This is a genomic window from Oceanospirillum sediminis (assembly GCF_014164585.1).
GTDB lineage: Bacteria > Pseudomonadota > Gammaproteobacteria > Pseudomonadales > Halomonadaceae > Oceanospirillum > Oceanospirillum sediminis.
In genome coordinates this window covers 57672-103350 of sequence record NZ_JACJFM010000016.1, presented here as the reverse complement: position 1 = coordinate 103350, position 45679 = coordinate 57672, and the positions used below count along the sequence as shown (strand labels likewise).

Sequence of the window (45679 nt, the reverse complement as noted above, 5' to 3'; positions counted from 1 at the left end):
ATCTGAGCCATGATCAAACTCTTCAGTTTAAAATCGTTGATTGACTGATCCGAAGACCGGCAATCCAAACTTAGCTCAAAGTTAACAACCCTATCAATTCGAAGAATTGATAGTGAACACAAAAATGAATTCGGGTTACTTACTCTGATAATCTTGTGACTTTTCACAGATCATCACAGCAAGCGCCCACACGAATTATCTGACTGAATTTTTAAAGAGCAGGTTAAGCGATGAACTCGTCTCGCTCAACCGAGGCTGCGTATTTTACAGAAGCAGACCTCAGAGTCAATCATTTTTTTAATCTTTTTCCGATTCTTCCTGAGAAGAGAGAAAAGAACCTGAGAGAGACTTAAAAGTAAAACTCAGTAAAAACAATTGGTTACCGCTGTTCATCGGGTCACCCCGTGACAGCGAGGGCGTATTATACGCACCCGGAAGCAGAGTACAACCCCCTGAGCGAAAATAAGTGCATTTTTTGTAAAAAAGTTACAGCAGCCCTGAAACGAGCAGCAAAAGCAGGGAAATCAGAGGGTTAGCAAAGAAACGGATCATAACGCTTTCTGAATCGACTTCAAAGCCCTGTATACAGCCAAACCTGACTAACTGTCACCCCCTGAATATTAATGACCTGGATCATGGAAGAAGTTCGCCTACAACTAAAGCTATAATTTTTTTGATCCATGCCCTTATCAGAACAATATCAGTGGGTATACTGCACTGAAAATTCTAGCAAAAAGAGATTCTGGTTATGACAGAGCAAAAATTCTGGAGCATCATCAATAAGTCCCTGGAACAGAATGCTCCCGGATCTGATTCACAATACAGGGCTATAGCTCAATCTTTATCATCTTTATCCCCTGATGAGTTAATCGGATTTGAAAACCAGCTGAATGAACAAAAAGCAAAAGCGTTTACGTTTCCGGTTCTAATGGCAAACTTTATTCTGCAGAGTTATATCAATGACGACATTTTTGAAGACTTCAGACTCTGGTTAATCTCTTTTGGGGAATTAAGGTTTAACCAAATTCTGCAGAACCCGGATATTCTGGCAGATGTTTGCGATATTACAGACCCAGTGGATGATATCACCGGAGAAGGGCTGGTTTTTGCAGCTCTTGAAGCTTACGAAGCACAAACAGGGAAAAATGATTTTCTTAAGCAGACCACTCAACCTGTAGAACCTGAAATAGAATATGACTGGCCTGAAAGCACTGAAGGGCTGGAACAAGCCATGCCCGGACTATTCAAACGTTTCTGGGATAAAAACCGTAGCTACGAATTAGCTGCAGATTAAGGTAAGAAGAATGAAGTGAAGTCGATCAACTGACTTCACTCCTGATATTCAGTTAGTCGATATGTTCAGCTGTTATATCAATTTCTGACTGCAAACCTGTACGAATTGACTCTGCAATACCGGACATAGACACAACCTGCAGGATGTCATTAATACTATTCCAGTCTTCCTCTGAAATCATAATGGCATTTCCCTTTGAACCTTCGATAAGGATCGTACGATTTTCCATCGCAGTGGAGTTCACTGTGTCACCAAGATTTTGTAACAGTTCATCAGGCGTCATACGTATCATAGCAGGTCCTTTCTGTAGAATAGCCACGTAAACAACTCTTAAATCCTAATTGGGTATAGATATCCCAGAGAAGCTTCTTTTCCGCAGTTTAGCAAATAACCAACTAAATTCACTAATAAATCTGTCAGAATATGACGCCTGTCACAATCAACAGCGACTAAAGTTTAATACAAAACCCACTATAAATAGCCTGTGCATATCACATCCATTCTCAATGTTTCTGAGCTGATCTGGATATTTTCAGGCACTCACTACGACTTGATATTAAACGAGTTATAGATTGAGAGAACAGCTCTGGCAAACCAGGCCGGACCTTACTCCATTATATAAAAATACTCTTCCGAACTTATGCTGAACTCGCCTGGCAATACCGGCACAGGTTCATTTGAGAAGCACATTCCTGTTACTAAAGCCTTATCATAAGAATAACCAGACAGGATCATTCATAAATATCCAGCTTTATTTCATGATCAGTACGGTATGATGCAAACAACTCGGTGTTTCTTACAGAATTTTCTCTCATAACAGGCAACATCGTCTCTGCCATTACAATTTATTCATAAGATTAAATTCATCATTTGCCCACAACTGTACCAAAAGGTACAGTCAAAACTTCTGTCAGAGATAAATAGCTCATTTGAAGCAAATCTGATTTCAGAATCCCTGCCTGAATATTAAAGTAAAGGAGTAATGATCATGAAGCTGGTTGGTTCAACACCATCGCCTTACGTCCGTCGTCTGCGTTTGTGGCTGGAAGGTGAAGACTATGAGTTTATGGATCTGAATATCTACAGCCCCCAGGGACGTGAAGTGCTGAAAACCTACACCCCGGCTATGAAGATCCCAATGTTAGTTGACGGTGAACAAAAGGTCTTCGATTCCCGAATGATCTACCGCTATCTGAACGACAAACTGAGACGTAAAGCTCTTTCCCTGGAGCAGGAAAACAATATCACTCTGACAGACAGCGTACTGGATGCCTTTATCATCATACTGCTCTCCAATCGATCTGGTATTGATGCCAGTCAGGATGCCATGATCTACAACCTTCAGCGCGAACGTGTGGCATTAACGCTGCCAGTGCTGGAAGAAAAAGTGAAAGCAGGTGAATTTGATGAATGGCAGTATCCTGCCATTTGTTTGTTCTCAACTCTGGACTGGATCACTTTCCGTGATCTGTTTGATTTCGGCGATTATCCGGCCTTGAGCGCTTTCAGAGAACAGCACCTGTCCCGCACTATTGCTAAAAAAACTGACCCACGTCAGTCAGCCTGATAGAATCCTGGCTAGCATAGCGTCTTTTGATACAAAGAGAGAAGGGAGCTTTGATAACATAACTTCCTGTTCAGAGCCCCCTGATACATAAGGCGCTATATGCAGGACGATGCGCTTGTACCTGTTGCTATTAATGGTTTACCGGATGAATTCTACGGCTACCGTTTCAACCCGGAAGAACATCCCAGACCGGCAACTATATGGAGCCCTATCAATGGCCAGGCAATTGGGCACAGACAGAGGAAGCCTGTATCGTATAGCACAAAAATTTGAGCGGTTATCTTCTGATTACCGACACTGGCAAGCACATTATCAATCAGTATAACTTCTCATCGGAAAGAGGCTGAAAAACTTTCTCAGAGAAAATAGCGAGTCACTCTTTCCCTTCCGACCAATATTGCTTTTACAATACTATGCTATATCACAACTAACTATCTATAACATAACGCAATATCTCTTTTTGTCAGATTCAGAATTCACGGTTATTTTTACTGGAAAACAGGTGTTCTGGATAGAAAAACTATGGTTTACCCTGGTAACGAAAACCATTCCTGATTACTAGCTTTAATGTCAGTGCAGCAACATCGAGTAAAACAGGAGCCAGGTCATGTCACAGCAACAGCCCCAACAACTATCTAGCGCTCGCTCAGAAATGCCCTTTCGTTTGCGTCTCTCTCTTGGCTTTTGCATTCCACTGGCTGCTCTGATTATTCTGGGAATAGTTAGTGTATGGGGCATGAAAGAGATCGCTCAGGGTTTAAAAACTGTGTACGAAGACAGGGTTATTCCTTTGAACAGCCTTAAAACAATAGCTGATGACTATGCCATACTGATTATTGATGCGGTTAATAAGGCTGATGCCGGTATGATTACCAGTAATGAAGCACGACAGAGTATTGATCAGGCCAGGGAAAGAATTTCTACACTATGGTCAGAGTATCTGCAAACGAAACTGACACCACAAGAAGAGCATCTTGCCAGAGAGGCTGAAACACTGTTTGTCGACGCTAACAGAGATATACAACGCGCGTTGCAGGTGCTTAATACTATGCCTGCTGATGCTGAAGGAAAACTGGATAGCCTGAACGGCTCCCTTTATCTGACAATTGATCCAATCAGTAAAAAAATTACAGAACTGGTTCAACTGCAGCTTGATGTAGCCCGGAACGAGTACCTGGAGGCACAAAGCAGGGATGCCGGGATAGAAAATATTGTTATCGCTATCATGGCACTGGCCTTGACAGGCAGTTCTGCTGCCGGTTTATACATTGTATCCAGAGTGTCCCGGCAGCTGGGAGGAGAGCCAGAAAAAGTCAGGGTAAAAACCACCCTGGTTGCCAGTGGCGACCTTACCATTGAAGCGCCTGATGATGCTCACCCGGCCAGCATTATGGCAGCCGTAGGAACCATGGCCAGAGATCTGGAAAATGTAGTCACTGATGTTAAAAATGCCACTCAGGATATAGCCGCACTGGGAACACAACTCCATCAGCGTACAGAATCCACCCGAAATTTGCTACAGACACAAACCAATGAGACATCTCAGATAGCCTCTGCAATCACAGAAATGAATGCCACCGTTCATGAAGTGGCAAAAAGCACAGCCCAGGCCGCAGAAGCCAGCCACACAGTAGAAACAGAGATGCAGAACGGCCTGACGATTGTAGATGAAAGTATTCGCAGCATTCACCACCTGGCTGATGAGGTAAATCAATCCGTTAAAGTGATAACTCGCCTGGCTAAAGACAGTGAAGAAGTAGAGACCATTCTGGAAGTCATCGGTGATATTGCCGAACAGACCAATCTGCTAGCACTGAATGCAGCCATTGAGGCTGCCAGAGCAGGCGAACAGGGACGGGGTTTTGCCGTTGTTGCTGATGAAGTTCGTACTCTGGCCAGTCGGACACATGACTCGACACAGCAGATCCAGGGTATGGTGCAACGTATCCAGAGTAGTGTTTCAGAAGCAGTTAAAGTCATGCATAGCAATGAAGAAGAAGCTAAGCATGCTGTTACTCTGGCGGAACAAACGCGGGAAAGTCTGAGAAAGATTAACAACGCAGCTTGTACCGTTAACGATATGAATATTCAAATAGCCAGCGCAGCAGAAGAACAAAGTCTGGTGGCAGAAGAAATCCACCGTAACGTCGCAGTGATTAATGATATCACTCACACCAGTAATGATGCTTTCAAAGAAGTCTGGCAGGCTGCCAGCAATCTTGAATCTATGGCTGAACATCTGGAGCAACACATCGGTTACTTCCGCTTAAAAAACACGGCAGTTAACCCATAAAAAAGGGGCTAACGTATTCAATTTTAGCCCGTCAATCTCCTCTGAAACAGAAGATTCTGATAACCATCCTCTGCTCTGAATATTCTTCGATTATTAAGACCCGGATAAGAAATACCCAGGATAATCACCATCAAAAAATTATCAAAAGGCCAGCAAACATTATAGGACAGTGGTGTTTTTTAGCAGCTTTTCTGACGATGAAGTATGTAGTTGCCTGATCGGAATATTAACACTATCTTAAAAAGTACGTACACTAGAGCTGATAACTGAATATTACACTCTTAGCAAAGAGACGAAGACATAGCCTATAACAGCTATAAAAAGAAAGGCGATATTTATGGTAAGAGCACAAACCTATTTTAGTGGCCTGTCCCTGAAAGCCAGAATGACCTGGACATTTTCCATTATCCTGGTCCTGTCAACTTTATTTACCTCACTGATATTCTGGCAGAGCTATCAGAATAGTCGTCTGCATGATGCCGCAGAAAAGCATATACAGTCCCTTTCATCAATTGAGGGCCTAAGATACGATCTTTCTCAATCTGACCTACTAAGCCTTCAGCTAATTCATAATACTGACCCTGATGATCGTAAGCATCTGATTCGTGAGTTGCAGCAAGCCACTCAGCACATTCAGAAGACGTTGTCCCGGTCTGATCTGGTACATAATGCCGAGCTGCTTCAGCTACAGAATACTCTGGCCCGGCAATATGGGTTATACATGCAACAGATGGCTCAATTCATTGCCTTGTCTAATCAGAACAGAGCCAATGAGGCTCGGGCTATTCTGACCCGACCACTGGGTATTCAGATGAATCATCGTCAGGCGTCAGAGTTGCTGAACCAACTCAGAGAGCAGCTGACAGCAATAAGCCGAAATGCCCGCCAGCAAGCCGTTAGCACCAGCCAGACAGCAGAGATAAGGATACTTATTGTGTTCTCAGTACTAATGCTGACTGGCTTTTTGCTATCCAGAATAACAATACGCACTGTGCGTAAACCAATCCGGGCTGTAAGAAAAACCTTGCGCTCTCTTATGGATAAAACAGAACTACCTGAGGAGTTAATCCAGGCTCGCTACCCTGATGAGATTAAAGAACTTCTGGATATCACCACTGAAATACGCAATGAACTGACTCAGGTCGAAACACAGCGCTGGATAAAAACCAATATCTCCGAAATCAGCTCAGAACTACAACAAATCAGAGAGGTGAATCAGCTATCACAGACATTCCTTCAGCTGATTGCTCCACTGATTCATCTGGGGCAAGGCGTATTTTATCTGCATGACAGCGATACTCGACAACTGAAACTGCTGGGAGGATACGCTTTTCGTGAACGTAAAGCCCTGCACCAGACTATTGATATGGGTGAAGGTCTGGCCGGACAATGTGCGCTTGAAGGTCAGCCCATTATCATCACTAACCCACCTGATAACTACCTTTCAATTGGTTCAGGGCTTGGGGAAGCGACACCTGCAAACATTGCGGCCTTTCCGGTTATTCATAACAACCGGTTGCATGCAGTGATTGAATTAGCCAGTTTTACCCCGTTTAAGCAAACCCAGCAAACGTTGCTTGAAGGTTTATTACCTATTCTGGCAATGAATCTTGAAATTATTGAACGCAGCACCAGAACTCAGCAATTACTGGACGAAAGCCGGGATCAGGCTGAAAAAATGGAGCGTCAGGCTGCACAGCTGGAAGAACAAACCGTAGAGATGGAAGCTCAACAAAGGGAAATTAAAGCGACAGAAGAAAGAAGCCGCCTGATTCTGTCATCAGTTAAAGATGGCATTGTCGGACTGGATTGCCTGGGCAAAATCACCTTTGCCAACCCTGCCGCTTATCAGCTACTGGGCTTCGAAGAAGCTGACTTTCTGGGGCATCATTTCCAGTCTCTGGTGCATTACGCCAATATTCAAGGTACACCAATACCCGCAGAACAGAGCGGTATACATATGACCACTTCTGATGGAGAAGCCCGGTTCAGTGATACAGATGTGTTGTGGCATAAAGATGGACATGCTCTGCCGGTAGAATACAGTACTACAGCCATGTACCGGGGAGATCAACTGATTGGGGCTGTGGCGGTATATCGCGATATTTCAGAACGCAAGCAGGCGCAGGAAGCACTCAGCAAAGCCGCTGATGAACAAAAAGCTATTCTGGAATCTGCCACTATGGCCATTGTGCTATTGAAAGATCGGGTAGTGCAGCAGGCTAATAACAAGCTATCTGAAATATTCGGACGTCCCATGGAAGACCTGCTAGGACAAAGCACCCGGCAATGGTATCCCTCTGAACAGACTTTTCAGGATATAGGTACTTTTGCTTATGACGAACTGGCCAAAGGCAAAGTGCATCAGCAGGAGGTACAGATGGTTCGGGCAGATGGCACCCTGTTCTGGTGTTATCTGAGTGGTAAGTTACGTGACAGTAACGATATATCTCAAGGCACGGTCTGGATGCTGGAAGATATTACCGAAAGAAAAGAGTCTGAGGAAAAAATTCAGGCCTATTTTAACAACTCCAGTGACGGTCTGATGGTACTCGATCCTGAAAAAGGTCTGGTACATGCGAACCAGAGAGCCGCTGATATTTTCGGTTTTAGCAATATTGAAGAGCTTTTAACCCACCACCTGGCTGAGTTATCACCAGAATATCAGCCAGATGGCCGTCGCTCATCTGAAGCAGCTAAAACAGAAGTTAATCTGGCGCTTCATTCTGACAGCGCCCACCAATTTGACTGGCTACACAAGAATACTCAGGGTGAGGAAGTACCCTGTGAAATCAGTCTGGTTACTATTTCTCTGAAAGGTAAGCCTGCACTGATAGCCAGTGTCCGGGATATTACAGAACGCAAAGCCGCTGAGCAGGAGATGCTCAGGGCCAAAGAGCTGGCAGAGGAAGCCACTCAGGCAAAAAGTGATTTTCTGGCCAATATGAGCCATGAAATACGTACTCCTATGAACGCCATCATAGGCATGTCTCATCTGACGTTACAGACGGAACTGGACTCAAGACAACGAAACTATATAGAAAAAGTACATAAAGCCGGTGAAAACCTGTTGGGTATTATTAATGAAATTCTGGACTTTTCCAAAATTGAAGCCGGTAAAATGTCGATGGAACATACACCGTTCTACCTGGAAGAGGTCATGGACAACCTGGCCAGTCTGTTGGCCATTAAAACAGAAGAAAAAGGATTAGAGCTGCTATTCGACACTCCAGGAGATCTTCCATCAGCTCTGATTGGCGACCCGCTTAAGCTGGGCCAGATACTGACAAACCTGACGAATAATGCCGTAAAATTCACTGAAACCGGAGAGATTGTTATCGCCATTCATACTAGGCAAATTCAGGAGAGTAGCGTCGTCTTACATTTCACAGTCAAAGACAGCGGCATTGGTATGACACGGGAGCAGCGAAGTAAACTATTCAGAAGTTTCGGGCAGGCTGATGCGTCCACTACTCGTAAATATGGCGGTACCGGATTAGGACTGGTCATTTCAAAGAAACTGGTAGAAATGATGCACGGGGAAATCTGGGTAGAGAGCACTGTGGGTCAGGGCACAACGTTTCACTTCACCGCACAATTTGAGCTGCAGGCAAACCCGTCTCCAAGACGTATGTTCCATGCCAATGAGCTGAAAGACCTGAAAGCGCTGATCGTTGATGATAATGCTTCGGCCCGTGAGATTATGACGAACCTGATTCACAGCTTTGGTATGCAGGCTGATACCGCCTGCAATGGTTTTGAAGCACACACTATGCTGGCGAATCAGGATACAGGCAATTATTATGACCTGCTACTGGTCGACTGGAAAATGCCAGAGCGTGACGGCGTAATGACGCTGGAAGCCTTAAAGCAGGATAAGAATATTACCTGTCCTCCAGCTATTATGGTAACAGGTTATAGTCGTGAAGATGCTCTTGAAGAAGCCAGAAGCCGACAGGTTCGTTTTGAAGCAGTGATGACTAAACCCGCTACAGCCTCCAGCCTGTTGGAAGCCATAGGTTACGCCTTGAAAATGGGAGTAGCCACTGAACAAAACAACGCCCGACAAGAGAAAAATACCCAGGCTGATCTGACCGGAGCCAGGGTATTACTGGTTGAAGATAATCCGATGAATCAGGAGCTGGCTATTGAACTGTTAAAGCAAGCTGGTATTGATGTCAGTGTGGCCAATAATGGCCAGGAGGCTGTAGATCATTTGAAAGAAAACACCTGCTACGATGCCATTCTGATGGACTGTCAGATGCCGGTGATGGACGGTTACCAGGCCACAGCTTTAATTCGTAGTAACCCACAAGCCTGTCATATTCCTATTATCGCGATGACAGCCAACGCCATGATTGGCGACAAAGAGAAAGTACTGAATGCCGGTATGAATGACCATCTGGCTAAACCGGTCAATATAGAAGTGATGTATGCAACTCTGGCACGCTGGATCAACGTGGCATCGGACAGTCTGGTACCGCCAGTTAATCCCGAACCGGCCTCCTCTGAATCAGATCAGACTTATGCTCTGCCGGATATCCCCGGACTGGATCAGGATGCAGGTTTATCCCGGATGGGACAAGATCAGGCGCTCTACCAACAAATGCTGGTCATGTTTTGTGAAAATCAACAGACGTTTTCTCAGCAATTTCAGCAAGCCTGTCAGGAAGATGACAATCAGGCAGCAGTGCGCTGCGCCCATACTCTGAAAGGGACCGCGGCCACGATAGGTGCAACCCAATTAGGGGAAATAGCGTCAGAGTTGGAGCAATATTGTGAGGAAAAAGGCTATAACAGCCAGGAAGCCCAGTCCGTTCTGCCTGAAGCGATTCAGGTAACAGAGCAATTGATTCAGGACTTATCTGCAACGGGGCTGATCACCAGCGATACATCTTCATCAGACGAGACTATCCGTTCGCCCGATAAAAGACTGACTGCCAGTGAAGTCGGTGATTATATGGCTTCACTGCGGCATTTACTTGAAGAAAGCGATGCAGAAGCGGCAGAAACAATCGCGAACCTGCAACAATTATTACCCTCTGAACAGGCAATAAGGCTAAAGCCTGTCGTGCTGGCTATAGAAAACTATGACTTTGATCTGGCTCTGACAAAACTGAGCGAAGTGGAAAGTCTGTTATGACAGCTCCGTGTAGTATTGTCGCTATCGCAGCCTCAGCCGGAGGACTGGAAGCACTGCTGACGCTGTTTTCAGCATTGCCTTATAGTACACAATGCTGTTTTATCATTGCTCAGCATATGGCCAAAGAGGGGCACAGCGATCTGGTCGCGTCACTGATCAGACGAGAAACTCACTGGCCTGTCACCATTCCTGTTACCACAAGTGGCCTGAAACCCGGCATGATCTATCTGCTGCCAGCGGGTAAAAACGGAAGTATTACAAACAGTCAATTATATTTATCTGAGCCTGACGCTTATTGCTTTTCCAGTCCTTGTGCCGATGTACTTTTTACTTCTCTGTCTCAGGAGCAGGAAAAACATACAGGTATTATCCTGTCCGGGGCCGGATCTGATGGAACCAAAGGTTTACAGGCACTTAAACATTCCGGAGGCACTACCTTTGCTCAACAACCCGAAGAGGCACTGTTTAACTCCATGCCCTGTTCTGCTATCACCACAGGTTGCATTGATTATGTTCTGCCTCTGAATCAGATCGCGGCACAACTCAGCAGCACCATACTGGCAAGAAATGATTGTTCTGTCTCAACCAGTAATGTGATTCATGACTTATCGCCGACAAACCACTCACTTACCTCCAGGTCTGATCATCCAGGCTCAACGGCAACCGATGAACTGAAACGTCTGATAGAACAACTCAGACAATATACAGGTGTCAATTTCAGTGGTTACAAAGAAGAAACACTGCTTCGTCGGCTGGAAAAGCGCAAAGCTCTGCTGGGTAAAGAGCAGAACGGTCATTATGAAGACTATGTACTACAACACCCCCAGGAGCTGGCTTGCCTGGAACAATCTCTGCTGGTTTCTGTATCGTCGTTTTTCCGGGACCAGGAAGTTTTTAATCTTTTGCACCCTTTGCTGAATAATCTGGCTGGCAGTTTATCACCAGAACCGGCCCGTATTCTGGTGGCGGGTTGTGCCACAGGCGAAGAAGCCTGGAGTCATGCCATCTTATGGCAGACAACACACACGCAACGACCACTGGAAATTCTGGCTATTGATCTGAACAAGGAGGCTATCGACCAGGCCTGCCAGGGCTTGTACCCAGAACAAAGCCTGCAGCAAATAGATAAAGGCTGGCGTGATAGCTTCTTTCAGCCCGTCAGAGAAGGTTATCAGGTTCGCCCTGAACTCAAAAACATGGTGACCTTTCAACAAACTGATCTGCTGAAAACAGAATTATCTCAGAACTTCGATATTATCAGCTGTCGCAACCTGATGATCTATCTTAAAAGAAAGCAACAGGACGAATTGATTCATAAACTGCATGATGCACTTTGCCCGAAGGGGATTCTGGTAACCGGTCTGACTGAATCACTCAGCCCGGAAGGTCAGGGTCTGTTTGCCCCACTTGACCATTACCATCGGATTTATCAGCGTCGTTAACCTGTCTGCCCGAACGTAAAACAAGCTGACACGATATGGAGTGCCTATGACACATCCTCCGCACCCTTGCTGGATTGAAAAAGCCGTTATTCTGGTGGTGGATGATACACCGGATAATCTGACTCTGATGGCCGGATTGCTCCGGGACAACTATCGGGTAAAAGTCAGCAATAACGGAGCTAAAGCACTGAAGATCGCTAACTCAGTCGCACCACCAGATCTGATACTACTGGATATTATGATGCCGGAAATGGATGGCTACGAAGTCTGCCGTCATCTTAAACAAAATCCGGACACAGCAGATATTCCGGTCATTTTCCTGACCGCAAAAACAGAAACAGCTGATGAGACCCTTGGCCTTGACCTGGGGGCCGTGGATTATCTGACCAAACCAGTTAATCCGGCGATTCTGATGGCCAGAGTGCGTAATCACTTACAACTGAAAGCGCAGAAAGACTTTCTTAATGATCAGAATGCCTTCCTGGAACAGGAGGTCAGACGTCGCACCCGGGAAGTCACTATGGTACAGGATGTCACTATCATGGCGTTGGCCTCTCTGGCTGAAACCCGGGATTCTGATACCGGCAACCATATTCGTCGTACTCAGTATTATGTCCGGGCTCTGGCAGAAAAGCTTCGTGATGAGCCCGATTACAAGGAGAAACTGACCGATCAGTATATTGATGTGCTGTTTAAATCGGCCCCCTTGCATGACATCGGGAAAGTAGGTATTCCAGACAGAATTCTGCTTAAACCGGGTCGATTTGAAGACAATGAATTCGAAATAATGAAAAGCCATACGACTCTGGGCAGAGATGCCATTGAGCATGCTGAAGCCCAACTGGGCATGAAAGTTGATTTTTTGCAGGTCGCAAAAGAGATCGCATATTCCCATCAGGAAAAGTGGGATGGCTCAGGGTATCCCGAAGGTTTATCCGGTGATGATATTCCTCTTTCCGCCCGACTGATGGCCATCGCAGATGTCTATGATGCTCTGATCTGTCGCCGGGTTTACAAAGACCCTATGCCTCACGAAAAAGCCATGGCTATTATCATGGAAGGCCGGGGAACACACTTCGACCCCGTTATTGTTGACCATTTTGTAGAAATTCAGGATACCTTGCTATCCATCGCTGCACGCTTTGCGGATTCGGTAGCAGAACTGGAACAGAAGAAACAACATCTGGAGCAATTCAAAACACCGGATTAAAAACTGACAGCAAAGCCACGACTCCACACTGTCTGACAAATCAATACGACTTGCTGAATCAGTGTGTTACAGACCATAAGCTCAACCATTCGGTTGATATTATCAATTTCATCCAACGTCATACTGAGCAACAACACTGCGGACTGGCAGTGAATTCAGACAAATATACCCGGATAAAATCGTTCGCTGTTTTTCAGCCAGTCGACAAGAGATACAGCAGAGAAGTTGTTGTCCGGGTACTTATGAATCGTTGGAGAGATCAATGACAAACACAACAAGAAAATTCTGGAACCCTATGGTTCATCCGGGCATGCCAGCCAGTCACAATACGGTAATTGTCAAAGGTGACGGTAACTACGTTCAGAACAAAGAAGGCGACTGGTTAGTTGATGGCGTCGGCGGCCTGTGGAATGTTAACGTTGGCCACAACCGCAAAGAAGTCAAAGAAGCGATCACCGCTCAGCTGGATGAACTGGAATACTTCCAGATATTTGACGGTATCAGCCATCCTCGCGCCGAAGAACTGTCCTCACTGCTGATTGAAATGCTGCAGCCAGAAGATATGGCAAAAGTGATGTTCAGCTCCGGAGGCTCTGACGCCGTTGAAACCGCCCTTAAACTGGCCCGTCAGTACTGGAAAGCGGTGGGTGAAGCTCAGCGTTACAAATTTATCTCTCTGAAGCAGGGTTATCACGGTGTTCACTTCGGTGGCGCATCTGTAAACGGTAATACTGTATTCCGTACTAACTACGAGCCAATGCTTCCGGGTTGTATCCATATCGATACCCCTTGGTTGTACCGCAACCCGTGGAACTGTGAAGATCCTGAAGAACTGGGTCGTCTGGCAGCGGCTCAGCTGGAAGCTGAAATCATCTTCCAGGGCCCAGAAACTGTTGCAGCCTTTATCGCGGAACCTGTACAGGGAGCCGGTGGTGTAATCGTACCACCTGCAAACTACTGGCCGCTGATTCGAGAAGTATGTGATAAATATGGCGTACTTCTGATTGCTGATGAAGTCGTCACCGGCTTTGGTCGTTCCGGTAATATGTTTGGTGTTCGTGGCTGGAGTGTCGCAGCTGATATCCAGTGTTTCGCTAAAGGTATCAACTCAGGTTACATACCTCTGGGTGCAACCGTAGTAAATCAGCGTGTAGCTCAGGGTATCGAAAGCTGTCAGAACTTCAGCGGTGCGGTGATGCACGGTTACACCTACTCAGGTCACCCGGTTGCCTGCGCTGCAGCTCTGGCGTCACTGCAAATTGTTCAGGACGAAAACCTGCCAGAAAATGCAGCAGTTCAGGGTGCTAGCCTGAAAGAACAACTGCAAAGCGCACTGTCTGAGTTCTCTGCAGTGGGTGAAGTCCGTGGCAAAGGACTGATGATCGCCATTGACCTGGTGAAAGATAAGGCAACCCGTGAGCCTATCGATCCTATGGATGGTTACGCCAATGCCATTGCCGCTGTAGCTTTGCGTGAAGGCGCTATTGTCCGTCCGGTAGGCACGAAAATTATTCTGTCACCACCGCTGACTCTGACCGAAAAAGAAGTGGGTATTCTGGTGAATGCACTGCGTAAAGGGTTTGAGGAAACTCCGGTTTAACCTGTATTAGCTCAGATTAAACCTGCCCCTTATGTATTATGCTCTGAGGTGGCAGCGCAAGGCAGAGAATCCAGGTCAATCAGGTCACGACCTGCATCGGTTAGCTTTATTATTGTGTAATAAAGCTAACCATTTTTCTGCTCACCACCTGTATCAACTTTAAACTGCAGAATTGCTGATTTCATTCTCCTGCAGAAACTCTGCTACCTGAACAAAATGATCATTAACGGCATCAGGATGAGTCAGCATATTAATATGATCATAATCCTGAGCATTGCCATTTTCTTTGGACAACAGGGTTAATTTACCGTGGCCCACCTCTGCCAGAAAGTCCTCTACGTCAGACGGGTTGCCAAGGATCATGTCATTCTTTGCCGCAATCGACCAGATTGGAGGCCACTTTATATCCTTAGCCCGTCTGCCATAATCGAACTGATCCCTTGGATCTGTCCAGGGCCGGTTATGCACCCAATGAGCACTTTCACTGATTGATAAATAGCTCTCATTATCCGCTCCCAGCCCCCATTCCTTAAAAGGGAAATAGCCTTTATATTTTGCATACAACGGGGCAAGGCGTTTCCAGATTAACTCTACTTTATACACACGCTCAAAGTTCCATACCCGGATACTTCTTTTGGTGCCAAACCAGGTTTGAGATAAAACGTGCTGACTTAATTCCGGGCTACGGATTAAAGCAGAGGCCATCAACACTCCCCCCATGAGTGGGCAATCCAGTGCAGCGGCTGTTTATGACGTTCTGATACAAAGCGATGTGCCGCTGGAATGGTTATAGCAATCGATTCATATTGCCCATGCTGATTATCCTGAGTAAACGGCGGAGTACTCCTTCCCCTGGCCCTCATATCCAATACATACACAGGATATCCCTTACCAGCCAGATAACAGGCCAGACCTTTGCCTGACTCGGTATAAAAAATACGACCATCCTCCATAGCGCCATGTAACATCAGCACAGGGGCCTTGTCTGTAGGCTGCTCAGGTGTGATATATCTCAGGTGAAGCTGATGATCCTGTTGCGGCAGAAACAGTGAATTTTGCTTTATCATTATTATTCTCAACATCATGGCAGAATTAAACGACTGTTTGAATATTAATTCAGCTGACGATAATGATCAGGTCTGATAATTGGTCATACTGCTGACCTTGCTTAATTACCTTGCTCTGAAAGACTGTTTTAAGCACTCTGATGATGCCAATGTCCCAATGCAACTCTGCACCTTGTAAGTTCAGGATATGCCACAATATATCCACTCCTTGCCTGCTAATCTGATAAATAGCATTCGCCAGTGTATGATCTGCTGTTATTCAACAGGCGACCTGGTGCGTCATCACTCAGACAGTGCAAACCGAAAAATCTCTCTATACAGCACCCAAAAAGGATAATCATGAATTCAGCTCCTGAATCACTGGCCAGACAGCTGGTCCGCATGACCTGGCCTATGCTGATCGGCATTCTTGCGATTATGAGTAACCAACTGGTCGATAGTGCCTTTATCGGGCAGTTAGGTGCTCTGCCGCTGGCGGCGGTTGGTTTTTCCATTCCGGTGTATCAACTCATTATCGGTATTCAGGTCGGCTTAGGTATTGCGACAACCACCGTAATATCAATGGCTATGGGGGCCGGAAAAGCAGACTACGCTAAGCAGCTGGGCAGCCTGGTACTCAGCACAGGCTTTATTCTGATCCTGTTACTTTGCCTGGCGCTCTGGTTCCATCAGGAAACTCTGCTGTTTTATATGGGAGCTAATGAAGAGCTGTATCCTCTGGTGCGAGACTACTGGATTCCCTGGCTATTAAGCGCATGGCTGGGTGCCATTCTTTATTTTGGCTACAGTATTTTCCGGGCTAACGGAGAGACCTTCTTACCCGGTATGGTGATGGTTATTACCAGCGTACTGAATATGATACTGGACCCTCTGTTTATTTTTACCTTTGGCATGGGCCTGCCTGGTGCCGCCTGGGCGACCGTTGTTGCCTTTATTGTCGGCGGTATCATTATCTTCAGAGGTATTTTTGCCCGAGACCTGATTGCTGTACCGGAAAGTATCAGAGTTATTTTCACCGGTCTGCGCCGCCTGTTCTCGTTTATGGCTCCCGCGATGATGAGTCAGTTTATCCCGCCGATTTCCGCAATGGTGGCAACCTCTATCGTGGCCGTTTACGGGGACCACGCGATTGCCGCCTGGGGATTGGGTACCCGTATTGAGTTTTTCTCTATTATTGTTGTGCTGGCTCTGACCATGGCCATGCCACCTATGATCGGACGTCTGAGAGGTAGCAAAGAGATTGAAAAAATTCATCAGCTGGTACTGATGGCAACGGGCTTTGTACTGATCTGGCAGTTGATTCTGGCTGCACTGGTTGCAACAGGATCATCGCTGATCAGTAACTTACTGACCAGTGACGAAACAATTGCCAGCCTGCTGGAAAGCTATCTGTGGCTGGTACCGGTCAGTTATGCCGCTCTGGGCGTTTGTATGCTGATGGTATCGGCCTGCAGTGCGATGGGGATGCCAAATCTGGCATTAGGTATCTCTGCTCTGCGCCTGCTGGCCTGTTATCTGCCATTGCTCTGGATAGGATCTGAGCTGTCTGGATTAAACGGATTATTTGTCGGCGCTATGGCCGGTAATATGATGGCCGGTATTGTCAGCTGGTGGATGTATAAACGTCACTACCTGCGACTTAAAGCAGAAACCGGAGCATCTCCGGATCAGGTAGCCTGTAATCCGGATTAATCGAGTTTTACCCTGCGGGCTACAGCCTGGCCAACTATTTGCATTGAATCATCTATAACCAATGGTCACTGATAAAATAGTATCCTGTAAAATCAGCAACACGTGACATGCAGATGAGGAGGCGCAAATGAAGACAGTTATTTTTTATGAGAAGCCCGGCTGTCAAGGCAACCTGAAACAAAGACAACGTTTAAAGCATAACGGTTATGCTATTGAAGTTAAGTCGATACTTTCCCATGTGTGGTGTCCGGCATCCCTCAAAGCCTTTTTACAACATAGGCCTGTAAACGAATGGTTTAACCGTTCAGCACCCATGATAAAACAGGGTCAAGTGAATCCTGAATTACTTTCTGAGTCTGACGCATTAACACTGATGATTAAAAACCCACTATTAATTCGTCGTCCCCTGTTGGAATATGCCGGAGAAAAGAGATGTGGTTTTGACAATGACGTAGTTGTAAGCCTGTTACAGCTAGCTCCGGAAAATGCTGTAGAGCACTGCCTGAACCGTGCAAAACAGAGGTAATCCGATTTTGATTTCTAGTTAGCTTACGGTTGAACGACTGCATCATAAAATTAAAAACCGACTGTAATTCAGCAGGAGGAAAGAAGAGTCATCAGAACCATTTGAAAACCCTTATTTAGAAATAAATAATGTAGATTGACGCAGCATATTCCATTCACGTCAGCCACTTGTCCAGTATCTCTTTCAGACTCTCTTCGGTGACGGGCTTCGGCAGGTAGTCATCCATCCCGGCAGCCAGGCATTTTTCTCTGTCTCCGGCCAGTGCATGGGCTGTCACTGCGATAATCGGGATAGCATGATTTTGTACCTGACTGCTATCAGAGCGGATAATCGCTGTGGCCTGGTAGCCATCCATCACCGGCATCTGACAGTCCATAAATACAACATCAAAATGGCTGGTTTTCAGGATATCAATCGCTTCCTGACCATTTTTGGCCACAGAGACCTGAATGTCACGTTGACGGAACATCTGTTCAATAACGGTTCTGTTGGTCTGATTATCCTCAACGACCAGTACATGACGCCCCTGATAAGAGGGAGCACTACTCTCTGATATTGGCTCATTCCGCTGAGTTACTGGCCTGGAATGGGCTAATAGCTGCAATAAATGTCTGTAAGGAATCGGGCGGTGCAGTATATGATCAAAATAACCTGAAAGCTTCTCATGAGCTTCACTTTGCTGATTATAAGGTGATATGAACAATGTGCAGAGCTGATCGGATGTAAGCAACTCTGCTTGCTGATCAACCAGATAAATAGCCTCGGCCACGGTACAGTCAACCAGCAGCGTATTTACATCCGGCGACAAAGTGAGTTTATGTGATACAGATACAGCTGTGTAATTAATACAGTGTTCATCCAGACATTGTTCCATCCGCTGCGATGTGACAGACGGTGTTCTTATATAGAGCATATTCACGCTGTCATACAGCCTGTTATTCGTCTCCGTTGAATGAACCGGTATATCATGAGCCATCGGCAACGTCAGATGAACGTCAAAAGATGAACCATGTCCCTGAAGGCTGGATACCTGTATATTACCACCCATCATTTTCAGCAGCTGATGGCAGATTGCCAGTCCTAGCCCTGTACCGCCATACTCCCGAGTGATAGAGCTATCAGCCTGAGTAAAACGTTCAAACAGAGAAGCCTGTTGTTCTTCACTCATACCGATACCGGTATCTGATACTTCCAGCTGGATGCTGACACTGTCATTATGTGCCTCCATCCGGCAGAAAACACTGACGCTGCCATGAGGAGTGAATTTAATGGCATTGCCCACCAGGTTAGTCAGTATCTGCTTGATACGATCCGGGTCTCCTACCACCAGAAGAGGAGGCACAACATTTGCTGGGCAAACCAGTTCCAGACCTTTATCCTCAGCCTGGAGGATAAAACTATTCCCCGTATTTTCCAGAAGTTCAGTAAACTCAAACGGTATCTGATTCAGACTGAGTTTACCTGCTTCTATGCGGGAAAAATCCAGAATATCATTAATGATGGTCATAAGTGAGCTGGCGCTATCTCTGGCCACCAGTATCATCTCTTTCTGATCCTCGGCCAATTGATCATTTTTCAGTACTTCCAGTATTCCAATCACACCATTCAGAGGTGTTCGGATTTCATGGCTCATATTAGCCAGAAATTCACTTTTGGCACGACTGGCATCTTCAGCACGTTCTTTGGCTTCGTTTTGCAGTTGTTCTGAGAGGATCAGTTTTTTATTAGCGAGCGATAAATCTTTCGTTCTGACTTCTACTTGCTGCTCAATCTCGCGCGTATGTCCGGCAAGAATAATCATAAACCAGCCTAGCAGACCAGAGAATAAGGTGCCTGCTGCCAGCAGAAGATGTACCCCCCAGGGCTGATAAATATAGGCATCTGTACTGACTTGTATCAGATACCAGTGGCGCGCTCCTACCTCAATTTTATGTTGCCTGTACATAGGGAAAATATTATGGCTATTTAAACTCGACTGGGGATCATGGTCGATATAGTGAGCCAACAGAGCCTCCTGACTTTGCTGATCAAGCCCGCTGCTATATAGAATAGCCTGCTCGCTACTCGCTTCAGGGTCAATCAGGGCTATTCCGGTTCGTGGCAGCAGAAGTTGAGCAAAGGCTGCCTGTGCCAGGTCTCTCATTTTGATCACTCCGGTAGCGTATCCTAGTAATGAGTCCTGCCCTTTCGCCACTTTGCTGTTCTGAATCACAGGAAGAAAGAGCAATACTCCAGCCTGGCGACTTTTTTCCTGAATCAATGAGATGGGTTTAGTAGGGTAGATCAATCGAGTTTGCCAGGCTCTGTCTAACGCAAAGCGCCGGTCACTCTGTGAATAAACGTCGTAGCCCAGAGCTTTCAGGTTGCTTTGCAAGGGTTCGATATAACTGACAACAATATGCTGTGTATCTGGCATCACCGGTTGGAGTTGTCCTTGTGCATTACGCTCTTTAACCTGAAATGAAATCCCTGTTTTCTTAGAATAAAGCGCCTGCATTTGCTCGGTGAAGTCGTCCAGGCTTTCACCTGTCGTGCGGATATTCCAGGATAAACCATGCAAATATGGGCTTCTATTCAGTAAGTCATGGGTAAATATTCTGAATTGTTCCGGGGTAATCTGATCCCTGTTACTGAGTACCATGCCGGACATCGCATACAGAATATCTGAGGTATTATGCAAACGGGCTTCCAGCGATTGAACCAATAAATCTGAGTTGTTGGCAAATTCTTTACCTTGCTTTTCTTTTTCCACCTCAGTCGCCAGCCAACCAAAAATAAGCGTAAACAGTGTAATCACAGTGAGGGTGGGTATCACAAAACCATCTTTGGGTAATGGTGTTCTGGAAAAGCGGGCAAAAATCACCAGCAACCAGGGCGTAACAACAATCACCCCAATAGCATCACCGGCCCACCAGTTAAGCCAGTTCACGACAAGGGAGGCATCTGACAAAACATTGTTATGCCACAATATTAAATTACTGAGAGAAGCATTGACCAGCGTACTAATCACAGCAATCAGTAAAAAACGTGCGACCAGAGCCGGACGCTGATAAGCAAAGGGGTAGCCAATATATTTCTTAACCAGCCAATATCCGACAAACGCCTGCAGCATGGCATTAATGCCGATGGCTGCTGGTATTAAAATACCTCCCCCGGCTTGCTCTGCACCGGATGCAATATATAGATTGATCAGAAAAGACCCTAGAAATATGCCAGGTAAGCTGTATATGCCAAAAGTCAGCACGGCTGTCAGAGCCAGCCCCGATGCTGGCCAGATAACGGTTGCAAATCCGGGAGGTATAGCAATTAGCTGACCAATATACCCTAACAGGGCATAGGCCATTGCAGTAAAAATAATAATACTGGCAGTTATTTTCATACTGTAATCCAGAAAGACTTTATTCAGAAGCATCATATTCTTTTATAAATACAGCCTTGGTGATTGTATCATGCTTTCTTACACCCCATATTAATTCATTAAATATATACCTATTCAATAACAGAGTATTAAAACGTTATACAGGCGTGCAGGTGCAATATTATTTGTATAATTTTTCCTATGTAAACACCCGGAAAATACAGCAAGATCCTCCTTAATAATAACCCGCCCCCATAACATCAGCTAAAAAAATACCAGGAGAATCAAATTCACCCATATTAATTGATCTAAATCAATATATCAGAAGATCATCTTAAACAAAGGATATATCGTTAAAACGATAAGTTGATTATATGTTATCAGAAAAATATTGCTGTAATCGCTTGTCATACAACTCATTCTGAATTGGTCTATACTGACAAATCAGATAGGCGCCTGAGTTCATTCCTGTTATTGAAAATCATTAACAATAAGGAGGAGTTATGTTTAGTAGAGATAAGACGATTACTTCAAGCATCGTTGTTTTATGGGCGATAGCTTTGATAGTTTTTCTCTCATTAAATGTCTCCCATGCAGAGACAACTAAAAATAACGATAACCTCCTGATTACGGATGCGACAGAAAATAGTTTATCTGCAGATGATGATTTGTTAGGTGAGGATGACCTTCTTAGTGATGAGGATGATCTTCTGGATAGTGATGATAATCTGTCAGGTGATGACAATACGTTACTCTCCACGGAAAGCTTATTTGAAGCCAGAGAGCCTGATAATGAGTCAGTCAGAATCAGTGCAGCCAACCAGGAGCACAAGCGCTTATTTGAAGAGGTTGCTTATCCTTCTGCACAGACCTGTGCCACCTGCCACCCAAGGCACTACGATGAATGGTCAGTATCCCAGCATGCTTACGCCCAGCTCAGCCCTTTAATGCTGGCAATGCAGAACACTATCAATATTGTCACCTCAACCACCAATGGTGACTTCTGTTTACGTTGTCACGCTCCGGTTGGATCAGAATTAAAAGAACCTTTCGGATTGTCCAACCTGGATCGTCACCCTGCATCCCGAGAGGGCATTACCTGCGTAGCCTGCCACCGCATCAATAAAAACTTCGGTAAAGTATCCGGCCGTATCTCTCTTGAACCCGGTGATATCTTCCAGCCGGTTTATGGACCTACAGGCAATGAAGAGCTTGAAAAATCATTAGCTCAGCCAGAAAAATTCCGTGTAACCACCAACCCGGATGAACCCGGACGCGGTATTCATGCCAAAGCTGAGAAGTTTTTTGAAATAACTACGCCAGGTTTTTGTGCCACCTGCCACGATGTGTTTGCACCGAATGGCTTGCGTATAGAAGAAGCTTTCAGTGAATTTAAAAATACTCCGGCGACTAAAGATGGCCGCACCTGTCAGGATTGCCATATGAGTAAGGTACAGGGTGTGGCTGCCGGGTTTGATCACGGACCCGCAGCGATTGTCGGTGGGGAAGAGACAACGCCACGCAAACTGACCAGCCACTTTTTTGCAGGCCCCGACTATTCCATTATTCATCCGGGGCTTTTCCCTCATAACGTGAAGGCTGCGCAGTTTAAAACCATGCGCGAATGGCTGGAGTTTAAATGGAAAGAGGGCTGGGGAACGGATGAGTTTGAAGACAGTATCTCAGATGATTATGTGTTCCCGGATGCCTGGGTGTCCATTGATGATCGTTATGATGCCCGTGCCATTATCGACGAACAGCTGAAAAAGCTGAAATGGGCGGATACCCAACGTAAGGAAGTACTGCAGAATGCCTTTGATCTCTCTGATATCCGGGTGACCCGAGCTGATGAAAGTGGTCTAAACTTTGAGCTGGATGTAAAAAGTATATCTGACGGCCACCTGATGCCTAATGGCTTTGATGCTGAGCGTATTTTCTTCCTGCAGGTGGAATTACGGGATGCCAATGGTGATCTGAGATTTATATCCGGGGATAGGGACCCGAACGGTGACCTTCGCGACCGGCATTCTAAATATGTTCAGGCCGGTGAAGTAGCTGTTGATGAGCAGCTGTTCAATCTGCAGTCTAAATTTATGGTGCGCTTGCAGCATGGTGCTGAGCGAGAACAGGTACTGCCATCGCCGGTATCTGTTTCTGTCGCACCATATATCCGTCCGGAAGCCCGGCCATCAAGCCTGTATGGTCGGGCTAAATCAGCACGTAAACACCGCAAAGGGATAGAGCCCTTTGGTAAACGTACCGCCAGTTATGAAGTGGATGCTGATGCCCTGATGGGACCAGGCCCATACACACTGGATATTAAATTTATCAGTCAGGCTTTACCAGTTAACCTGGTTACTACAGTTCAGGTCGCAGGTTTTGATTACAACATGTCGCCTAAGCAGGTGGCGGATGAGCTGGTTAAAGGTTCTATGGTGATTCGTGAGCGCTCAATCGAACTGGACGTTGAGAGGAAAACACAATGATCAACCCTAAGGGATTTAAGGCTGCTTCAGTGGCAGCATTGACATTACTTTCCTGCTCCTTACTGTCTGTTCAGGCAATCGCTCAGAACAAAGAACCACCGGTAAAATCGAAAGCGGCACTGAGTGATCAGCCTAAACCTATGGTACCCGAGACAGTGATTGGTCCGCGTAATGGCCCTCTGATTGAGTTTGGTGATCTGTTTTTAAGTACAGGCCGGTTGAATGATCCGTTGGTTTTGCCCTCAGGCGCGGTCTGGAATCCATCACTGTGGATTTTTGGCAGTTATCGTGCGGCCTTGCAAAGTGTTAATCATAACAACCGGGAAGCCCATACAGAGGCAGTGAACCGGCTGGATGTAGTGGCCAATCTGCAGTTAAGTGGTACTGAGCGAATCGTAGTCGGCGTCACGCCGTTACATGATAGTGGTGATTTTTCCCGTTACGTGTTCGATGGCACAAAAGAGAATGAGGGAGGTCACTCTGCTGCCGGAGCTCATATTTCTACCGCATTTGCTGAATTTGAACTCGCAGAGCTGTTTCCGAATCTGGATAGAAACGATGAGCTGCCGCTGGATATCGGTTTCGCTGTAGGTCGACAGAAAATAGAGTTCCAGGATTCATTCCTCGTAAATGATACGATCGACTCAATCGGTATCGTTAAAAATAACCTTTTGCTCTCTGGCACCAGCAATACGCGAATTACCTTTTTGTATGGCTGGGATGAGATACACAGGGGGAATAATAAAGAAGATAAAGATGCCAGACTGTATGGCCTGTTCACCAGTTATGATCTGGCTAAGACCTCCATTGATGTCGATATGATCTATATCGACAGTACTGACAACATCAACGCTCAGCATTACGGCGACAGTCTGCATCTGGGTATTGCCGCAGCTCAGCGTGTCGGTCTATGGAATACAGAGGCCCGTTTGCTGGCATCACAGGGGCTGGATACCGACAGTGCGGCTGCCAATGATGGCGTGCTGCTCTATCTGGAAACCTCGACCTCTTTTCCCGGAGCCCCTCATATCTTTTATGCCAATGGTTTTATTGGTGAAGGGGAGTTTACATCGGCCTCTCGGGCAGGTACCGCTGGTGGCCCTTTAGGGCGTACCGGGTTGCTTTTCTCTTCTGCTAACCTGGGAGAGTTTGGAGCCCCTCTGAACAATCGTGGTCAGGATACTGTTGGTGGAGCAGTAGGTTATCAGATGTTCTTCGGCGTGAAAAAAAGGCTGACATTTGAAGCCGGAGGTGTCGCTGACAGAGAGAACAAAGACAGAGGGGGCTTTGGCGTGGCTGCCAGATACTCTTACAAACTATCCCGGCATTTTATTATGAATCTGGGTGGATACCTTGTTGAAAGCGAAGATGCAAAAGGAACTGGCTATGGCCTGAGATCAGAGTTAGAAGTGAAATTCTGACCATTATTAGTCAGTGGAGATGCTATGGTCCAGTTTATTGAATTTTTGGGGATAACTGCACTGGTGATTGCTCTGATTCAGGGAGGGCTGGTTTGTATATCTGTTTGGCGTAAGCATAAAGCCGAAGCCTTATTACTTCATACCAGAACCACTAGTCTGCAAAAAACAGCAGATCTGACTTTTCAGAAAGCCAGGCAGGAAATAGACCGACAGCAGCATATCTGGCAGGACTGGCGCAAATTTGAGATTGAACGCATTGTTCAGGAAGCCTCTGACATTAAATCTTTTTATCTGAAACCTCATGATCGTAAGGATATCCCTTCATTCAATCCGGGACAGTTTCTGACCTTTAAGCTGGATATACCCTCCGGCAAAACGGTAGTTCGATGTTACTCCCTGTCAGAGGCACCTGAAATAAAAGGATTTTATCGGGTGACAATTAAGCATTTGCAAGGCGGCAGTGACAATCCATCCGGTGTTGCATCATCCTATTTTCATGACCACTTATCTGAAGGTGATATCCTCAGTATCAAACCACCCTCGGGGCATTTTTATCTGCAACGAGATAATCAACGCCCTGTAGTACTGATTGGTGGCGGTATTGGTGTGACGCCTGTTTTATCCATGCTGAATTCAATCTGCACCTCTGAGCCTCAGCGTGAAACCTGGTTTTTTTACGGGGTAAGAAACAGCCAGGAGCAAATAGATATTGAGCCTCTGCGTCAGAAAGCCCGGCAACATGAACATCTTCATGTTGTTATCTGCCATAGCGCACCCTTGGCTGACGAAATGAAAGGCCGGGACTTTGATATAGCCGGACGTATTTCTGTGGAGCTGTTGAAACAATGCCTGCCCTCCAATAATTATCAGTTTTATATCTGTGGGCCAGGGACAATGATGTCCGCTCTGACTCAACAGCTTACCGACTGGCAAGTGCCGGAAAACGATATTCTGTCTGAAGCCTTTGGCCCTTCCAGCGTTAATAAACAGGGAGCAGTAAGCAAAGACATGGTTACCACTAATACTGATAAAGATGTTAGTGCCGGGCAAGATGGTGCAGTAGAGGAGAAACAATTCTGCGTTAATTTTGTAAAAAGCGGAGTGTCTGCTCAGTGGTCGGCCAGTCAGGGTTCTTTACTGGAATTAGCAGAAGCCTTTGGACTGACACCGGATGCGGGTTGTCGGGCCGGAAACTGTGGTACCTGTGCTGTAGCGATTAAAGAGGGGGAGACAGATTATATCGCTCCGGCAGGATCAGAGCCAGAACAGGGTAGCTGCCTGCTCTGTGTGTCAAAACCAAAAAATAACATCGTTCTCGATCTGTAATACATAACAAAAACACCTGATGCTAAGGCGGAGAAAAGATGAAGCTGTCTGAATTTAAAAAAATACTATGGATCGGTCTTACAGCCTGTATGGGGTTTAGTCTGAATTCTGCTCATGGAGCACAACCTCAGGATCACCATAAGATTGCAGGACCGGATGAATGTGCTGAGTGCCATAAGGCAACCAATAAAATCTGGCAGGGCACTCATCACTTTTCCACTTTTTCAGCCATGCCGCGTTCGAAAGAAGCCCGTGACATTGCTAAAAAAATGGGCATAAAACGTATCAAATCAGAGAGTGTCTGTCTGGATTGCCACTTTACTACTCAGGAAAAAGAAGCTGGATTTAAACAGGTGATCGCCGGTATTTCCTGTGAATCCTGCCATGCGCCAGCAGCTGACTGGCTGGAGCGGCACTCAGAGTTCAGCGGTAAAAAGAAAGAGCAGGAAACTGAACAAGAAGCGGTATTACGCTGGAAGGACTCTGAAGCGGCCGGGATGATACGTCCACATATGCTCTATAAACTGGCGAAGAACTGCTACTCCTGCCATATCACGCCCAATGAAAAACTGGTTAACCAGGGTGGACACTCCGCTGGCAGTCCGTTTGAACTGGTCTCCTGGTCTCAGGGGGAAGTTCGTCACAATGTCTGGCATTCTGATGGTAAAGAAAACCAGATGGCCAGCCCGGAACGCAAACGTATGATGTTTATTGTCGGGGCTATGGTTGAACTGGAAGAGTCTCTGCTGGCCGTCGCAGAAGCCACTCAAAAAGCGGAATATGCCATTACAATGGCTAAACGAGCCAAAATTGCGGCTAAGCGCATGGCAAAAATCAGTGAGTCCGTACAAACACCTGAAACTCAGAACATTATGGTCGTGCTGAAAACAGTCAAACTAAAACTGAACAACACAGAACAACTAAAAGGCGCTGCCGCAAAAGTGGCCAGTGCAGCGCAAAGCTTTGCGTCATCCCATGACGGATCTGCTTTTGCGGCAATTGACGCCATGATTCCGGGCATTGATAAATACAAGGGCGAACCAGAACCTGTGCAGAAATAATCCTGAGGTCTGGTGATGATTGAATTAAAGGCAGGGCAGCCAGAACGCTGGCTTCATCCTTATGGTAAAGAGGCATTAGACGATGATCAGATTGATCAGGTTCTGACCCTGCCTCAGTTTGCACAGATTGATGCCGGAGCATTTCCACAAAACACATCGCTGCGGGATATTATCCGGTACGATGCGCGTATTGAGCGTTATCAGAAAGGAGATGTGGTGACGCTGCTTGGAGATTACGGTAGCTCAGCCTTCTTTATTCTGCAGGGACAGGTTCATGTTTTTATTGATAAACATACAGACCCTGCAGAAAACTTTCGCCGACCCCATAAGAGAAAGTCCACTTACGAAGCTTTAGCGCAGCTCTGGCGGAATGATAAAGAACCGGAGGTTCGCCATGGCGAACAGAGAGAAAGCCTCAGGCAATGGCAGGTGCATGATGGAGAATCCGGTGATATCGCCAGGGTTTATCTGCCTGATATTGAATCTGTCTTAAATGGCGCTAAAACAGTTCCTCTGGGTGAACAGCAGATGTTTGGAGAGATATCTGCGCTGGCCCGCACACCACGTACAGCCACGATTGTGGCTCAGGATGATCTTCTACTGGTCGAAATGCGCTGGCAGGGGTTACGTGAAATTCGTCGTCGCAATCGCAATTTCAGGGAACATCTGGATCAACTGTACCGAGAACGTTCGTTGCTAAACTATCTGGAGATGTCGCCTTATTTTGGTCATCTGGATGACGATACTCTGCAACTGATTGCCAATGAAACCCGTTTTGAAACCTATGGCAGTTTTGAGTGGAATGGCATCTTTCGCAAAATTCAGGGTAGCTCTTATCAGGTCAGCCCGTCAAAACGGAAACAGCTGATTGAAGCGGAACCGGCGATTGTACGGGAAGGTCATCCCATTACCGGGTTGATTATCGTGCGCCAGGGCTTTGCCCGTATCAGTAAAGAGCTTGATGAGGGCCACCTGACCATTGATTACGCAACAACCGACGAAGTATTTGGTCTGGATGAATTACTGCAACAGCACAGAACCGGTAAACCGGCGATATCCAGAAATACCCTCAGAGCAATTGGTTATGTTGATGTTCTGTATATCCCCCTTGAACTGGCACTGACACATATCGTCCCTTTTTTAAAAACAGACGTGCTTAAAGCCCGGCAATCAGGCCCCGAAGGCCAGAGCACAGGTCTGGACCGGCAGTGGGCAGAACATCAGGCACAGATGAACTTTCTGGTGGATAACCGCATTATTAATGGCACCGCGGCGATGTTTATCGATATTGATCGCTGCGTGAATTGCGATGAGTGTGTTCGGGCCTGTGCTGTTAATCACAATGGCAATCCGCGTTTTATTCGTCATGGTCTGGCCCATGAAAACTGGTCAGTAGCCAACGCCTGTATGCACTGTGTGGACCCGGTATGCTTAATTGGTTGTCCAACCGGTGCGATTAATCGCAATGCTCAATCCGGCAATATCATTATCGAAGACAGTTTATGTATTGGCTGTGGCACCTGCGCAGCATCCTGCCCTTATGGCAATATCCGCATGGTTGAGGCACGAACACCTGATGGCCAGTTTATGCGCATGGCTGAAACCAACAAGGTGGTTCATAAGGCAACCAAGTGCGATATGTGTATAGGATCACCCAGTGGTCCAGCCTGTGAGCAGGCCTGCCCTCACGGAGCGCTTAAACGTGTAAATATGCGTGAGAGGGATACCATTCCATCTCTGGATGAAGATCTGAGACGTAAAAAGTGGCTACGAAGACTCGGATTGTCGTCACTGGTGATATTTTTTCTTGTGCTATTCAACCTGGCAGAAGATTACCTCAGTCAGGCACTGATGTCTGAACAACTGGTCAGTGGCTGGTTTCTGTTTACTTCAGTTATTTTGCTGACATTGCTGAGTGCACGCAAAAAACTGTCTATGCTGCCCTTAATCAAAAGCTCGGTCTGGATGCAGGTGCATATCTATCTGGGGCTGTTATGTCTTGGTGTGTTCGGGTTCCATACCCACTGGCACTTGCCTACCGGTGTACTGGACAGTCTTATCTGGTCCGGGTTTATTCTGACTTCCCTGAGTGGCTTGTCCGGGCTGTATCTATCCCGTTATTTTCCAAAGCGTTTACGAACAGGTAATAACCGTGCTCCGGAACGTTTACTGTTTGAACGTATACGGTTTTTAAGGGCTGAACTGGAAAAAGAGTTCCATGAAACCAGCCTCCAACTGATTAGCAATGTGGCTTCTGACTCTTATCTGAACTTTTATCAGACAGATCTGATTCCCTATTTTTCCCGCACGAAGAACTTCTGGTTCCATGTATTTAATATCCGTTATCCCATGAGGAGGACTTACCAGAAGCTGGAGCTGATCAAGCTGTATCTGAATGAAGACAGTTATCAGGATCTGGAACAGATTCGTCGACTGATTGAGAAAAAAGATAATCTGGACTTTCAGTATGCATTGCAAAAGGTGCTGAAAAGCTGGCTGTTGGTTCATATCCCACTGGCTTTTATTATGCTGCTTTTGCCTCTGGTACATGTGGTGATTGTGTATGCCTTCTCTAAAGGGGCCTTATAATGGATGATCTGGTTCAGAAAAGAGATCCTGCCTCCAGTGACTATGAGCGCCCATTCAGAAAATGGAAGTGCGCTGGAGGAATAAATGGAAAGCCCTGTTCCCGAGGGCCTTCCTGCGAAGGCGTGTGTGGTGCCACCAGTGCCTGTGAACCCATTAAGCGAGAAGATCGCTGGTACTGTACCCGTGATACCTTATCAGGAGGCCCATGTCAGGACGGCCCCTTGCCCGATGGACAATGTGCCTGCCAGGAAACACCCTGTATTCCGGAACTATCTGCCAGAGCAATAAGAAGGCGTTCCATATGGTGGGCCATATTGCTGATGCTTGGCGTCGTTACATCCGGTGTCGGTGGCGCATGGACCTGGCGTTTTATCAATCCAGGCACCGTCGCTGATCATCATGTCACGATTGAGCAATGTGATGTTTGTCATTCAGAGACTATGAATCATGGCTTTGCCCACTGGATGGCCGCTTTTTTTGATGAAGCCAATGTGGTGATGGAAAATCAGAGGTGTACCAACTGCCATGAATTAGGCTCATCGCCACAGACTGCACACGGTTTCACAATGGCTGAACTGGTACTTAAAACAACTCGCGCTCAGGAAAAAGTGGCTGCAGAAAAAGTCTCACCACCTTTGTTTACAGAAGACAATGTCGCCTGTGCTACTTGCCACAAAGAGCACCAGATGGGGGAAAAAATTAACCGGGAATCCTGTAACTCCTGCCATGTTAATAACAGTACTACCTTTCCAGCTGCACACCCTCCATTTGAGTCATTCCCTTACAAAAGGCGTACCGCACTGATTTTTGACCATAGCAGTCATTTTAATCAGCATTTTGACAAAGAAGCTGAGCGTGCTCCGGAACTGTGCCTTGATTGCCACAACGCAGATTCTGAAGGCCGCAGAATGGAGGTTAAGTCATATCAGCAAACCTGTCAGGCCTGCCACGATAAACAAATTACTGGTGATGACCGGGCAACTGGCCCTAAAGGTATTCCTTTCTTTGTGTTGCCAGGTATCGATGTAGAAACACTGGCAGAATCCAATATCCATATCGGGCAGTGGCCTTTATTTGCAGAAGGGAAAATAACACCTTTAATGCAGGATTTGTTGCTTGAACAGCCCTTCCATATGCTGGACTCAATTGATCTGATGGATCTGCAGGTGGTTGACGAAACAACACGACAAAAAACATCTGAACTGGCCTGGGCGATCAAAACTTTTTTATATGATCTTTCAGTAAACGGTCCGGAAGCAGTGTTAAAGACCCGGCTTGAAAATCAACTGGGCCGTCAAGCGACTCAGGCGGAGCTATCTGCTTTAGCAGCCTCCTTGCCTGTAGCCGTACTGCAAGATGCGGTTAATGACTGGTTTCCGAATTTAGCCGATGAAGTACAGGCTTATCGGGAAGGGCGTACTGTATTTTCAGCGGCTTATGATCCGTCAGAAGATATCGATTCTGTTAGTGAAGAAGTACTACAGGATTTTGTAGAAACAGTATCTGATGATAGTAATAACATTCTGGGCGATGACGAGGGGGATCTGCTATCCGAGGACGATAGTGGAATTCTGGGTAACGACAAAGGTAATCTTCTATCTGAGGATGACAGCGAAATTCTGGGTAACGACGAAGGCGATCTTCTGTCTGAGGACGACAGCGGAATTCTGGGTGGCGACGAAGGCGATCTTCTTTCTGAGGATAGCAGCAGGATTCTGGGTGACGATGAAGATGAGCTTTTGTCCGAAGATAATAGTGAAATTCCGAGCGATAATGAGACAATCACTATATCATCAGCCCCTGAAGTAACTACTGAGCAATGGAATAAGCTAGGGGGCTGGTACTACACCGATTTTTCAGTGCTTTACCGCCCAGCCAGGCATAGCGACCAGGTCTTAAAGGAGTTAATTACACTAAGCGGGCAGCTTTCACATAAGGCTTTCCTCCAACTGACAGATGATAAAGCTCAGGGGCAGTGTGCAAAATGTCATGCGCGCTCAGAAGCAGGAGATGGCAGTCTGCAACTGGAGTGGCTGCAGATGGTCAGTACCATGACTCCACAACAATTAACCGTTTTTCGGCATGCTCCTCATTTTGCTACACAAACCAGTGAAGGTTGCCGTACCTGCCATGTGATAGGTAATAATAGTAAGGCGTATCAGGATTCTTTCCAGCAGACAGATACATCACACTTCAAATCTAATTTTGAACCTATGACGATAGAACAGTGCGATACCTGCCATAATGAACAGACGCAACTAAGTGAATGCATTACCTGTCATCAGTATCATCCGGGAGGGGTTGATGTCAGGCCACTGCGCTCACATCTGGTGTCAACAGATCCTTAAACAGGCCCCAGGGTTGTTACAAGTTGATCCATTTGTATACACTGATCAAAAGCAGTTGCAAAATAACCAAACGCACTGCCCCACGAATGTCTTAACCGAACCAACTGCCTTTACGATCTTATTTGATTCGACAAACCTGACAAAACATATTGCTCAGATCTTTTGTGATAAATTGTGATATTTCCTGTACATATTGCTATCTTATTGAAAAGTAAACTCAAAAACGTTAGTGCTTACCACGATATCGCAATGAGGCTGATATGAAATGTATCCTGGCTTTTATGGCAGGCCTGATGAGCTTTTTTCTGATGTTTCAGTCTGCTCAAGCGCAATTTAAAATTGCGGTCATAGGAAAAACTAAGAACGATAGTTTTTACGAAAAGGCTTTTGAGGGTTGTAAGACGTTTGCATCCAGCGTAGATGATCTGTTGTGCATTTACGATGGTCCTGCTGATTTCCAGGATCCCAGAAGTCAGGCTCTGATTGTTGAAAAGTTACTGCAGCAAGATGTGGATGGTCTTCTTATATCCACCACTAACTCTGATTTTCTGGTAGAGCGGGTACTTAAAACTGTGAACCAGCGTAACATACCTGTTATTACCTTCGATTCAGACTTACTACCACAACATCATAAATATCGGCAGGCCTATGTTGGAACCAATAATTTCGATTTTGGCGTTGCACTGGGCCAGTATGCCAACCGACTGAAACAAGGTGAATTGACTGAAATTTGTATTCAGTCCGGAAGTTCAGATACACCGAACCTGAATGAAAGAATCAAAGGTGTGCGCTTTGCTCTATCCGGGAAAGGCAATAATCAGAAACTGTCTGGTGAGAATGGCTGGATAGAGCACCATCGTTGCCCGTTTTACACTCTTGGTAAACGCAGTAATGCATTGAGTCAGCTGAAGTTTATTATGGCTCAGGATCAACCTCCGATTTTTCTGGCTGTTGCTGGTTTTGCTCAGTTTTCACCATACTATATTGAGCAGATCATGCCTTTTCGAGAGAAAATTAAATCTGGTGACAGTATCGTTATTTCTGCAGATGCCGAACAGGTTCAACTGGAAGCACTGGAGCAAAATCTGTCCACAGTTAATATAGGACAGCGCCCCAGAGAAATGGGACGTTTCAGTGCAAAACTGATATACGAACTGCTTAAATATCAGACAATGCCAGACAAAGAGATCAACTATCTTGGTTTTTACTTCTGTACTGAGGATATGGGAGTAAAATGTGAGATTATCGAATGAGTGCAGAGTTATGAGTCATCATAAGCTTATTGCTGCCTGAGAAAATAATAGCTGAAGCTTAATATTCCCTGTTAGTGTTAGTAGTAATAAATGTGTCATTGATCACAACAAACAGCCCCGAAACAGACCAGTGTCTATGCCAGGGCCGTTTGCTCTCAGCATTACTGCACCCAACGTATGCTGGTGCGAATATCCGGTAGTTTAATAAGCTGCTACCAGAATCTTGCGAACGATATCCAGTGTCAGATCACCGCTTTCAGACAATGTTGTCAGGCCCATTTTCTCCATATTCACTATGACATTATCAATACCCGCCTCTTCAATGCCGTAATCTGATAAGCGAGTACTGACTTCAAGATTATTAAAGAAAGCTTCAGTTTTATCGATAGCCAGAGCAACTTTCTCTTCCTCTGTGCCTTCAGAGATATCCCAGACTCTCTCCGCAAACTGGAGCAACTTAGCGTGCTTCTTATCTTTACGCTCACGTAACAGAGACGGTAAAACAATGGCCAGAGTACGACCATGAGCAATGCCATACATAGCGGTCAGCTCGTGGCCAATCATATGGGTTGACCAGTCCTGAGGAACGCCTGATCCGATAGACCCACACAAGGCGGTTGTTGCAGACCAGATAAAGTTCTTACGGGCTTCAATGTCCTCATTATCATCAAAGGTGGCCGGACCATCTTCAATTAACGTTTTCAGTACGCCTTCAGCAATTCTGTCCTGAATTTTGGCATTAACCGGGACGGTCAGATACTGTTCCAGCACATGAATAAATGCATCAACTATGCCGTTGGCAATCTGCTCTTTCGGCAGTGTAAGCGTCAGTTCCGGGTCCAGCAATGAGAACTTCGGAAATACCAGCGGCGACATAAACGGGTATTTCTGTTCATTGAAGGTAATGACCCCTGCCATATTCATTTCAGAACCGGTAGCAGGCAAAGTGGCAATACAACCCAGAGGCAAAGCATCTGTAGCCGGAACCGGGCTGAAGCCATGGGATAGTAGATTATGGTATTCGTCTGCGGGAGTTTTAGTGGCTAAGGCAATAAATTTAGTACCATCCATCACAGAACCACCACCAACGGCCAGCAGAAAGTCGATCTTTTTTTCTTTTGCCAGTTCCGTCGCTCTGATCAGGGTATCAAACTGCGGGTTTGGTTCTATTCCGCCAAATTCAATAACTTCCCGGGACTTCAGAACGTCTTTTACCCGATCTATAGTGCCAAATTTTTTGGCACTCTGTCCGCCAAAAATCACCATGACTCTGGCTGTTTCCGGAATCAGCTTGTCCAGTTCATTCAGTCTGTCCTGACCAAAAACAATGTGAGTCGGGTTGTAGTAATCGAAATCAAGCATGGTCTGTGCCTCACGTTGGCAGAAATATTATGACATGCACTATAGTCTTAAAATTAGACTTTATGGATACATAAAAGCACTTTAATCATGCATAATCATTCAAAAATAAGCTCCCATAGTCTTTTTGTGCATTCTAAGATGTTACACTGAACATCAGCATGTTTACTTTACATCGCATCGGAACCAGAACAATGCCAGACAAACTTCACTTATTAAACCAGCGGCTGATCAGGCTGGCGCAGATTGATGGTTTTAACTCTATTGGTATTGAGTGTGCAGGCGTTTTCCGGGCATCCGAGGTCCATGAAAAAGTACCGGCATTTTATGAGCCTCTGGTCTGTCTGGTAGGCCAGGGCGTTAAACACTGTCATGTAGGAGATAAAACCTTCTGCTATCAGGCCGGGGATTTCTTTATTAACTTCTTGCCCATGCCGGTAACGTCAGAGATTGTTCGGGCAGATGCTCATAAGCCATTTTTATCCGCAGCACTGAGTATTAATCTGGTGCGACTGGCAGATATGGTACTCAGGATTGAGCGCTTTAAAGGTGATATAAAAGCAGATCAGGCTGACCCGGCATCCTGTGTGGTTGTGGCTCAGGCCGATGATGAGCTGATTGATGTGTTTACCCGGCTGCTGTCCGTGGCTGAAAAACCGCTGGAGGCGGATATTCTGGGAGAAGCTATCGTAGACGAGATCTATTACCGTTTACTGACCAGCAAACACGGCTACGCATTACGCTCACTGTTAAATCAGTATGGACAGATTCAGCCAATTTCCAGAGTTGTCAGCTATATCCATGACAATATGGACAGGAATATTCAGGTTCATGAACTGGCCAGTATCGCCAATATGAGCAAAACCGCTTTTTTCGGCGCGTTTAAAAAGCTGATGCATGTCCCACCAATGCAATACATTAAATCTACCAGACTGCAAAAAGCTCAGGCGTTGTTAGTACAAGGTATGCAGGCCAATGAAGCCAGTTACAGAGTGGGATACAACAGCTTTTCGCAGTTTAGTCGTGAATATAAACGCTTTTTCGGCTTTCCACCGTCAGAAACCCGATATGCTTAAATGCTTCCACTGTAGTGGTCTAATAACTCCGGATATTGCATTAAAAACTATTTCCCAAATCGTTTTGCTCACTCTGCGGGTATTATCTCGCATTCGCAACATAATATTACCATTCCAATGTTTACACCTTTTCTCGACAGAGGCATGATAAACATAAAGATTTTAAGGTTTTTCTATAAAGAACTGCTGTTTTAAACTGCATATTCTTTATCGCCTGAACAGCCTTTTAAGCGGATTACAGTACTTGGAGGTAGTTGTGTCCCAGCTTTTGATTCGTTATTCCCGAATTCTTGAGATTGTTGGCGATATCGTCAAAGTTCATGTTCCTACCTCAGAAGAAGAGGCTTCTCAGATCAGCTTTGGTGATCTGGCATTGATCGAAAGCCGGGATGAGGGCCAGGAAATTTTGCCCCGTACCGCTCAGGTAATCCATGCTATTTTGGTTAACCCGGCGGCATAAAGAATGATGGTTGCCGGAATCATATAAAATGTCAGAAACAGCTTACCAGCATCACCTGAAGGTGACAGATCTCCAAATCCCACGGTGCTGCCAACGACAGAGCAGAAGTAAATAAAGTTAACGAAGTCAGTCAGTACTTCTTCACCTGCCAGAGAAAGGCCTGTCCAGCAAATCAATCTGAAAAAATTGTACTGAAGGGGGAGTGATTTTATAGCAAATAGCGCAAAGTATAAGTACTTCAAATATAAAGAGTTATTTCTTCTCCAGCCAGAGACCGGAGAAGAAAAAGAAGTTTTGATCAAATAATCATTGATAAAAACTGCTGCAAACGAGGGTTGGTGGGATTATCAAAGAAGCTCTCTGGATCACTATCCACCAGCAGCTGTCCGCTTTCCATAAACAACACGCGATCTGCCACCTCTTTGGCAAAACCCATCTCATGGGTAACGACCACCATGGTCATGCCTTCTGCGGCGAGGCTTTTCATCACATCCAACACCTCTCCAACCATCTCAGGATCTAGTGCAGAAGTGGGTTCATCAAACAGCATGATATTGGGTTCCATCGCTAGCGCACGAGCAATAGCGACCCTCTGTTGCTGACCGCCAGAAAGATTATTAGGGTAGTTAAACATACGATCTTTTAACCCCACTTTTATCAGTAACTTTTTAGCGAGTTGTTCCACTTCAGCTTTGGGGCGTTTAGCGACCTTCATCGGAGCCAACATAACGTTGGCTAAAACATCTTTATGGGGGAAAAGGTTAAAGCTCTGGAATACCATACCTACCTCTTCCCTTAACTGGTTGATGTCCGTTTTTTTATCGTACATATCGGTGCCATCAATAGTGATGTTGCCACTGTTGATGGTTTCTAGCTGGTTAAGTGTCCGTAAGAAAGTGGATTTACCTGAACCTGAAGGCCCGACAACCACAACCACTTCACCTCTTTTGATCGTGGCAGAAACTTGATTGAGTGCATGGCATCCATTGGGATAAATTTTGTCGACGTTATTGGCGATAATCATATCATCACCTTGATAATCTCTAGTCACTGGCCGCTAACCTCTTTTCTAATCGTTGAACACCCCAGGAAAGACTGCCGGTTAACAGCAGGTAGAGCAGGGCGACGGTGAACCAAACTTCGAAGGGGGCAAAACTACCACTCACTACCTCTCGTCCTGCTTTTGTTAGGTCGGTAATGGCGATAACAGAGACCAGAGAGGAGTCTTTAATTAGGTTAATAAATTGCCCCGCCAGTGGTGGTAGTACGCGTTTAAAGGCCTGGGGCAGAATGACATAGTACATGGCTTGCAAGTAGGTCATGCCCAATGAGCGGGCAGCTTCCATCTGGCCTTTAGGAATGGATTGGATCCCTCCTCGGGTAATCTCTGCGACATAAGCCCCAGTAAATACCGCCAGAGCAATAACACCAGAGGTAAAACGTTCTAACTCTAAAACGGTACCGACAAAGAAGTAGATAATAAAGATCTGTACCAGCAGTGGAGTACCACGAATAATCTCCACGTAAGTGATCGCCAGATTTCGCAGGACGATATTGTGGGATACCCGCATCAAACCAAAGGCGAGGCCAAGAATAATGGCAAAAACTAACGAGTAGATAGAGATTTCAATGGTGACCCCTAATCCTTGAATAATCGGGCCAAATTGCCATTGCGGTTGGCTGGCTACTTGATCTCCTTCAAAGATAGTATCACCTTCAGAGACCATAACCTGTTCGAACTGAGAAAGATCTAGTCGTTGATCGCCACTCTCTGACTCGAACAACAGTTGTCCCTGGGCATTTTCGATAATATTACCGTTTTGTTCGGCAAAAATAGGCGTGGGTTCTGTATTTAAAATATAGGGCGTGACTCGATGCCAGTTCCATTGATAGTTAATCCGGTCACTGGAGGCCTGAATAGCCAGGGCTAATGCCAGTAGGATGGCAACAAAAGCACTATGCCAAAGGAGTTTATTGGGTTGGGTATGCATCTGAATTATACCTCACCTGAAATTAAGGGGAGCCCACTGAGCCCTTCTCACATCGGGTACAACATATCGTTGTGCAGATAAGAAGGTGCTCAGTGATCACACTTTTCGGTGTTAAGTGATTAAATGGCTACTGTTTTAGATCAGTAGCAGAGAACTTATTGCACGCGCTTTAACCAAGCGTCATTTTTAAACCACTTGTTATAGATGCGATCGTAGGTACCATCGCCCTTAATCTGGCTGAGATAATTGTTAAGGAAGTTTAAGAAATCAGGGTCTCCCTGACGGATTGCCCAGCCTAAAGGTTCATAGGTGAAAGGTTTATCTAGGTGTTTAATTTTGTCTTTATGTTTAGCGGAATAGATGGCATTAAACGGCATGTCGTAAACAAAGGCATCGGCTTTACCGTTAACAAACTCTAAGACTGCATCAGTTTCTGTTTCAAACAGATTGGTATTGGCTTTAGGCAATAAGCGTTTGACTGCCGCATCACCTGTGGTGCCTAGCTTGGTGGATACGGTGTACTTAGGATTGTTGAGATCTCGGTAGCTTTTAATGGAACCGGCCAGTTCAGGAGACACTAGAATAGATTGCCCTACTACAATATAAGGATCAGCAAAACTCACCTTCATATTACGTTGAGCCGTGATTGTCATACCGGCCATAATAATATGGCACTTTCCTGTAACTAGAGAGGGAATAATGCCATCCCATGCGGTGTTTACCGGAACATATTTAACGCCCATTGCGGCAGCCATCTGTTTACCGATATCGATATCAAAACCCATAAAGCCGCCTTTTTTCGACTTCATCTCAAAGGGCATATAACCGGCATCAAAACAGACCTTAAGTTCACCTTTATCGGTGATATCTGTTAAAGCGGAATAGTCAGAGTTTGCGGCTAAGCTCCAGTGAGAAGCCAAAATACTTGTGCCAATAATTAAGGATTTGAACAGCTTTTTCATCACTTACTCCAGTATTGTTTTAATTGTGTGTCGAACTGGGCTAATACCGTAAGACAACTGGGCTTACGGCTTTAAAAAGGTTGAACGGTGAGGGGCTACCTACTTAACAATCTGCTTGCTCTTTGGACGAATTCTCGCGAACTCTGGGGGTAAGATGCAGACCTGCTAACATGCAGCGTACTGAACCTCCGGCCAGCTCAATCGTAGGAATATCTAACACAACAAAGCGGACATAACGCTCTAGGGTCTCTTTTTGCTGATCCGTTAAGGCATTAAAAGCGGTGCTAGATAAGGCAAGCAGGTGTCCTTCAGGTGAGGCAAGTTCTAAGACATTGCCAGCAAATTGATCGATTTGATCTTTGGAGAGCGCTATAACTTCTCGACCAGTTGCTTGTAAACGCTGAATAATTTCCTGGCGACGAGTAGGGTCGGTAATCAGCTCTGTACCCACCATGGCAAAGTGGGTGCCGATGCTCATCATGACATTGGTGTGATAAACCGGTTGGCCTTGATCATCCTGAGTATCAAAAGCGGCAGGTTCATAATTAAAGTGAGCAGAAAAACGCTGTAATGCGATTTCGTTCGCTCGATTGGATTTTGCGGTATAGGCGACACGTTCAATATGATCCAACACCATAGCGCCTGTACCTTCAAGGAAAATACCGTCCAGTTCTTGGCCGGAATAATCCGTGACATCCTGTACATAAAAGTTCTGTTTTAAGGTCTCAATAATGTCCTGGCGTCGTTCTCGACGTCGATTATTGGAATACATAGGGTAGAGCGCGACATGGCCACCTGGATGAGTCGAGAACCAGTTATTGGGAAAGACGGAGTCAGGGCTTTCTCCTTTCTCATCATCAAATAGGTAAACAGCGATATTATGCTGACGCAGTGTTTCTGCCGCTTGTGTCACCTCTTGATAAGCACGCTGGGCGATCACTTCCATCGCTTCGTCAGGGACTTGTTTTTGGTAAGCATTATCCTCAGCGGTATCTGGGTTAGGGTAAAAGTTATGGGGACGTATCATTATCACAGCACGGGGAGACTGTACCGATAACTGGACTCGATAGTTATTCATCATGCTCATCATTACACCGCTACTGGTCGGTTAGATTTTGAAAAAGAGGTCGGCTCAGAAGGTTTGGTTTGACTGTTGGTCATCTGAGTATTCAGAGGTTGGAACTTAAATTGCCCAGTATCGCCATCAGGATTTACCAATAGACCAAACAGGTTTTTAGGGTTAGATAGGTGTGGGATAAGGCCTAAGGTTTGGCCGAGCTCGCTATCACCCTGTTGAGTAAACTCATACAACATCCGCAGGGCGCTATAGTCCTCAAGAGCAAAGCCCACAGAATCAAACACTGTGATCTGATGATCGTTTTGACGCCCCGGTTGTTGTTTAGCAATCACCTGCCAAAGTTCTGTCACTGGATAATCTTCGGGCAGTTGTTGAATATCGCCTTCAATACGAGACTGAGGTTCATACTCAACAAAGGTATCAGCTTGGGTCAGTACATCTCGGTGTAATTCAGTCTTACCTGGGCAATCCCCGCCAATAGCATTGATATGTTGACCAGGGGCGATCATATCGGGGGTTAAAATGGTCGCTAAACGTTTATCAGCGGTGACCGTGGTAATAATATCTGCACTAGCACAGGCTTCATGGGCTGATTCACAGATCACCAGTCTAAGATCGGTATAACAATCTAGGTTGGCTTTTAGTTTGGCGCTAGCGGCATAGTCTACGTCGTAACAACGGATCTCATTAATACCGAGCAGCTTGTGAAAGGCGATCGATTGGAACTCACTTTGGCAGCCATTGCCAATCAGTGCCATGGTTTTAGCATCTTGGCGGGCCAGATATTTAGCGGCCATGGCAGAAGTGGCTGCCGTTCTTAATGCCGTTACTAGAGTCAATTCGCTCAATAGTAGGGGATAACCCGTCGCTACTTCTGCTAGTACACCAAAGGCCATTACTGTTGGTAAACCCTGAGCGGTGTTTGAGGGATGGCCATTAACATATTTAAAGGAATACAGCTGATCATCAGCGATAGGCATCAACTCGATAACCCCTACATCACTATGAGCGGCTAAACGGGCGGATTTATCAAATTTGGCCCAGTTCAGATAATCCTGTTCCAGGTAATCCACCAATTTGGCCATCAGATGTTGCGGCCCCATATTGCGTACAAACTGACTTAATTCATGTACATCAAGAAACTGTGTCATAGCGCTACCTATTGCCTTTTATTGTGAGTGAGCGACTTGGGTCATCACATTATCTGGCTGGGTAAAGCTAAAAATAAGTTTAAAAGTTAGACTAAATTGATATCATTTTGACGATTTGCTAACTATGGGTTAACAAAATGTCAAATCTGGATCATATTGACCGCCAGCTAATTGGTTTATTACGGAGTGATGCACGCATGCCTGTAGCTGCTTTGGCTAAGGCTATTGGTACTTCAAGGGCTACGGTACAGAATCGACTGAACCGTATGGAGAAGCAGGGTGTTATTACGGGCTATACCGTTTTGTTGAGTAGTGAAACGGATGAAAGCCTCTCCTTAGTTCGCGCTTTAATGAGCCTGAGTATCGAAGGAAACTGCTCTATCAAGATCAGGGAACAACTCATGAAAGAACCCGGAGTACGAGCTTTTCATAGTACAAATGGTAAGTGGGACCTAGTAGTGGAGCTGCAAACCAGTAGTTTAGAAGCGTTTGATAAGGTGCTAGGGCGTATTAGAAGAATTGAGGGTATCTCAGGATCTGAGACCAGTATTCTACTGTCATCTACCCGGATGGGGACGGCTCAAATATAGTGTAAAGAAGTCAAAGACACTTCTTTCTGTACAAAGATTGCTGTCAGTTTTATGTATCAAGTCAAAGCATCTTCGCTGATGCAACATAATATTACCATTACATTGTTTACACCTTTTCTTGATAGGAGCATGATAAACATAAAGATTTTAAGGTTTTTCCCTAAAGAGTTGCTTTTGTAAACGGTATTTTCTTTATGGCTTGAACAACCTTTTAAGCGGATTACAGTACTTGGAGGTAGTTGTGTCCCAGCTTTTGATTCGTTATTCCCGAATTCTTGAGATTGTTGGCGATATCGTCAAAGTTCATGTTCCTACCTCAGAAGAAGAGGCTTCTCAGATCAGCTTTGGTGATCTGGCATTGATCGAAAGCCGGGATGAGGGCCAGGAAATTTTGCCCCGTACCGCTCAGGTGATTCTGTTGGACGGCGAAGAGATCTCACTGCAGGTCTTTTCCGGCACCAAAGGCCTGTCCACTCACTCCGTTGTACGCTTCCTCGGTCGTCCGATGGAGGTGACCTTCTCACCTAATATTCTGGGACGTACCTTCTCGGGTACCGGTCAGCCTATTGATGGCGGCCCTGCGTTAACTGATGAGCCTCGTATTGAGATTGATGGCCCTACAGTAAACCCTGCCCGACGTATTCTGGCATCTCGTATGATTCGCACCGATGTGCCTATGATTGATGTCTTTAACTGTCTTGTAGAAAGTCAGAAGATCCCTATTTTCTCGGTTGCCGGTGAGCCCTATAACCAGCTATTGGCTCGTATTGGTGCCCAGGCAGATGCAGATATTGTAGTGTTTGGTGGTATCGGTCTGATCTTTGATGATTACCATTTCTTTAAGCGCACCTTCGAGGAAGCCGGAGCGTCTGCCCGTACCGTAATGTTTGTGCATCAGGGTTCTGATCCTACGGTTGAAGCTCTGCTGGTGCCGGATATGGCACTGGCTGTAGCTGAGCGTTATGCAGTCAACGAAGGCAAACGAGTCCTGGTACTGCTGACCGATATGACCGCCTATGCTGATGCGTTAAAAGAGGTCGGTATCTCTATGGAGCACGTGCCGTCTAACCGGGGCTATATCGGTGATCTTTATTCTCAGCTGGCCCGTCGTTATGAGAAGGCCTGTGACTATAAAGGCGCAGGTTCGGTGACGATTCTGTCGGTCACCACCATGCCGGGCGATGATGTCACCCACCCAGTACCGGATAACACTGGCTATATCACCGAAGGGCAGTTCTATCTACACGATGGCGTGATTGACCCGTTTGGTTCTCTCTCCCGTCTGAAGCAGCATGTGATAGGTAAGGTCACCCGGGAAGATCACAGCCAGATTATGAACACCCTGATCCGTTTCTATGCCGCGTCTCAGGATGCGGAACAGAAACAGGCGATGTCCTTTGAACTCAGTGAGTTTGATGAGCGAGTATTAAAGTTTGGTCGTCTGTTCCAGAAAACCTTTATGGATATTGATGCCAGCATGCCCCTTGAGGAAGCGCTGGATACCGGCTGGTCAATTCTGGCGCAATGTTTCAAGGAAGAGGAGCTGTTGATGAAGCAACACTTGATCGACAAATACTTTCCTAAAACCGATGCAGAGGCCGATTTCCAGAACGAGACAAATTCCCAGGAAAGCGCCTGACAGGAGTTAAGCCATGGGTAAGCTGGCACTGAATAAAAGTACCCTCAATAAGGAAGGCCGTAAGGTTAAGGCCTACCGCAAGTTTGTTCCGGCACTGGATCTTAAGCGCAAGCAGCTGCTAGCGGAGCGAGCCAACTCGCGTAAAAGCCTGACCGAATTAGAAGACACTCTGGAGTCTTTGCGCTTACAGGTACGGGAGCAACTGCCGATGTTGTCCAGCTATCAGGGCAATATCGGGCAGTTAGTGGAGATCGACGATTTTTCCCTGCGTCAGGTCAATCTGGTGGGTATTAAGCTGCCGGAGCTGGAGAGTGTCTCCCTTAAGGTTCGCCCCTATTCCGTATTAGCCACCGAGCATTGGCTGGATCCTATGGTCGTGCTGCTGAAAAAAAGAGTTGAGCTACAGCTGGAACAGCAGATTTTGCACAAACGACTTGAGTTGTTGGAGGTGGGGCTGCGCAAGACCACCCAGCGTCTGAATCTTTTTGATAAGGTGCTGATTCCCGAAGCAGAAAAAAATATCCGCAAGATTCGTATCGCCCTGTCGGACAGTGAGCGAGCTGGGGTTGTTACCTCAAAAATTGCTAAAAACAAGCGGCTGAAGGCAGGTATGGCATGAGTATCCTCCAGCTTAAAAAAGCCTCTATTGTTGGGCTAAGTCACGATAAAACCCTGATTCTGGATGCTCTGCAGTCTTTGGGGCTGTTGCATGTTATTCCACTGAGTGAGAGCAGGGGCAAGCAGGCTGCTGAGGTTGACGATACAAATCCGCAGCTTTTAAAACCAGAGCTGTTAAAACGTTCTTTGCAGTATCTGTTGAGTTGTCCACAGAAGCGTCGTCAGGTGACACGGAAAAGTCAGCTTGATTTGGATGATGTACTGCAGCAGGTGGATCAGAATCGTCAGAATCGCATTCGCTTAATGGAGAAACGGGATTTTCTTGATAAACGCATCAAGGATCTGGAGCCCTGGGGAGAGTTTACCCTGCCGGACCTGGCTGATCTGAACCATGAAAAGCTGTGGTTCTATCTGGTACCCAACTACAAGATGCAGGATATCGAGCAGTCGGATCTACCCTGGATGCAAGTACACAGGGACAACCGTCATACCTATATCGTTGTGATTGCGGCCGAGGAGCCGGATAGCAGCGTTATGCCGGTACCACGTACTCATACTGGCTACATCCCTCTTAGCCAACTAATGGAGCAGCTGGAAGAAACCGAGATTCAACTGGAAGCCGCCGAGGCAGAACGTGAAGCCCTCACCCGCTGGATCTACCTGTTACAACATAGTATCGCCAGTACTGAGGATCAGGCGCTGCTGGATGAGATCTCAGGTCAGACCAGGGATTACGGGGAAATCTTTGCCCTACAGGGTTGGATTGCGGTGCGGGATCTGCCGCAGCTGGAAGCTTTTGCCGAGGAGAAAGGGTTAGTCCTGCTGGAGGAAGAGCCTCAGGACGATGAAAACCCGCCCACCTTCCTGGATAACCCGGAGGTGTACGGTGGCGGTCAGGAAGTAGTGAGCTTTTTCCAGACACCCAACTATCGCAGCTGGGACCCGTCCCGGGTGGTGTTTTTCTCCTTTGTCAGCTTCTTTGCCATCATTATGTCTGATGCGGGTTACTCTCTTCTGTTTGGCGGCATTATCGCCTGGAAATGGCAAAGCATGGGGCAAAGTGAAACCGGCCGTCGCTT

Annotated in this window: 34 protein-coding genes (1 of these 34 running past the window's edge); 23 read left to right on the top strand and 11 right to left on the bottom strand. The window is 46.1% G+C overall.

Going from position 1 to position 45679, the window contains the following annotated elements:
• The first annotated feature begins 748 nt into the window (after nucleotides 1-748).
• Entirely contained in the window at nucleotides 749-1294 is a 546-nt protein-coding gene (locus tag H4O21_RS13390) for a DUF4240 domain-containing protein (RefSeq protein WP_182809378.1), read from the top strand.
• A gap of 52 nt (nucleotides 1295-1346) precedes the next feature.
• Here H4O21_RS13390 and H4O21_RS13385 read toward each other — a convergent pair whose 3' ends face one another.
• Entirely contained in the window at nucleotides 1347-1586 is a 240-nt protein-coding gene (locus H4O21_RS13385; RefSeq protein ID WP_182809377.1) for a type II toxin-antitoxin system prevent-host-death family antitoxin, read from the bottom strand.
• Nucleotides 1587-2282: 696 nt separating this feature from the next.
• Between H4O21_RS13385 and H4O21_RS13380 the strand changes: the two genes are divergently transcribed.
• The 7 genes from H4O21_RS13380 (at nucleotide 2283) to H4O21_RS13350 (ending at nucleotide 14549) form a co-directional block, all read left to right on the top strand.
• Nucleotides 2283-2861, top strand: a complete 579-nt coding sequence (locus H4O21_RS13380; protein WP_182809376.1) for a glutathione S-transferase family protein — start codon at nucleotides 2283-2285, stop codon at nucleotides 2859-2861.
• A 99-nt stretch (nucleotides 2862-2960) separates the two neighbouring features.
• On the top strand, nucleotides 2961-3134 hold the full coding sequence (locus H4O21_RS13375) for a hypothetical protein (RefSeq protein ID WP_182809375.1): 174 nt from the start codon (nucleotides 2961-2963) through the stop codon (nucleotides 3132-3134).
• Between the two features lie 334 nt (nucleotides 3135-3468).
• Nucleotides 3469-5154, top strand: a complete 1686-nt coding sequence (locus tag H4O21_RS13370; protein ID WP_182809374.1) for a methyl-accepting chemotaxis protein — start codon at nucleotides 3469-3471, stop codon at nucleotides 5152-5154.
• A gap of 337 nt (nucleotides 5155-5491) precedes the next feature.
• Nucleotides 5492-10297 carry a PAS domain S-box protein gene (locus H4O21_RS13365; protein WP_182809373.1) on the top strand — a complete coding sequence of 1602 codons (4806 nt, stop codon included), beginning with the start codon at nucleotides 5492-5494 and terminating at the stop codon, nucleotides 10295-10297.
• Nucleotides 10294-11739 carry a chemotaxis protein CheB gene (locus H4O21_RS13360; protein ID WP_182809372.1) on the top strand — a complete coding sequence of 482 codons (1446 nt, stop codon included), beginning with the start codon at nucleotides 10294-10296 and terminating at the stop codon, nucleotides 11737-11739. Before H4O21_RS13365 ends, H4O21_RS13360 begins: the two co-directional genes overlap by 4 nt.
• Before the next feature lie 46 nt (nucleotides 11740-11785).
• Nucleotides 11786-12949 (top strand): response regulator, encoded by a 1164-nt coding sequence (locus tag H4O21_RS13355; protein WP_182809371.1) that lies wholly within the window; start codon nucleotides 11786-11788, stop codon nucleotides 12947-12949.
• Nucleotides 12950-13211: 262 nt separating this feature from the next.
• A complete protein-coding gene (locus H4O21_RS13350) occupies nucleotides 13212-14549 on the top strand; it encodes an aspartate aminotransferase family protein (RefSeq protein ID WP_182809370.1) in 1338 nt (445 codons plus the stop codon).
• A gap of 159 nt (nucleotides 14550-14708) precedes the next feature.
• Here H4O21_RS13350 and H4O21_RS25475 read toward each other — a convergent pair whose 3' ends face one another.
• The gene (locus H4O21_RS25475) at nucleotides 14709-15254 is read right to left on the bottom strand and encodes a hypothetical protein (protein ID WP_220495659.1); all 546 of its coding nucleotides are present in this window, start codon (nucleotides 15252-15254) and stop codon (nucleotides 14709-14711) included.
• The gene (locus tag H4O21_RS25470; RefSeq protein ID WP_220495658.1) at nucleotides 15254-15616 is read right to left on the bottom strand and encodes an alpha/beta fold hydrolase; all 363 of its coding nucleotides are present in this window, start codon (nucleotides 15614-15616) and stop codon (nucleotides 15254-15256) included. The genes H4O21_RS25475 and H4O21_RS25470 overlap by 1 nt, the downstream gene beginning before the upstream one ends.
• A gap of 339 nt (nucleotides 15617-15955) precedes the next feature.
• Between H4O21_RS25470 and H4O21_RS13340 the strand changes: the two genes are divergently transcribed.
• Together H4O21_RS13340 and H4O21_RS13335 are read left to right on the top strand one after the other, a co-directional pair.
• Complete coding sequence (locus H4O21_RS13340; RefSeq protein ID WP_220495657.1) at nucleotides 15956-17308, top strand: MATE family efflux transporter; 1353 nt, start codon at nucleotides 15956-15958, stop codon at nucleotides 17306-17308.
• 127 nt (nucleotides 17309-17435) lie between these two features.
• Entirely contained in the window at nucleotides 17436-17834 is a 399-nt protein-coding gene (locus tag H4O21_RS13335) for an ArsC/Spx/MgsR family protein (protein WP_182809369.1), read from the top strand.
• Between the two features lie 154 nt (nucleotides 17835-17988).
• Here H4O21_RS13335 and H4O21_RS13330 read toward each other — a convergent pair whose 3' ends face one another.
• Nucleotides 17989-21213, bottom strand: a complete 3225-nt coding sequence (locus tag H4O21_RS13330) for a CHASE domain-containing protein (protein ID WP_182809368.1) — start codon at nucleotides 21211-21213, stop codon at nucleotides 17989-17991.
• Between the two features lie 482 nt (nucleotides 21214-21695).
• On the opposite strand from H4O21_RS13330, the gene H4O21_RS13325 reads away from it, so the two are divergent.
• The 7 genes from H4O21_RS13325 to H4O21_RS13295 all read left to right on the top strand — a co-directional run bounded on the left by H4O21_RS13325 (nucleotide 21696) and on the right by H4O21_RS13295 (nucleotide 33676).
• Complete coding sequence (locus H4O21_RS13325) at nucleotides 21696-23678, top strand: multiheme c-type cytochrome (protein WP_182809367.1); 1983 nt, start codon at nucleotides 21696-21698, stop codon at nucleotides 23676-23678.
• Nucleotides 23675-25099, top strand: coding sequence for a hypothetical protein (locus H4O21_RS13320; protein WP_182809366.1), 1425 nt, complete (start codon nucleotides 23675-23677; stop codon nucleotides 25097-25099). Before H4O21_RS13325 ends, H4O21_RS13320 begins: the two co-directional genes overlap by 4 nt.
• A 24-nt stretch (nucleotides 25100-25123) precedes the next feature.
• Entirely contained in the window at nucleotides 25124-26425 is a 1302-nt protein-coding gene (locus H4O21_RS13315; RefSeq protein ID WP_182809365.1) for an FAD-binding oxidoreductase, read from the top strand.
• 38 nt (nucleotides 26426-26463) lie between these two features.
• Nucleotides 26464-27486 carry a cytochrome c family protein gene (locus H4O21_RS13310; protein WP_220495656.1) on the top strand — a complete coding sequence of 341 codons (1023 nt, stop codon included), beginning with the start codon at nucleotides 26464-26466 and terminating at the stop codon, nucleotides 27484-27486.
• Between the two features lie 15 nt (nucleotides 27487-27501).
• A complete protein-coding gene (locus tag H4O21_RS13305; protein ID WP_182809364.1) occupies nucleotides 27502-30075 on the top strand; it encodes a 4Fe-4S dicluster domain-containing protein in 2574 nt (857 codons plus the stop codon).
• Nucleotides 30075-32423, top strand: a complete 2349-nt coding sequence (locus H4O21_RS13300; protein ID WP_182809363.1) for a hypothetical protein — start codon at nucleotides 30075-30077, stop codon at nucleotides 32421-32423. The genes H4O21_RS13305 and H4O21_RS13300 overlap by 1 nt, the downstream gene beginning before the upstream one ends.
• A 260-nt stretch (nucleotides 32424-32683) precedes the next feature.
• Nucleotides 32684-33676 (top strand): substrate-binding domain-containing protein, encoded by a 993-nt coding sequence (locus H4O21_RS13295; protein WP_182809362.1) that lies wholly within the window; start codon nucleotides 32684-32686, stop codon nucleotides 33674-33676.
• Between the two features lie 201 nt (nucleotides 33677-33877).
• On the opposite strand, the gene H4O21_RS13290 is transcribed toward H4O21_RS13295, so the two are convergent.
• A complete protein-coding gene (locus tag H4O21_RS13290; RefSeq protein ID WP_182809361.1) occupies nucleotides 33878-35038 on the bottom strand; it encodes an iron-containing alcohol dehydrogenase in 1161 nt (386 codons plus the stop codon).
• Between the two features lie 191 nt (nucleotides 35039-35229).
• On the opposite strand from H4O21_RS13290, the gene H4O21_RS13285 reads away from it, so the two are divergent.
• Both H4O21_RS13285 and H4O21_RS13280 read left to right on the top strand, forming a co-directional pair.
• Nucleotides 35230-36111, top strand: coding sequence for an AraC family transcriptional regulator (locus H4O21_RS13285; RefSeq protein ID WP_182809360.1), 882 nt, complete (start codon nucleotides 35230-35232; stop codon nucleotides 36109-36111).
• Between the two features lie 256 nt (nucleotides 36112-36367).
• Nucleotides 36368-36571 carry a hypothetical protein gene (locus H4O21_RS13280; RefSeq protein WP_182809385.1) on the top strand — a complete coding sequence of 68 codons (204 nt, stop codon included), beginning with the start codon at nucleotides 36368-36370 and terminating at the stop codon, nucleotides 36569-36571.
• Here the strand turns inward: H4O21_RS13280 and H4O21_RS26315 are convergent.
• The 6 genes from H4O21_RS26315 to ocd all read right to left on the bottom strand — a co-directional run bounded on the left by H4O21_RS26315 (nucleotide 36532) and on the right by ocd (nucleotide 41753).
• Nucleotides 36532-36747 carry an ion channel gene (locus H4O21_RS26315; RefSeq protein ID WP_182809359.1) on the bottom strand — a complete coding sequence of 72 codons (216 nt, stop codon included), beginning with the start codon at nucleotides 36745-36747 and terminating at the stop codon, nucleotides 36532-36534. The genes H4O21_RS13280 and H4O21_RS26315 overlap by 40 nt on opposite strands.
• 122 nt (nucleotides 36748-36869) lie before the next feature.
• Nucleotides 36870-37595, bottom strand: a complete 726-nt coding sequence (locus H4O21_RS13270; RefSeq protein ID WP_182809358.1) for an amino acid ABC transporter ATP-binding protein — start codon at nucleotides 37593-37595, stop codon at nucleotides 36870-36872.
• Between the two features lie 19 nt (nucleotides 37596-37614).
• The gene (locus tag H4O21_RS13265; RefSeq protein WP_182809357.1) at nucleotides 37615-38562 is read right to left on the bottom strand and encodes an amino acid ABC transporter permease; all 948 of its coding nucleotides are present in this window, start codon (nucleotides 38560-38562) and stop codon (nucleotides 37615-37617) included.
• A gap of 155 nt (nucleotides 38563-38717) precedes the next feature.
• Nucleotides 38718-39524, bottom strand: a complete 807-nt coding sequence (locus tag H4O21_RS13260; protein WP_182809356.1) for a transporter substrate-binding domain-containing protein — start codon at nucleotides 39522-39524, stop codon at nucleotides 38718-38720.
• Nucleotides 39525-39627: 103 nt separating this feature from the next.
• A complete protein-coding gene (gene ctlX / locus H4O21_RS13255) occupies nucleotides 39628-40614 on the bottom strand; it encodes a citrulline utilization hydrolase CtlX (RefSeq protein WP_220495654.1) in 987 nt (328 codons plus the stop codon).
• A complete protein-coding gene (ocd, locus tag H4O21_RS13250; protein WP_182809355.1) occupies nucleotides 40614-41753 on the bottom strand; it encodes an ornithine cyclodeaminase in 1140 nt (379 codons plus the stop codon). Before ocd ends, ctlX begins: the two co-directional genes overlap by 1 nt.
• 137 nt (nucleotides 41754-41890) lie before the next feature.
• On the opposite strand from ocd, the gene H4O21_RS13245 reads away from it, so the two are divergent.
• The 4 genes from H4O21_RS13245 to H4O21_RS13230 form a co-directional block, all read left to right on the top strand.
• Nucleotides 41891-42343 (top strand): Lrp/AsnC family transcriptional regulator, encoded by a 453-nt coding sequence (locus H4O21_RS13245; RefSeq protein ID WP_182809354.1) that lies wholly within the window; start codon nucleotides 41891-41893, stop codon nucleotides 42341-42343.
• 241 nt (nucleotides 42344-42584) lie between these two features.
• Nucleotides 42585-43982: a V-type ATP synthase subunit B gene (locus H4O21_RS13240; RefSeq protein ID WP_182809353.1), complete on the top strand. Its 1398-nt coding sequence runs from the start codon at nucleotides 42585-42587 to the stop codon at nucleotides 43980-43982.
• Between the two features lie 13 nt (nucleotides 43983-43995).
• Nucleotides 43996-44601, top strand: a complete 606-nt coding sequence (locus tag H4O21_RS13235) for a V-type ATP synthase subunit D (protein WP_182809352.1) — start codon at nucleotides 43996-43998, stop codon at nucleotides 44599-44601.
• Nucleotides 44598-45679, top strand: partial view of a V-type ATP synthase subunit I gene (locus H4O21_RS13230; protein ID WP_182809351.1) — the 5' portion only. The gene runs 715 nt beyond the window's last position; the window shows 1082 of its 1797 coding nt (coding positions 1-1082); it begins with the start codon at nucleotides 44598-44600; its stop codon lies beyond the right edge, outside the window. The genes H4O21_RS13235 and H4O21_RS13230 overlap by 4 nt, the downstream gene beginning before the upstream one ends.

What these genes read in the sequence shown, in the direction of transcription:
- H4O21_RS13390 (WP_182809378.1), top strand. Translation starts at nt 749, where the DNA reads ATGACAGAGCAAAAATTCTGGAGCATCATCAATAAGTCCCTGGAACAG.
- H4O21_RS13385 (WP_182809377.1), bottom strand. Translation starts at nt 1,586, where the DNA reads ATGATACGTATGACGCCTGATGAACTGTTACAAAATCTTGGTGACACA.
- H4O21_RS13380 (WP_182809376.1), top strand. Translation starts at nt 2,283, where the DNA reads ATGAAGCTGGTTGGTTCAACACCATCGCCTTACGTCCGTCGTCTGCGT.
- H4O21_RS13375 (WP_182809375.1), top strand. Translation starts at nt 2,961, where the DNA reads ATGCAGGACGATGCGCTTGTACCTGTTGCTATTAATGGTTTACCGGAT.
- H4O21_RS13370 (WP_182809374.1), top strand. Translation starts at nt 3,469, where the DNA reads ATGTCACAGCAACAGCCCCAACAACTATCTAGCGCTCGCTCAGAAATG.
- H4O21_RS13365 (WP_182809373.1), top strand. Translation starts at nt 5,492, where the DNA reads ATGGTAAGAGCACAAACCTATTTTAGTGGCCTGTCCCTGAAAGCCAGA.
- H4O21_RS13360 (WP_182809372.1), top strand. Translation starts at nt 10,294, where the DNA reads ATGACAGCTCCGTGTAGTATTGTCGCTATCGCAGCCTCAGCCGGAGGA.
- H4O21_RS13355 (WP_182809371.1), top strand. Translation starts at nt 11,786, where the DNA reads ATGACACATCCTCCGCACCCTTGCTGGATTGAAAAAGCCGTTATTCTG.
- H4O21_RS13350 (WP_182809370.1), top strand. Translation starts at nt 13,212, where the DNA reads ATGACAAACACAACAAGAAAATTCTGGAACCCTATGGTTCATCCGGGC.
- H4O21_RS25475 (WP_220495659.1), bottom strand. Translation starts at nt 15,254, where the DNA reads ATGGCCTCTGCTTTAATCCGTAGCCCGGAATTAAGTCAGCACGTTTTA.
- H4O21_RS25470 (WP_220495658.1), bottom strand. Translation starts at nt 15,616, where the DNA reads ATGATAAAGCAAAATTCACTGTTTCTGCCGCAACAGGATCATCAGCTT.
- H4O21_RS13340 (WP_220495657.1), top strand. Translation starts at nt 15,956, where the DNA reads ATGAATTCAGCTCCTGAATCACTGGCCAGACAGCTGGTCCGCATGACC.
- H4O21_RS13335 (WP_182809369.1), top strand. Translation starts at nt 17,436, where the DNA reads ATGAAGACAGTTATTTTTTATGAGAAGCCCGGCTGTCAAGGCAACCTG.
- H4O21_RS13330 (WP_182809368.1), bottom strand. Translation starts at nt 21,213, where the DNA reads ATGAAAATAACTGCCAGTATTATTATTTTTACTGCAATGGCCTATGCC.
- H4O21_RS13325 (WP_182809367.1), top strand. Translation starts at nt 21,696, where the DNA reads ATGTTTAGTAGAGATAAGACGATTACTTCAAGCATCGTTGTTTTATGG.
- H4O21_RS13320 (WP_182809366.1), top strand. Translation starts at nt 23,675, where the DNA reads ATGATCAACCCTAAGGGATTTAAGGCTGCTTCAGTGGCAGCATTGACA.
- H4O21_RS13315 (WP_182809365.1), top strand. Translation starts at nt 25,124, where the DNA reads ATGGTCCAGTTTATTGAATTTTTGGGGATAACTGCACTGGTGATTGCT.
- H4O21_RS13310 (WP_220495656.1), top strand. Translation starts at nt 26,464, where the DNA reads ATGAAGCTGTCTGAATTTAAAAAAATACTATGGATCGGTCTTACAGCC.
- H4O21_RS13305 (WP_182809364.1), top strand. Translation starts at nt 27,502, where the DNA reads ATGATTGAATTAAAGGCAGGGCAGCCAGAACGCTGGCTTCATCCTTAT.
- H4O21_RS13300 (WP_182809363.1), top strand. Translation starts at nt 30,075, where the DNA reads ATGGATGATCTGGTTCAGAAAAGAGATCCTGCCTCCAGTGACTATGAG.
- H4O21_RS13295 (WP_182809362.1), top strand. Translation starts at nt 32,684, where the DNA reads ATGAAATGTATCCTGGCTTTTATGGCAGGCCTGATGAGCTTTTTTCTG.
- H4O21_RS13290 (WP_182809361.1), bottom strand. Translation starts at nt 35,038, where the DNA reads ATGCTTGATTTCGATTACTACAACCCGACTCACATTGTTTTTGGTCAG.
- H4O21_RS13285 (WP_182809360.1), top strand. Translation starts at nt 35,230, where the DNA reads ATGCCAGACAAACTTCACTTATTAAACCAGCGGCTGATCAGGCTGGCG.
- H4O21_RS13270 (WP_182809358.1), bottom strand. Translation starts at nt 37,595, where the DNA reads ATGATTATCGCCAATAACGTCGACAAAATTTATCCCAATGGATGCCAT.
- H4O21_RS13265 (WP_182809357.1), bottom strand. Translation starts at nt 38,562, where the DNA reads ATGCATACCCAACCCAATAAACTCCTTTGGCATAGTGCTTTTGTTGCC.
- H4O21_RS13260 (WP_182809356.1), bottom strand. Translation starts at nt 39,524, where the DNA reads ATGAAAAAGCTGTTCAAATCCTTAATTATTGGCACAAGTATTTTGGCT.
- ctlX (WP_220495654.1), bottom strand. Translation starts at nt 40,614, where the DNA reads ATGATGAGCATGATGAATAACTATCGAGTCCAGTTATCGGTACAGTCT.
- ocd (WP_182809355.1), bottom strand. Translation starts at nt 41,753, where the DNA reads ATGACACAGTTTCTTGATGTACATGAATTAAGTCAGTTTGTACGCAAT.
- H4O21_RS13245 (WP_182809354.1), top strand. Translation starts at nt 41,891, where the DNA reads ATGTCAAATCTGGATCATATTGACCGCCAGCTAATTGGTTTATTACGG.
- H4O21_RS13235 (WP_182809352.1), top strand. Translation starts at nt 43,996, where the DNA reads ATGGGTAAGCTGGCACTGAATAAAAGTACCCTCAATAAGGAAGGCCGT.